Annotated in this window: 56 protein-coding genes (2 of these 56 cut by a window edge); 29 read left to right on the top strand and 27 right to left on the bottom strand. The window is 73.4% G+C overall.

The features are described from left to right. Positions 1–725, bottom strand: the start of a protein-coding gene (locus DC008_RS03175; RefSeq protein ID WP_108705610.1) for a SpoIIE family protein phosphatase. It extends 1,351 nt beyond the left edge of the window; the window shows 725 of its 2,076 coding nt (coding positions 1–725); its start codon is at positions 723–725; the stop codon falls past the left edge of the window. A 397-nt stretch (positions 726–1,122) separates the two neighbouring features. Between DC008_RS03175 and DC008_RS03170 the strand changes: the two genes are divergently transcribed. Next, the gene (locus tag DC008_RS03170) at positions 1,123–4,497 is read left to right on the top strand and encodes a pyruvate carboxylase (RefSeq protein ID WP_108705609.1); all 3,375 of its coding nucleotides are present in this window, start codon (positions 1,123–1,125) and stop codon (positions 4,495–4,497) included. Positions 4,498–4,555: 58 nt separating this feature from the next. Here the strand turns inward: DC008_RS03170 and DC008_RS03165 are convergent, their stop codons facing one another. Next, a complete protein-coding gene (locus DC008_RS03165) occupies positions 4,556–4,816 on the bottom strand; it encodes an EF-hand domain-containing protein (protein WP_108705608.1) in 261 nt (86 codons plus the stop codon). A 225-nt stretch (positions 4,817–5,041) separates the two neighbouring features. Here DC008_RS03165 and DC008_RS03160 point away from each other — a divergent pair, with 225 nt between their 5' ends. The 8 genes from DC008_RS03160 to hypA all read left to right on the top strand — a co-directional run bounded on the left by DC008_RS03160 (position 5,042) and on the right by hypA (position 11,425). Continuing rightward, the gene (locus DC008_RS03160; protein WP_244221327.1) at positions 5,042–6,526 is read left to right on the top strand and encodes a hypothetical protein; all 1,485 of its coding nucleotides are present in this window, start codon (positions 5,042–5,044) and stop codon (positions 6,524–6,526) included. Between the two features lies 1 nt (position 6,527). Beyond that, a complete protein-coding gene (locus DC008_RS03155) occupies positions 6,528–7,616 on the top strand; it encodes an NADH-quinone oxidoreductase subunit B family protein (RefSeq protein WP_108705607.1) in 1,089 nt (362 codons plus the stop codon). A gap of 65 nt (positions 7,617–7,681) precedes the next feature. Then, positions 7,682–9,475 (top strand): nickel-dependent hydrogenase large subunit, encoded by a 1,794-nt coding sequence (locus tag DC008_RS03150; RefSeq protein ID WP_108705606.1) that lies wholly within the window; start codon positions 7,682–7,684, stop codon positions 9,473–9,475. Next, a complete protein-coding gene (locus DC008_RS03145; RefSeq protein WP_108705605.1) occupies positions 9,468–10,034 on the top strand; it encodes a NifU family protein in 567 nt (188 codons plus the stop codon). Before DC008_RS03150 ends, DC008_RS03145 begins: the two co-directional genes overlap by 8 nt. Beyond that, on the top strand, positions 10,031–10,627 hold the full coding sequence (locus DC008_RS03140) for a DUF5947 family protein (RefSeq protein WP_108705604.1): 597 nt from the start codon (positions 10,031–10,033) through the stop codon (positions 10,625–10,627). The genes DC008_RS03145 and DC008_RS03140 overlap by 4 nt, the downstream gene beginning before the upstream one ends. 36 nt (positions 10,628–10,663) lie before the next feature. Next, positions 10,664–10,870: a hypothetical protein gene (locus DC008_RS03135; RefSeq protein ID WP_108705603.1), complete on the top strand. Its 207-nt coding sequence runs from the start codon at positions 10,664–10,666 to the stop codon at positions 10,868–10,870. A gap of 47 nt (positions 10,871–10,917) precedes the next feature. Then, positions 10,918–11,067: a hypothetical protein gene (locus tag DC008_RS35360; protein WP_164492255.1), complete on the top strand. Its 150-nt coding sequence runs from the start codon at positions 10,918–10,920 to the stop codon at positions 11,065–11,067. A 7-nt stretch (positions 11,068–11,074) separates the two neighbouring features. Then, entirely contained in the window at positions 11,075–11,425 is a 351-nt protein-coding gene (gene hypA / locus DC008_RS03130; RefSeq protein WP_055619630.1) for a hydrogenase maturation nickel metallochaperone HypA, read from the top strand. A 56-nt stretch (positions 11,426–11,481) separates the two neighbouring features. On the opposite strand, the gene hypE is transcribed toward hypA, so the two are convergent. The 8 genes from hypE to DC008_RS03090 form a co-directional block, all read right to left on the bottom strand. Continuing rightward, complete coding sequence (gene hypE / locus DC008_RS03125) at positions 11,482–12,552, bottom strand: hydrogenase expression/formation protein HypE (protein WP_108705602.1); 1,071 nt, start codon at positions 12,550–12,552, stop codon at positions 11,482–11,484. Then, positions 12,545–13,687, bottom strand: coding sequence for a hydrogenase formation protein HypD (hypD, locus tag DC008_RS03120; RefSeq protein WP_108705601.1), 1,143 nt, complete (start codon positions 13,685–13,687; stop codon positions 12,545–12,547). The genes hypE and hypD overlap by 8 nt, the downstream gene beginning before the upstream one ends. Beyond that, on the bottom strand, positions 13,684–14,004 hold the full coding sequence (locus DC008_RS03115) for a HypC/HybG/HupF family hydrogenase formation chaperone (RefSeq protein ID WP_108705600.1): 321 nt from the start codon (positions 14,002–14,004) through the stop codon (positions 13,684–13,686). The genes hypD and DC008_RS03115 overlap by 4 nt, the downstream gene beginning before the upstream one ends. A gap of 3 nt (positions 14,005–14,007) precedes the next feature. Next, positions 14,008–16,344, bottom strand: a complete 2,337-nt coding sequence (gene hypF, locus DC008_RS03110; protein ID WP_108705599.1) for a carbamoyltransferase HypF — start codon at positions 16,342–16,344, stop codon at positions 14,008–14,010. Beyond that, positions 16,341–17,069 (bottom strand): hydrogenase nickel incorporation protein HypB, encoded by a 729-nt coding sequence (hypB, locus tag DC008_RS03105; RefSeq protein WP_108705598.1) that lies wholly within the window; start codon positions 17,067–17,069, stop codon positions 16,341–16,343. Before hypB ends, hypF begins: the two co-directional genes overlap by 4 nt. Before the next feature lie 49 nt (positions 17,070–17,118). Then, positions 17,119–17,706 carry a hydrogenase maturation protease gene (locus DC008_RS03100; protein WP_108705597.1) on the bottom strand — a complete coding sequence of 196 codons (588 nt, stop codon included), beginning with the start codon at positions 17,704–17,706 and terminating at the stop codon, positions 17,119–17,121. After that, positions 17,703–19,385 carry a hydrogenase maturation protein gene (locus DC008_RS03095; protein ID WP_108705596.1) on the bottom strand — a complete coding sequence of 561 codons (1,683 nt, stop codon included), beginning with the start codon at positions 19,383–19,385 and terminating at the stop codon, positions 17,703–17,705. Before DC008_RS03095 ends, DC008_RS03100 begins: the two co-directional genes overlap by 4 nt. Positions 19,386–19,536: 151 nt before the next feature. Further along, on the bottom strand, positions 19,537–20,049 hold the full coding sequence (locus DC008_RS03090; protein WP_235071705.1) for a hypothetical protein: 513 nt from the start codon (positions 20,047–20,049) through the stop codon (positions 19,537–19,539). Between the two features lie 315 nt (positions 20,050–20,364). On the opposite strand from DC008_RS03090, the gene DC008_RS03085 reads away from it, so the two are divergent. Then, on the top strand, positions 20,365–21,159 hold the full coding sequence (locus tag DC008_RS03085) for an aminoglycoside adenylyltransferase domain-containing protein (protein ID WP_108705594.1): 795 nt from the start codon (positions 20,365–20,367) through the stop codon (positions 21,157–21,159). A gap of 37 nt (positions 21,160–21,196) precedes the next feature. On the opposite strand, the gene DC008_RS03080 is transcribed toward DC008_RS03085, so the two are convergent. After that, positions 21,197–22,642: a glyceraldehyde-3-phosphate dehydrogenase gene (locus tag DC008_RS03080; protein WP_108705593.1), complete on the bottom strand. Its 1,446-nt coding sequence runs from the start codon at positions 22,640–22,642 to the stop codon at positions 21,197–21,199. 159 nt (positions 22,643–22,801) lie between these two features. Here DC008_RS03080 and DC008_RS03075 point away from each other — a divergent pair, with 159 nt between their 5' ends. Beyond that, positions 22,802–23,761, top strand: a complete 960-nt coding sequence (locus tag DC008_RS03075) for a LysR family transcriptional regulator (RefSeq protein ID WP_108705592.1) — start codon at positions 22,802–22,804, stop codon at positions 23,759–23,761. Positions 23,762–23,911: 150 nt separating this feature from the next. Then, positions 23,912–25,801 (top strand): collagenase, encoded by a 1,890-nt coding sequence (locus tag DC008_RS03070; protein ID WP_108705591.1) that lies wholly within the window; start codon positions 23,912–23,914, stop codon positions 25,799–25,801. Positions 25,802–25,805: 4 nt separating this feature from the next. On the opposite strand, the gene DC008_RS03065 is transcribed toward DC008_RS03070, so the two are convergent. Further along, the gene (locus DC008_RS03065) at positions 25,806–26,687 is read right to left on the bottom strand and encodes a peptidoglycan-binding domain-containing protein (protein WP_108710542.1); all 882 of its coding nucleotides are present in this window, start codon (positions 26,685–26,687) and stop codon (positions 25,806–25,808) included. A gap of 116 nt (positions 26,688–26,803) precedes the next feature. Continuing rightward, positions 26,804–28,129, bottom strand: coding sequence for a phosphoribosyltransferase family protein (locus DC008_RS03060; protein WP_108705590.1), 1,326 nt, complete (start codon positions 28,127–28,129; stop codon positions 26,804–26,806). A gap of 210 nt (positions 28,130–28,339) precedes the next feature. On the opposite strand from DC008_RS03060, the gene DC008_RS03055 reads away from it, so the two are divergent. Next, entirely contained in the window at positions 28,340–28,741 is a 402-nt protein-coding gene (locus tag DC008_RS03055) for an SseB family protein (RefSeq protein WP_055619644.1), read from the top strand. A 36-nt stretch (positions 28,742–28,777) separates the two neighbouring features. Here the strand turns inward: DC008_RS03055 and DC008_RS03050 are convergent, their stop codons facing one another. Then, the gene (locus DC008_RS03050) at positions 28,778–29,167 is read right to left on the bottom strand and encodes a MarR family winged helix-turn-helix transcriptional regulator (protein ID WP_108705589.1); all 390 of its coding nucleotides are present in this window, start codon (positions 29,165–29,167) and stop codon (positions 28,778–28,780) included. A gap of 257 nt (positions 29,168–29,424) precedes the next feature. Between DC008_RS03050 and DC008_RS03045 the strand changes: the two genes are divergently transcribed. Beyond that, positions 29,425–29,712: a helix-turn-helix domain-containing protein gene (locus DC008_RS03045; RefSeq protein WP_108705588.1), complete on the top strand. Its 288-nt coding sequence runs from the start codon at positions 29,425–29,427 to the stop codon at positions 29,710–29,712. Positions 29,713–29,721: 9 nt separating this feature from the next. On the opposite strand, the gene DC008_RS03040 is transcribed toward DC008_RS03045, so the two are convergent. Further along, on the bottom strand, positions 29,722–30,174 hold the full coding sequence (locus DC008_RS03040; protein WP_108705587.1) for an SRPBCC family protein: 453 nt from the start codon (positions 30,172–30,174) through the stop codon (positions 29,722–29,724). A gap of 284 nt (positions 30,175–30,458) precedes the next feature. On the opposite strand from DC008_RS03040, the gene crcB (DC008_RS03035) reads away from it, so the two are divergent. From crcB (DC008_RS03035) to DC008_RS03010, 6 genes are all read left to right on the top strand, one after another. Next, complete coding sequence (gene crcB / locus DC008_RS03035) at positions 30,459–30,920, top strand: fluoride efflux transporter CrcB (RefSeq protein ID WP_108705586.1); 462 nt, start codon at positions 30,459–30,461, stop codon at positions 30,918–30,920. Beyond that, positions 30,917–31,282 (top strand): DUF190 domain-containing protein, encoded by a 366-nt coding sequence (locus DC008_RS03030; RefSeq protein ID WP_108705585.1) that lies wholly within the window; start codon positions 30,917–30,919, stop codon positions 31,280–31,282. The genes crcB (DC008_RS03035) and DC008_RS03030 overlap by 4 nt, the downstream gene beginning before the upstream one ends. Further along, complete coding sequence (gene crcB / locus DC008_RS03025; RefSeq protein ID WP_108705584.1) at positions 31,279–31,653, top strand: fluoride efflux transporter CrcB; 375 nt, start codon at positions 31,279–31,281, stop codon at positions 31,651–31,653. Before DC008_RS03030 ends, crcB (DC008_RS03025) begins: the two co-directional genes overlap by 4 nt. A gap of 56 nt (positions 31,654–31,709) precedes the next feature. Continuing rightward, positions 31,710–32,465, top strand: coding sequence for a FadR/GntR family transcriptional regulator (locus DC008_RS03020; RefSeq protein WP_108705583.1), 756 nt, complete (start codon positions 31,710–31,712; stop codon positions 32,463–32,465). A 50-nt stretch (positions 32,466–32,515) separates the two neighbouring features. Further along, positions 32,516–33,535, top strand: a complete 1,020-nt coding sequence (locus DC008_RS03015) for an asparaginase (protein WP_108705582.1) — start codon at positions 32,516–32,518, stop codon at positions 33,533–33,535. Between the two features lie 63 nt (positions 33,536–33,598). After that, positions 33,599–34,528, top strand: a complete 930-nt coding sequence (locus DC008_RS03010; protein WP_108710541.1) for a glutaminase — start codon at positions 33,599–33,601, stop codon at positions 34,526–34,528. Positions 34,529–34,555: 27 nt separating this feature from the next. Here DC008_RS03010 and DC008_RS03005 read toward each other — a convergent pair whose 3' ends face one another. From DC008_RS03005 to DC008_RS02995, 3 genes are all read right to left on the bottom strand, one after another. Then, the gene (locus tag DC008_RS03005) at positions 34,556–35,710 is read right to left on the bottom strand and encodes a D-alanyl-D-alanine carboxypeptidase family protein (protein WP_108705581.1); all 1,155 of its coding nucleotides are present in this window, start codon (positions 35,708–35,710) and stop codon (positions 34,556–34,558) included. Between the two features lie 141 nt (positions 35,711–35,851). Then, on the bottom strand, positions 35,852–36,988 hold the full coding sequence (gene rho / locus DC008_RS03000; protein ID WP_108705580.1) for a transcription termination factor Rho: 1,137 nt from the start codon (positions 36,986–36,988) through the stop codon (positions 35,852–35,854). Positions 36,989–37,387: 399 nt separating this feature from the next. Then, positions 37,388–37,786, bottom strand: a complete 399-nt coding sequence (locus DC008_RS02995; protein ID WP_108710540.1) for a nuclear transport factor 2 family protein — start codon at positions 37,784–37,786, stop codon at positions 37,388–37,390. A gap of 71 nt (positions 37,787–37,857) precedes the next feature. On the opposite strand from DC008_RS02995, the gene DC008_RS02990 reads away from it, so the two are divergent. The 3 genes from DC008_RS02990 (at position 37,858) to DC008_RS02980 (ending at position 40,123) form a co-directional block, all read left to right on the top strand. Then, positions 37,858–38,415 carry a PadR family transcriptional regulator gene (locus DC008_RS02990; RefSeq protein ID WP_108705579.1) on the top strand — a complete coding sequence of 186 codons (558 nt, stop codon included), beginning with the start codon at positions 37,858–37,860 and terminating at the stop codon, positions 38,413–38,415. A 5-nt stretch (positions 38,416–38,420) separates the two neighbouring features. Beyond that, complete coding sequence (locus DC008_RS02985) at positions 38,421–39,164, top strand: class I SAM-dependent methyltransferase (protein ID WP_108705578.1); 744 nt, start codon at positions 38,421–38,423, stop codon at positions 39,162–39,164. A gap of 173 nt (positions 39,165–39,337) precedes the next feature. Further along, positions 39,338–40,123: an acyl-CoA thioesterase gene (locus DC008_RS02980; RefSeq protein ID WP_108705577.1), complete on the top strand. Its 786-nt coding sequence runs from the start codon at positions 39,338–39,340 to the stop codon at positions 40,121–40,123. Here the strand turns inward: DC008_RS02980 and DC008_RS02975 are convergent. The 6 genes from DC008_RS02975 to DC008_RS02950 all read right to left on the bottom strand — a co-directional run bounded on the left by DC008_RS02975 (position 40,093) and on the right by DC008_RS02950 (position 45,430). Next, positions 40,093–40,836 (bottom strand): GntR family transcriptional regulator, encoded by a 744-nt coding sequence (locus DC008_RS02975; protein WP_108705576.1) that lies wholly within the window; start codon positions 40,834–40,836, stop codon positions 40,093–40,095. The genes DC008_RS02980 and DC008_RS02975 overlap by 31 nt on opposite strands. A 131-nt stretch (positions 40,837–40,967) precedes the next feature. Next, positions 40,968–42,134, bottom strand: a complete 1,167-nt coding sequence (locus tag DC008_RS02970) for a serine hydrolase domain-containing protein (RefSeq protein WP_108705575.1) — start codon at positions 42,132–42,134, stop codon at positions 40,968–40,970. Between the two features lie 131 nt (positions 42,135–42,265). Continuing rightward, entirely contained in the window at positions 42,266–43,234 is a 969-nt protein-coding gene (locus tag DC008_RS02965) for an acetylxylan esterase (protein WP_108705574.1), read from the bottom strand. 122 nt (positions 43,235–43,356) lie between these two features. Then, the gene (locus DC008_RS02960; protein ID WP_108705573.1) at positions 43,357–43,941 is read right to left on the bottom strand and encodes an Rv1733c family protein; all 585 of its coding nucleotides are present in this window, start codon (positions 43,939–43,941) and stop codon (positions 43,357–43,359) included. 117 nt (positions 43,942–44,058) lie between these two features. Beyond that, positions 44,059–44,832 (bottom strand): ferredoxin reductase, encoded by a 774-nt coding sequence (locus tag DC008_RS02955; protein WP_108705572.1) that lies wholly within the window; start codon positions 44,830–44,832, stop codon positions 44,059–44,061. Continuing rightward, positions 44,825–45,430, bottom strand: a complete 606-nt coding sequence (locus DC008_RS02950; protein ID WP_108705571.1) for a sulfite oxidase-like oxidoreductase — start codon at positions 45,428–45,430, stop codon at positions 44,825–44,827. The genes DC008_RS02955 and DC008_RS02950 overlap by 8 nt, the downstream gene beginning before the upstream one ends. A gap of 371 nt (positions 45,431–45,801) precedes the next feature. Here DC008_RS02950 and DC008_RS02945 point away from each other — a divergent pair, with 371 nt between their 5' ends. Continuing rightward, complete coding sequence (locus tag DC008_RS02945) at positions 45,802–46,617, top strand: putative protein N(5)-glutamine methyltransferase (protein ID WP_108705570.1); 816 nt, start codon at positions 45,802–45,804, stop codon at positions 46,615–46,617. A 29-nt stretch (positions 46,618–46,646) separates the two neighbouring features. Here DC008_RS02945 and DC008_RS02940 read toward each other — a convergent pair whose 3' ends face one another. Then, complete coding sequence (locus DC008_RS02940; RefSeq protein ID WP_164492254.1) at positions 46,647–48,707, bottom strand: SpoIIE family protein phosphatase; 2,061 nt, start codon at positions 48,705–48,707, stop codon at positions 46,647–46,649. A gap of 289 nt (positions 48,708–48,996) precedes the next feature. Here DC008_RS02940 and DC008_RS02935 point away from each other — a divergent pair, with 289 nt between their 5' ends. The 4 genes from DC008_RS02935 to DC008_RS02920 all read left to right on the top strand — a co-directional run bounded on the left by DC008_RS02935 (position 48,997) and on the right by DC008_RS02920 (position 53,253). Then, a complete protein-coding gene (locus DC008_RS02935) occupies positions 48,997–49,869 on the top strand; it encodes a hypothetical protein (RefSeq protein ID WP_108705568.1) in 873 nt (290 codons plus the stop codon). Positions 49,870–50,001: 132 nt separating this feature from the next. Continuing rightward, positions 50,002–50,382 carry a hypothetical protein gene (locus DC008_RS02930; protein WP_108705567.1) on the top strand — a complete coding sequence of 127 codons (381 nt, stop codon included), beginning with the start codon at positions 50,002–50,004 and terminating at the stop codon, positions 50,380–50,382. A 269-nt stretch (positions 50,383–50,651) separates the two neighbouring features. Further along, entirely contained in the window at positions 50,652–52,667 is a 2,016-nt protein-coding gene (locus tag DC008_RS02925) for an NADPH-dependent 2,4-dienoyl-CoA reductase (protein WP_108705566.1), read from the top strand. Between the two features lie 31 nt (positions 52,668–52,698). Then, positions 52,699–53,253 (top strand): PadR family transcriptional regulator, encoded by a 555-nt coding sequence (locus DC008_RS02920; RefSeq protein ID WP_108705565.1) that lies wholly within the window; start codon positions 52,699–52,701, stop codon positions 53,251–53,253. Between the two features lie 31 nt (positions 53,254–53,284). On the opposite strand, the gene DC008_RS02915 is transcribed toward DC008_RS02920, so the two are convergent. Together DC008_RS02915 and DC008_RS02910 are read right to left on the bottom strand one after the other, a co-directional pair. Then, positions 53,285–53,833 (bottom strand): hypothetical protein, encoded by a 549-nt coding sequence (locus DC008_RS02915; protein WP_108705564.1) that lies wholly within the window; start codon positions 53,831–53,833, stop codon positions 53,285–53,287. 200 nt (positions 53,834–54,033) lie between these two features. Next, a complete protein-coding gene (locus DC008_RS02910) occupies positions 54,034–55,008 on the bottom strand; it encodes a fibronectin type III domain-containing protein (protein ID WP_108705563.1) in 975 nt (324 codons plus the stop codon). 484 nt (positions 55,009–55,492) lie between these two features. On the opposite strand from DC008_RS02910, the gene DC008_RS02905 reads away from it, so the two are divergent. Beyond that, positions 55,493–55,559: the start of a glycoside hydrolase family 75 protein gene (locus DC008_RS02905; RefSeq protein ID WP_108705562.1), read on the top strand. Its footprint extends 629 nt past the window's final position; 67 of the gene's 696 nt are visible here — the first part of the coding sequence; it begins with the start codon at positions 55,493–55,495; the stop codon falls past the right edge of the window.

Below are 55,559 nucleotides of genomic sequence, written 5' to 3'. Positions count from 1 at the left end.
AGGGGCGCGTAGGAGCACGACCAGGTGCGCCGCAGCGCCGGGTCGGGGCCGGCGGAGGTGTACCGGTAGTCGACCACGGCCTCGCCCCGGTCCAGGACCCGCCGCATCACCGTCTCCAGTTCGGCCGTGCCGGGCGCGATGTCCGTGACCCGGCGGCCGACGTGGTCGTCCACCGCGACGCCGTCCATCCGTGCCAGCGCCTCGTTGACCCGCAGGAACCGCAGATCGGGTCCGAGCATGGCGAGCCCGACGGGGGACTGCTCGAACAGCCCTTCCAGCGCCGCCAGCGCGTCCCGCATCCCCTCCACCGCGGAGGTGTCCGCGGCGATGGCAAGCACCCCCGTGCGTCCCCGGGCGTCGGGGAGCGGGCAGTGCCACATCTCCATGTCGACGAGGGTGCCGTCGCGATGGCGGACGGGCAGCCGGGCCGCCACCGCGGCGCCGGTCCGCACCGACCCGGCCAGCCGGTCCGCGAGCTGGTGGTTCTCCTCGGGGACCAGCGCCAGCTTGGCGTCGCGCCCCAGCATCTGCTCCGGCGTGTGCCCGAGCAGGTCCTGCGCGGCCAGCGACCACTGCACGAGGCGCCCGTCGCCGTCGGCGACCCACAGGGCGAGCGGAAGCAGCTCCTCGAAGACGCCCGGGTGACCCGCCGAGGCCGTGAGCAGGTCCGTGACGTCACCGATCGCGTCGTGCGTCGGCACACCGTGGTCAATCGCGCCGGCCATAGGGCACCTCGCTCACACCTCCCGCGACGACAGAAGGCTCAGGAACAGCCTAAGGGCTGTCCCGTGATTCCCGGCGGGCGCGCGACGACAGCTACGGCACCTCGCCGCGTTGTCGGGTCGTCCGCATACATCCAGTATGCGGACGGCCCTCCGCCTTGCGATGCACCGCATCCGACGCCGCGCGCCGATCCACCGGGAATCACGGGACAGCCCTTAGGCCGAGTCCGCAAAATCCCGCCTGGCGCCCGACGCCCACGAGCCAGGCCCGTCCGTCGCTCGCGTACGGGCGACGCACGCCCGCCGGCGCCGGGCGGCACGTCAGTGGCCCGGCTCACATAGCGTGGAAACGATCGCCCCGACACCATGGGTGCTCCGTCTCCGGCCGAAGGGATCAAGAATGTTCCGCAAGGTGCTGGTCGCCAACCGCGGGGAGATCGCGATTCGCGCGTTCCGCGCAGGCTACGAGCTGGGCGCGCGCACCGTCGCCGTCTTCCCGTACGAGGACCGCAACTCCCTGCACCGGCTGAAGGCCGACGAGGCGTACGAGATAGGGCAGCCCGGGCACCCCGTCCGCGCCTACCTCTCCGTCGAGGAGATCGTCCGCGCCGCGCGCCGTGCCGGAGCGGACGCCGTCTACCCGGGGTACGGCTTCCTGTCCGAGAACCCGGACCTGGCGCGGGCCTGCGAGGAGGCGGGCATCACGTTCGTCGGCCCCAGCGCGGACATCCTGGAGCTGACCGGCAACAAGGCGCGCGCGGTCGCCGCGGCCCGGGAGGCCGGGGTCCCGGTGCTCGGCTCGTCGGCGCCCTCCACCGACGTCGACGAACTCGTCCGCGCCGCCGACGAGGTCGGGTTCCCCGTCTTCGTCAAGGCCGTCGCGGGCGGTGGCGGGCGCGGTATGCGCCGGGTCGAGGAGCCCGCCCAGTTGCGCGAGGCCATCGAGGCGGCGTCCCGCGAGGCGGCGTCGGCGTTCGGCGACCCCACCGTCTTCCTGGAGAAGGCCGTGGTCGAGCCCCGCCACATCGAGGTGCAGATCCTCGCCGACGGCCAGGGCGACGTCATCCACCTCTTCGAGCGGGACTGCTCCTTGCAGCGCCGCCACCAGAAGGTCATCGAGCTGGCCCCCGCGCCCAACCTCGACCCTGAGCTGCGCGACCGCATCTGCGCCGACGCCGTCCGCTTCGCCCGGCAGATCGGCTACCGCAACGCGGGCACCGTGGAGTTCCTGCTCGACCGCGACGGCAACCACGTCTTCATCGAGATGAACCCGCGCATCCAGGTCGAGCACACCGTGACCGAGGAGGTCACCGACGTCGACCTGGTCCAGTCGCAGCTGCGCATCGCCGCAGGGGAGACCCTCGCCGACCTCGGCCTCGCCCAGGAGACCATCACCCTGCGCGGCGCCGCCCTGCAGTGCCGGATCACCACCGAGGACCCGGCCAACGGCTTCCGCCCGGACACCGGCCGTATCAGCGCCTACCGCTCGCCCGGTGGCTCCGGCATCCGGCTCGACGGCGGAACCACCCACGCCGGTACGGAGATCAGCGCCCACTTCGACTCCATGCTGGTCAAACTGACCTGCCGGGGCCGGGACTTCCCCACCGCGGTGGGCCGCGCCCGGCGCGCCGTCGCCGAGTTCCGCATCCGCGGCGTGGCCACCAACATCCCCTTCCTCCAGGCCGTGTTGGACGACCCGGACTTCCAGGCCGGCCGGGTCACCACGTCGTTCATCGAACAGCGGCCCCACCTGCTGACGGCCCGTCACTCCGCCGACCGCGGCACCAAGCTGCTCACCTATCTCGCCGACGTCACCGTCAACAAGCCGCACGGCGAACGCCCCGACCTGCTCGACCCGCTGACCAAGGTGCCCCCGCTCCCGGCCGGCGACCCGGCGCCGGGCTCCCGGCAGAAGCTGGCCGAACTCGGCCCCGAGGGCTTCGCCGGCTGGCTGCGGTCCTCGCCGACCATCGGCATCACCGACACCACCTTCCGCGACGCCCACCAGTCGCTGCTCGCCACCCGGGTGCGGACCAAGGACATGCTCGCCGTCGCCCCCGTGGTCGCCCGCACCCTCCCGCAGCTCCTCTCCCTGGAGTGCTGGGGCGGCGCCACGTACGACGTGGCGCTGCGCTTCCTCGCCGAGGACCCGTGGGAGCGGCTCGCGGCCCTGCGCGAGGCCGTCCCCAACATCTGCCTCCAGATGCTGCTGCGCGGCCGCAACACCGTCGGCTACACCCCGTACCCCACCGAGGTGACCGACGCGTTCGTGCAGGAGGCCGCGGCCACCGGCATCGACATCTTCCGTATCTTCGACGCCCTCAACGACGTCTCCCAGATGCGCCCGGCCATCGAGGCCGTACGGGAGACCGGCACGGCCGTCGCCGAGGTGGCGCTGTGCTACACCTCCGACCTGTCCGACCCGTCGGAGCGCCTGTACACCCTGGACTACTACCTGCGGCTCGCCGAGCAGATCGTGGAGGCGGGCGCGCACGTCCTCGCCGTCAAGGACATGGCCGGGCTGCTGCGGGCGCCGGCCGCGGCGAAGCTGGTGTCGGCCCTGCGCCGGGAGTTCGAGCTGCCGGTGCACCTGCACACCCACGACACCGCGGGCGGTCAGCTCGCCACCTACCTGGCCGCGATCCAGGCCGGCGCGGACGCGGTCGACGGGGCCGTGGCGTCCATGGCCGGCACCACCTCCCAGCCGTCGCTGTCGGCGATCGTCGCCGCCACCGACCACTCCGAGCGCCCCACCGGTCTCGACCTGCAGGCCGTCGGCGACCTGGAGCCGTACTGGGAGAGCGTCCGCAAGGTCTACGCCCCCTTCGAGGCGGGCCTGGCCTCGCCCACCGGCCGGGTCTACCACCACGAGATCCCCGGCGGGCAGCTCTCCAACCTGCGCACCCAGGCCGTCGCCCTCGGCCTCGGCGACCGCTTCGAGGAGATCGAGGCGATGTACGCCGCCGCGGACCGGATGCTCGGCCGGCTCGTCAAGGTCACCCCGTCCTCGAAGGTGGTCGGCGACCTTGCGCTGCATCTGGTGGGCGCCGGTGTGTCCCCGGACGACTTCGAGGCGTCGCCCGACCGCTTCGACATCCCCGACTCGGTCATCGGCTTCCTGCGCGGCGAGCTGGGCACTCCGCCGGGCGGCTGGCCCGAGCCGTTCCGCACCAAGGCGCTGCAGGGCCGCGCCGAGGCCAAGCCGGTCGCCGAGCTGGGTGCCGACGACCGCGAGGGCCTCGCCAAGGACCGGCGCGCCACCCTGAACCGGCTGCTGTTCCCCGGCCCGACACGCGAGTTCGAGTCACACCGCGACTCCTACGGCGACACCGGCGTCCTGGACAGCAAGGACTTCTTCTACGGGCTGCGTCCGGGCAAGGAGTACGCCGTCGACCTGGAGCGGGGCGTGCGGCTGCTCATCGAGCTGCAGGCGATCGGCGACGCCGACGAGCGCGGCATGCGGACCGTGATGTCGACCCTGAACGGCCAGCTGCGGCCCATCCAGGTCCGGGACCGGGCCGCCGCCTCGGACGTCCCGGTGACCGAGAAGGCCGACCGGTCCAACCCCGGCCATGTCGCGGCGCCGTTCGCCGGCGTGGTCACCCTCACCGTCAGCGAGGGCGACGAGGTGGAGGCCGGCGCCACGGTCGCCACCATCGAGGCCATGAAGATGGAGGCGTCCATCACCGCAGCGAAGTCCGGCCGGGTGGCCCGGCTCGCCATCGGGAAGATCCAGCAGGTGGAGGGCGGCGACCTGCTCGTCGAAATCGCCTGATCCGTACCGCCGTACGACCGAGCGCCCCGCGCGGGGAGTCCCGCGCGGGGCGCCGCCGTCACCGGTCCCGCCAGCCGAACCGGCGGTCGACCACCGCCGCGAACTCCTCCAGCGTGACCACCTCGTCGCCGTTCAGGTCGGCGGCGTCGAACAACGCGGACGAGTCGTTCTCGTCCCCCAGGCCCCAGGGCGGCAGATCCCCCGAGGCCGCCAGCGACGGGCCCTTGGACCGCAGCGCGACGATGACCTCCGCGCGGGTCAGCGTCCCGCTGTCGTCGAGGTCCAGGGCTTCGAACAGCCGCCGTGCCTTGTCGCTCATCGTGCGCGTCCTCCTGTCGCGGGGAGCCGGACGGTGCCTCGTCCGTACGAGGACGTGTTCCCCGCCTTCGAAGACGTGTTCCCCGCCCCGCCGGTTGCTCCCGAGGCGGATGGCTCCCTCCGTCACCCGAATGCCGCCTCAGGAGTGAGCCGGAGGGGCGAGGACCGGTGCGCGGTGTTTCCGTGGTGGAAGGGATCCGCGTGCACCCGCACCCGAGGAGGCAGCATGGCGGACGGACCGGCCGCGAGCACCGCCATGGCGGACGTCTCACCCCACGCCGACTTCGAGCAGGTCGGCGCGGTCGCCGACGCCGTGCTCTACGAGGGCTATCTGCTCTACCCGTACCGCCGGTCGTCCGTGAAGAACCGGGTCCGCTGGCAGTTCGGCGTGCTCTTCCCCCGCGACTGGGTGGAGGCCGACGGGCCCGTCACCCCCACCGTGTCCGGCTCCGCCGACTCCTGGTACCAGCGCACCGAGTGCCTGGTTCGGCCCCGGCGGCCCGACGCCACGGTGCGGGTCCGGCTGCGATACCTCCAGATGCAGCGCAAGCAGGTCCAGGAGCCCGGCCCGGACGGCGGGCACCGGGACGTGCCGTCGCTGCGCACCGCCGACGGGACTGTGCACCTGACCTTCGACGAGGCGGTGCCGCGCGAGGCCGAGATCACCCTGCGCCTCGACGAGCGGGCCCACCAGGGGACCACCGTGCCGGTCGGGGCGCCCGGCGGCACCGACGTCGAACCACTGCCCGGGGCCGCCGGGCGCGTGGTGCGCGTCCGCGAGGAACTGCGCGGCAGTGTCACGGTCGCCGCCGAGCGGCTCGCCCCCGACCTGGTACGGCTCCAGGTGCGCACCATCCACACCGGGCTCGCCCCCGCCCCGCGGACCGCGCGCGACGAGGCCCTGCGCGGAGCGTTCATCGCCACCCACATGCTGATCGGCGGCGACGGCGTCGAGTTCGTCTCGCTGATCGACCCGCCCGCCGCCCTGCACGACGAGGCCCGCGCCTGCCGCAACGAGTTCACGTTCCCGGTCCTGGGTCGTGTCCTGGGGGGTGTCTCGTCCCTCGGCGACGACCCGCCCACCGCCCGCGTGGTGCTGTCCGCACCGATCATCCTCCCCGACCACCCGCAGGTGGCGCCGGAGAGCCCGGGCGATCTGCACGACGCGGCCGAGATCGACGAGATCCTCACCCTGCGCACGATGCTGCTGACGGACGAGGAGAAGCGCGAGGCCCGCGCCACCGACCCCAGGGCCGCCGCGATCCTCGACCGGGTCGACACCATGCCGCCGGAGGTCTTCGCCCGGCTGCACGGCGCCGTCCGCTCCCTGACTCCGTCCCGTCCGGCCGCCCCGTCCGGCGAGCGCCCGGCCTGGTGGCAGGAGGGCGGCGACGACGGACTGTCCCCGGCCTCCGACACGGTGCTCGTCGACGGCGTGCCCCTCGGCGGCGGCAGCCGCGTGCGGCTGCGCCCCCGGAGACGCGGCGCCGACGCGCAGGACATGTTCCTGGCCGGGCGGACCGCCGAGGTGGCCGCCGTCCTCCACGACGTGGACGGCAGCGTCCACCTCGCCGTCACCCTCGACGACGATCCCGCATCCGAACTGCACACCTGGTACGGCCGCTTCCACTACTTCCGGCCCGACGAACTCGAGCCGCTGGAGCCCGCAAGGGAGCCCGCACCGTCCGACACCCCCGCGGCGGAGGCATGACATGACGACGCACAGCAGCACCACCGAGGCCGCCGGCGAACCCGCGCGCGGCGAGGACCGGCAGGGCTTCGACGAGATCACCATCCTGTGGATCTCCGAGGGCATGAGCTGCGACGGCGACACGGTCTCCCTGACCGCCGCCGACCAGCCGTCCATCGAGGACCTGGTGCTCGGCCTGATCCCCGGGCTGCCGAAGGTGAACCTGGTCAACAAGGTGCTCTCGCCGAGCCTGGGCGGCGAGGACTTCCTCGCCCCCTACCGGGCCGCGGCCCGCGGCGACCTGGCGCCGTTCATCCTCGTCATCGAGGGGTCGATCCCCAACCAGAACATCATCAAGGGCGACGGCTACTGGACGTCGTTCGGCAACGACCCGGAGACCGGCGAACCGCAGACCCTGAACTCCTGGATCGACGACCTCGCCCCGCGCGCCTGGGCGGTGGTCGCCGCCGGCACCTGCGCCACCTTCGGGGGCATCCACGCCATGGCGGGCAACCCGACCGGCTCCATGGGCCTGGCCGACTACCTGGGCTGGGACTACCGCTCGCAGGGCGGCCTTCCCGTGGTGAACGTGCCCGGCTGCCCCATCCAGCCGGAGAACTTCATGGAGACCCTGATCTGGGTCCTCTACCACGCGGCCGGGTCGGCGCCCCCGCCGCCGCTGGACCACATGCTGCGCCCGCAGTGGCTGTTCGGGCGGACCGTCCACGAGGGCTGCGACCGCGGCTCGTACTACGAGCAGGCGAACTTCGCGAAGGACTACAACTCGCCCAAGTGCCTGGTGAAGACCGGCTGTTGGGGCCCGGTCGTCAACTGCAACGTGCCGAAGCGGGGCTGGATGGCCGGCATCGGCGGCTGCCCGAACGTGGGCGGCATCTGCATCGGCTGCACGATGCCGGGCTTCCCCGACGCCTTCATGCCGTTCATGGACGAACCGCCCGGCGGCACCCTGTCGTCGCTCGCCATCAAGCCGTACGGCGCCGTCATCCGCCGCCTGCGCGGGGTGACCAACGAACTCGTCAACCACGAGCCGAAGTGGCGGCACAACAAGCGCAAGCTGACCAGCGGCTACGACCCGCACTACCGGCCCTGACACCACGTCACCCCCACCCACCCAGTCACTCACCACCACACCGACAGCGAGGGGCAGCACCGCAGATGACGACCACCGAGGCCCGCGCGGCGGAGCGCAAGCCGCCACAGATCGTGGACATGTCCTGGGACCCGATCACCCGCATCATCGGGAACCTGGGCATCTACACGAAGATCGACTTCGCCAACCGGGAAGTCGTCGAATGCCACAGCACCTCGTCGCTGTTTCGCGGCTACTCGGTGTTCATGAAGGGCAAGGACCCCCGGGACGCCGGCTTCATCACCTCCCGCATCTGCGGCATCTGCGGCGACAACCACACCACCTGCTCCGACTACGCCCAGCAGATGGCCTACGGCGTCAAGCCGCCCATGCTCGCCGAGCACATCGTCAACCTCGGCGAGGCCGCCGAGTACATGTTCGACCACACGATCTTCCAGGACAACCTGGTCTTCGTGGACTTCTGCGAGGCCATGGTCAAGGCCACCAACCCTGGGGTCCTCGCCCGCGCAGAACGCACCGCGGCGCCCCGCGGCGACATCCACGGCTACAAGACCATCGCCGACATCATGCGGGCCTTCAACCCCTTCGAGGGGGAGATCTACAAAGAGGCCCTGAAGGTCAGCCGGGTCACCCGCGAGATGTTCTGCCTGATGGAGGGCCGGCACGTCCACCCCTCCACGCTGTATCCGGGCGGCGTCGGCACGATGCCCCAGCCCACCGCGTTCACCGACTACCTCAGCCGGCTCATGCGGATCATCGACTTCATCAAGAAGGCCGTCGCCCTCAACGACGACGTCTTCGACTTCTTCTACGAGGCGCTGCCCGGCTACGAGGAGGTCGGCCGCCGCCGGGTGCTGCTCGGCTGCTGGGGAGCCTTCCAGGACCCCAAGGTCGTCGACTACCGCTACGAGACGATGAACACCTGGGGCAAGGCCATGTACGTCACCCCCGGTGTCATCGTGGACGGTGAACTGGTCACCAACAACCTCGTCGACATCAACCTCGGCCTGCGCATCATGCTCGGCAGCTCCTTCTACGAGGACTGGGTCAACGAGGACCCCTTCGTCACCCGCGACCCGCTCGGCAACCCCGTCGACATGCGCCACCCCTGGAACCAGACGACCGTCCCGGTCCCGCAGAAACGCGACTTCGACGGCAACTACAGCTGGGTGATGAGCCCCCGCTGGCTCGACCCCCGCACCGGCGACCACCTGGCCCTCGACACCGGCGGCGGCCCGCTGGCGCGGCTGTGGTCCACCGCGCTCAGCGGCATCGTCGACACCCCCTACGTCAAGGCCACCGGCGACAGCGTCCGGATCTCCCTGCCCAAGGGCGAGAGCCTGCCGGAGACCACCCTGGAGTGGCGCATCCCCAAGTGGAGCAACACCATCGAACGGGACCGCGCCCGCCCCTACTTCGTCGCCTACGCGGCCGCCATGTCGCTGCAGTTCCTGGAGGAGGCCATGGGCCTCGTCCGCTCCGGCGACACCAAGGTGTTCGAGAACTACGAGGTGCCCGACGAGGCGATCGGCTGCGGCTTCCACGAGGCGGTCCGCGGCGTCCTCTCCCACCACCTGGTGATCAAGGACAAGAAGATCGCCAACTACCACCCGTACCCGCCCACCCCCTGGAACGCCAGCCCCCGCGACAAGTTCGGCACCCCCGGCCCGTACGAGGACGCCGTGCAGGGACAGCCGATCTTCGAGGAGAACGGCCCCGACGACTTCAAGGGCGTCGACATCATGCGCACCGTCCGCAGCTTCGACCCCTGTCTGCCGTGCGGCGTCCACATGTACGTCGGCAAGGGAAAGACCCTCACCACGATGCACTCACCGACCTATGGGGCCAACCATGGCTGAGGCGGGCCCGGCCCGGCTGGCCGACCCGGACGTCGAGGCCCGGCTCGCCCGGCTCGACGAGCTCCTGGAGGGCCTGGAGTCCACGCCCGGCCCGGTCACCCGCCCCGCCACCGAGGCCGTCGGGCTGCTCACCGAGGTCTACGGAGAGGCGCTGGCCCGCGTCCTGGACCTCGCCGACGGCACCCTCGCCGTACGACTCGCCGACGACGAACTCCTCGGGCATCTGCTGGTGCTGCACGACATCCACCCCGAACCCGCCGAACGCCGGGCCGCCCGCGCCGTCGAACGGCTGCGCCCCGCCGTCCGCGAACGCGGCGGCGACGTCGAGTGGGCCGGCGTGGAGGACGGCGTCGCCCGGGTGCGCCTGACCACGGGCGGCGGCTGCGGCTCCGGCTGCGGCAGCGGCGGCGGGGTCGACGTCACCGACGCCGTACGGGCCGCCGTGCTCGCCGCCGCGCCGGAGCTGACGGGCGTGGAACCGGTGCCGGACCCCGAGGATCGGAGGCCCGCCCCCGCGTTCGTACCGCTGGCCACCCTGACCCACCGGGGCGCGCCGTGACCACCGGCGGCGCCCTGGCCCGGCTCATCCGCTCCACGGCCGCCCGGGCGGCGACAGCGGACGCGGAGGTGTGCGAGCTGTGCGCGGCGCCGGTCGCCGAGGAGCACCCCCATCTGCACGACGCCGAGGAGGAGCGGGTGCGCTGCGTCTGCGGCCCCTGCTCGGTGCTGTTCGACCGGGGCGGTGCGGGCGAGGGCCGGTACCGGCTGGTGCCCCGCCGCAGGGTGAGGCTGCCCGCGGTCGGCACGGACGTCCTCGGCGTGCCCGTCGGGCTCGTCTTCTTCGTGCCCCGCGCCGACGGAACGGTCACCGCCGAGGGACCGAGCCCGGCCGGGGCGATGCGCTGGGAGGTGGACGCGGCGGCCTGGCGGCGCCTGACCGAGACGTGTCCGCCGCTCGCCGGCGTGGAACCCGAGGTGGAGGCCCTGCTGGTGAACACCGTGCACGGCGCCGACCACCACTGGATCGTGCCGGTCGACGACTGCTACCGCATGGTCGCCGTCGTCCGCCGGCACTGGCGCGGTCTGTCCGGCGGCGGCGCGGTCTGGCCGGCCGTCGAACAGTTCTTCGCCGGCCTCACCGAGAGGTCGTGAGCGCGCCCCGGCGCGCGGACGAGGAAGGAGAACACCATGGGCAGCATCCGAGTCGGCAGGCCCCAGGCCAAGCCCGACACACCCCGCCATGTGTCCGGTATGCACCAGGGCAACGTGGGCCGGTACCAGGACCAGACGGGTCATCACCGGGACGGCACCTCCGACGCGCGCCGCTCCACCGGGATCCACTGGAAGCGGCACGACGCCCTGGTGGACGCCATGCCGAACATCTCACCGGGATGAACGACCGACGGGCGCGCAGATGCGGCGCCGGGAGCAAAGGAGCCGGGATGAGCGGAGAGCGCGTACTGAAGGCCGAGGCCGTCCTGCTGGGCGCCCTCGTACTGGCCCTGCTGGTGTGGGAGCTGCCCAGCCTGCGGCGCGAGGCACGGATCTGGCGGATGGCGGGCGGCCTGCGCGCGGGCCGCCGCTACCCGTGAGCCGGCCGTGCACGAACTGTCGATCGCGACCGCGATCATCGAGCGGGCCGGCGAACTGGCCCGGGCCGACGGGACGGACACCGTGTCGGCGGTGACCGTCCGCGTCGGCGAACTGGCCGGAGTCGTCCCCGACGCCCTGGACTTCGCCTTCGAGGTGGCCCGCGACGGCACCGCCCTCGCCTCGGCGCGGCTGGTCGTCGAGCAGGTCCCCGCGCAGGCCTGGTGCGGGGAGTGCGCCGAGGAGTTCGCGGTCGGCATGCCGCCGTTCTTCTGGTGCCCGCGCTGCGACCGGCCCTCCTCGGACCTGCGCAGCGGCCGGGAACTGGAGATCACCGGGATCGAACCGGCCGTCACCTGACCTACGAGGGGCCCCGGTGGTGCGGGAACGCACCACCGGGGCCCCTCGCACGCCGCTCAGCAGATCCGCGGCAGCTGCTCGCCCAGCGGCAGATCCACCACCCGGGTGCCGCCCAGCCCGGTCGCGACGACGACCATCCCGGGATGCTCGGCGACACACTCGCCGATCACCACGGCCTCCGCCCCGTGCGGATGGGCCCGCATCGCCGCGAGGACCTCCTCCGCCGCCGACGGGGGCACGAAGGCGACCAGCCGCCCCTCGTTGGCCACGTACAGCGGGTCGAGCCCCAGGAACCCGCAGGCGTTGGCCACCGCGTCCGGCACCGGAACGGCCCGTTCGCTGAGCCGGACCCCCGTTCCGGAGGCGCGGGCGATCTCGTTGAGGGACGCGGCCAGCCCGCCCCGGGTGGGATCGCGCAGCACATGGACGTCCGGCGCGACGGCCAGCATGGCCGCGACCAGGTCCGCGAGCGGCGCGCTGTCGCTGGTGACCTCGACACCGAACTCGAGGCCCTCCCGGACACTCATGATCGCCACGCCGTGCAGCCCGATCGGCCCGCTGACGATGACGACGTCACCGGGCCGCGCCCGCTGCGGCCGGATGTCCACCCCGGCGGGCACCAGACCCACGCCGGCGGTGGTGACGTACACCCCGTCGCCGTGGCCCGACTCCACCACCTTGGTGTCCCCGGTGGCGATGGTGACCCCGGCCGCCTCCGACGCGGCGCCCATGGCCCGCGCGATCCGTTCCACGACCGCCAGCTCCACGCCCTCCTCCAGGACGAACGCGGCGGACAGGAAGGCCGGGCGGGCCCCGCTCATCGCCAGGTCGTTGACGGTCCCGTTGACCGCGAGGTCACCGAGGCAGCCACCGGGGAAGAACAGCGGCCTGACCACGTACGAGTCGGTGGAGAACGCGAGCCGGGCGCCCCCGAGTTCGAGGACGGCGGAGTCGGTGAGCGCGGCCAGCGTGCTGTTGCCGTACGCGGGGGTGAAGACGTGCTCCATCAGCTCCGCCGACAGCGCGCCGCCGCCCCCGTGCCCCATCACGACGACGGGCTGGTCGCGCAGGGGAGCGGGACAGGTCCAGGCGGCCGGATCGACCACATCCGTCAGAGGCTCAGGCAACGGGGTTCATCTCCTCGGCCGCGGGCCGGGCGCCCTGCGTCGCGGGCGCGTTCATCCGGCGGTACAGGTAGTAGGCGGCACAGGCTCCCTCGCTGGAGACCATCGTGGCGCCCAGCGGTGTGCGCGGGGTGCACGTCGTGCCGAACGCGGCGCACTCGGTCGGCTTGATCAGGCCCTGCAGCACCTCGCCGCTGCGGCACTCCGCCGGCTCCTCGGTGCGGATGCCGGCCACGTCGAAGCGGTGCTCGGCGTCGTACGCCCGGAAGGCCTCGCTCAGCCGCCAGCCGCTGGCCGGAATGGGCCCGATGCCCCGCCAGTTGCGGTCGGTGACCTCGAAGACCTCCTCGATCATCCGTACGGCCGCCGGGTTGCCGTCGTCACGGACCGCGCGCGGGTAGGCGTTCTCCACCCGGTGCTCGCCCAGCTCCAACTGCCGCACCGTGCGCCGGATGCCCTCAAGGATGTCGAGCGGCTCGAACCCGGTGACCACGATCGGCACCCCGAACCGGTCGGCCAGTCCCGGGTACTCGGCGGTCCCCATCACGCTGCACACGTGCCCGGCGGCGAGGAAGCCCTGCACCCGGCAGGCCGGCGCGGTCATGATGGCCTCGATCGCCGGGGGCACCCGGACGTGCGAGACGAGCAGGCTGAAGTTGCCCAGCCCCTCGCGGCGGGCCCGATGCACGGCCATGGCGTTCGCGGGGGCCGTGGTCTCGAATCCGATGGCGAAGAACACCACCTGCCGGTCCGGGTTGCGGCGAGCCAGCTCCAGCGCGTCGAGCGGCGAGTACACCACCCGTACATCGCCGCCCTCGCCCTTCACCCGGAAGAGGTCGCGGTCGGTGCCGGGCACCCGCAGCATGTCCCCGAACGAGCAGAAGATCACCTCGGGGCGGGCGGCGATCTCCAGCGCCTTGTCGATGACGTCCAGCGGGGTGACGCACACCGGACAGCCGGGCCCGTGAATCAACTCCACCTGCTCGGGCAGCAGTTGGTCGATGCCGTGCCGGATGATCGAGTGGGTCTGCCCGCCGCACACCTCCATCAGCGCCCAGGGGCGGGTGGCGGTCGTGCGGATCTCGTCCAGCAGCCGGCGGGCCAGCTCCGGGTCGTTGAACTCGTCGATGTACTTCACCGTGCCTCACTCCCGCTCTCCGGTGCCCCTGCGGGCGCGGGTTCGCCCGCCTCCCGGGCCGCCTGCTGCCAGGCGTCCCCGAACTCCTCCTCCAGCAGCCCCAGTTCCTCGAACAGCTGCAGCGAGGCCAGGGCGGACTCCTCGTCGAGGCGCTGCAGCGCGAAACCGACGTGCACGATCACGTACTCACCCACCCGCACGTCGGGCACGTACTCCAGGCACGCCTGTTTGCGCACCCCGCCGAAGTCGATGAGGCCGGTGAGCGGGTCGGAGCCGTCCTCGACGGCCACCACCTTGCCGGGCACTGCCAGACACATGCGTCACTCCTTCGTTCGTCGGTGCGCCGCGACCATCAGCTGGCCGAGGGCCAACCCGCCGTCGTTCGGCGGGACCTCGCCGTGCCGCAGCACCGTGAAGCCGTCCGCGGCAAGCAGCCGCGCACACTCCTCCTCCAGCAGCGCGTTGGCGAACACCCCGCCGCTCAGGGCGACCGTGCGCGGGCCGGCGTCCTCGCGGACGTGCCGGCACTGCTCGGCCACGGCCCGCGCGACACCGCGGTGGAAGCGGGCGGCGAGCACGGGGACGGGCGTGCCCGCCCGCAGACCGGCGACGAGCGCGCGCAGCACGGGCGCGGGGTCGCACAGGCCGCCGGCCACCCCGAAGGCGTACGCCTCGTCGTCGGCGTCCCAGGCCGTGGTCGCCGACGCCTCCAGTTCCAGTGCCGCCTGCGCCTCGTACTCGGCGCGATGGCAGATCCCCACCAGGGACGACACCGCGTCGAACAGCCGGCCCATGCTGGAGGTCGCCGCACACGCCACGTCCCGCGTCAACTGACGCTCCAGCAGCGCGAGTTCGTCGGCTTCGCAGGCGGCGACACACGGCAGGTCCGGCTCCCAGCGCACGCCCGCCGCCCACAGCCGCGCCAGCGCCAGCCGGCAGGGGTTGGCCACCCCGGCGTCCCCGCCGGGCAGCGGCGCCGGGGTGAGATGGGCGAGACGCCGGTAGCCGCCGTACCCGGCGAGCAGGAACTCGCCGCCCCACACGGTGCCGTCGTCGCCGTACCCCGTGCCGTCGAACGCGACCCCGATCACCGGCTCGGTGCCGTCCAGCCCGTGCTCGGCCATGGCGGAGGCGATGTGGGCGTGGTGGTGCTGCACGAACACCGGGGACCGTAGCCCCATGTGGGCGGCCTGCAGCCGGGCCCACCGCGCCGAGTGATACCCGGGATGCCGGTCCGCTGCGACCACCTCGGGGGCCACGCCGGTCAGATGCCGCATGTGCGCGTCGGCCCGGCCGGCCGCCTCCAGGGTGGCGAGCTCGCCCATGTCGCCGATGTGCGGCCCGAACCACGCCAGATCGCCCTCGCCGACGCACAGCGCGTTCTTCAGGTCACCGCCCACCGCGAGGGAGGGCCGCACCGGCACGGGCAGCCGCAGCGGGCGCGGGACGTATCCGCGGGAGCGGCGCAGCACCTGCTCGGTGCCGTCGCTGCGCACCCGCAGCAGCGAGTCGTCGCACGGCGAGGCGATGGGGCGGTCGTGCGCGAGCCAGGCGTCCGCGAGGCCCGCCAGCCGGGTCAGGGCCTCCTCGTCGTCCGTGACGATCGGCTCCCCGGACCGGTTGCCGCTGGTCATCACCAGAACCCGGGGCCCCGGCGGGTCGCCGGGCAGACCGAACAGCAGGGTGTGCAGCGGGGTGTACGGCAGCATCACCCCGAGGTGCGGGCTGCCGGGGCAGACGCCGGGCGCGAGCGGTTCGTCCGCCCCGCGCCGGCGCATCAGCACGATCGGCCGGCGCGGGCCGGTCACGGCGGCCAGCTCGGCCGCCGAGGGCAGCGCCACCCGGCGTACGGCGTCGGTGTCGGCGCACATCACGGCGAACGGTTTGCCGCCGCGCTCCTTGCGGGCCCGCAGCGTGTCCACGGCCCGGGCGTCGGTCGCGTCGCACGCCAGGTGGTAGCCGCCGAGGCCCTTCACGGCGACGATCCGCCCGCCCGCCAGCAGCGCCCGGGCCAGCGTCAGCGCGTCCCCGTCGCGGGCGGCCCGCACCCCGCTGCCGGGGGCCGGTTCCAGACGCAGCAGGGGTCCGCAGTCCGGGCAGGCCACCGGCTGGGCGTGGAAGCGGCGGTCGCCGGGATCGCCGTACTCCCGGGCGCACGCCGAGCACATGGGGAAGCCGTCCATGGTGGTGACGGCCCGGTCGTAGGGCAGGCCCGTGGCGATGGTGAAGCGGGGGCCGCAGTGGGTGCAGGTGATGAAGGGGTGCCGGTGACGGCGGTCCTCCGGATCGGCCAGCTCACGCAGACAGGCGTCGCAGGTCGCCGTGTCGGGTGGGAGGAGCGTGCGGCCGGGGGAGCGGTCCGTCGAGCGGATGGTGAAGGTGTCGTCGGCGCCGGTGACCGGCAGGTCCTCGACCTCGACGCCGGTGACCGCCGCCAGCGGGGGCGGCTCGGCCGCCAGCCGGTCGCACAACCGCTCGACACCGTCCGGCAGGCCCTCCACCTCGATGAGCACGCCGTTCGCCGTGTTGCTGACGAAGCCGGCCAGCGCGAGATCGGTGGCCAGACGGTGCACGAACGGCCGGAACCCCACCCCCTGCACGGTGCCGCGCACGACGACACGGCGCCGCACCGACCCGTTGCCGACGGGCGCCGTCACGCGACCGGGCCCGCCGCGTGGGCGTGGCTGTGCGGCCGTGGCGCGAGGGGAGGAGAGTGCACCGGGGCGCCGTCCCGTACGGCGAGCACCCGCTCCAGCAGGGCGTCGACGCCGTCCCCGGTGCGGGCGCAGGACCGCAGCACCTCGACCCCGGGGTTGACCCGGCGCACATGCTCCTCGAAGGCGACCGCGTCGAAGCCGGCCGGCTCCGCCAGGTCGGACTTCGTCAGCACCACCAGATGCGCCGAACCGAACGCGGTGGGGTACTTCAGCGGCTTGTCCTCGCCCTCGGTCACCGCCATCAGCACGATCCGCAGGCTCTCCCCGAGGTCGTAGGAAGCCGGGCAGACCAGGTTGCCGACGTTCTCCACGAACAGCAGCGAGGTGCCCTCGGGCAGCCAGGACTCGACGTGCCCGCGCAACTGGCGGGCCTCCAGATGGCACAGCCCGTCGGTGAGGAGCTGCTTCACGGGGGCGCCGGAGCGGGCGAGGCGCCGGGCGTCGTTCTCGGTGGCCAGGTCGGCGGTGAGCGCGGCCACCGGGAGGCCCCGCTCCACCGCCCGGGCGAGGACGCGGCCCAGCAGCTCGGTCTTGCCGCTGCCCGGACTGGACAGCAGGTTGACCACGCTCACCCCGCGCCCGGCCAGCTCCTCGCGCAGGTGCGCGGCCAGACCGTCGTTCCTCGCCAGGACGGCCCGGCCGACCTCGTCCACGGACTCACACATCGGCGCTGCTCCTCGCGGTCGGTGGGAGAGGGACCGGGGTGCCGGTCCGCTACCGATCCTCCGCGTCCCCGGCCGCCGTCGGCCGGACCCCGGCCGGGGACAGGGCGGGGGATTCGTCCGGGCGGCGCAACGCGGGCGTCGCCCCGGGGTCGGCGAGCAGTGCCGGGACCAGGTGATGCAGGGCCTCCACCGCGTGCCGTACCGCCGCCCGGACCGTCGCGCTCATGCCGGGCGTGATGTCCTCGTCGCCGCGCGGGACCCGTTCGGGCTCGCAGGCGAGGACGAGGACCCGGGGGAGCGGTTCCTCGCCCAGGTGGGCGGCGAGCGCCAGGACCTTCGCCGGGTCCATGCCGTGCGCCTCGGGCGGCGGCCCGCCGTGCGTGCCGTCGGAGAGGTCCGGCTCGATGAGCGACAGGGTGCCCGGGGTGTGGCCCCGGACCGCCGCGTCGACCAGGACGGCGGTGTCGTAGCCGTCCAGCAGGGTGTAGGCGAGGTCGAGCCCGCGGATGCCGAAGTCCCGGACCGTCGCCCCGGACGGCAGGGGCCTCTCGTCCAGGGCGCGGATCACCTCCGGGCCGAAGGCGTCGTCCGCGAGGAAGATGTTGCCGACCCCCGCCACCAGCACCCGTGCGCTCATCGGGCGCCCGCCGGCTGCTTGCGCACGAACGCCGACCGCAGGGCGTGGTACGGGGCGCGCGGGTCGAAGAAGATCGCCCGCATCCGGGCCATTTCGTCCCGGCGGTACTCGGCGAGCGGCTGCCGCTTCTCGTCCGCCTGCCGGGCCGCCGCCTTGGCCTCGATCCGCCGCTCCAGGTCGCGGTCACCGGCGAGCGCTGCGGCCAGCCGGTCCACCTCGGCGCCGAACTCCTGCGGGGGCGCCGCCACCAGACGGTCCACCAGGCCGATCCGCGCGGCGGTCGCGGCGCTCACCGGGAAGGCCTCGGTGGTCAGCCGGTGCGCCGTCTCGACGCCGACCCGGCGCGGCAGCGAGTACGTCCAGAACTCCGAGCCGTACAGGCCCATCCGCCGGTAGTGCGGGTTGAGGACGGCGCCGGAGCGGCACCACACCTCGTCGGCGGCGAGGGCGAGCATGACCCCGCCGGCCGCCGCGTTGCCGCCCAGGGCCGCCACCACCAGCCGGTCGGTGGTGCGCAGCACCGCCTCGACCAGGTCGTCCATGGCGTTGAGGTTCGACCAGGACTCGCCCGCGCTGTCCGGTGCCGCCTCGATGACGTTCAGATGGATGCCGTTGGAGAAGAAGTCACGGGCGCCGCCGAGCACCAGCAGCCGGGTCGGCCGGGTGAGGGCGTACCGGTAGGCGGCGTGCAGCCGGCGGCAGTGCTCGGTGCTCATCGCGCCGCCCGGGAACGAGAAGCGCAGGAAGCCGACATCGCCGCGCTGCCGGTAGCGGATGTCGGTGAAGGTGGTGCGGTCGGCGGGCAGTTCGAGGGGCGCGGCCATCTCCGGGAGCCGCGGCTCGGCGGGCCGCTGGAAGGAGTCCAGCACCGAGGCGGCGGGGCGGCGGAACGGCGCCGGGTCGCCGGACGCCTTGCGGGGGCGCAGTTCGGGGATCCAGACCGCGCCGTCCACGGTGGCCCGGCAGATCGCCCCGGCGCGGGTCGCCAGCAGCTCGCCGGGGCGTCCGCGCAGCCGGTCCTCGGGGTGCCCGCCGTGCAGGAACAGCTCGCGGCCGAGGAGTTCGTCGAGGACTCCGGGCTGGGAGTCGGCGCCGCGCAGCTTGCGCACCACGGTCCGGGTGTCGTCCCGGTCCCAGTCGATCCGGCGCTGCTCCTGACGGAAGGCGTCGCGCCACAGCACCCGGATCGAGGGGTCGGTCTGGGGCTTCGGCTTGAACGATCCTTCGGCGTAGCGGCGCACGGCCTGCAGGACGGCGGCGGAGGCGGCGTCGGACATCTCGCCCCGGTACAGGTCGCTCTTGCCGACCTCGGGCACGGGGAACGTCTCGGCGGCCCATACGGCGCCCGCGTCCATGGCCGCCTCGGCCTGCAGGACGGTCACGCCCCAGTGGGTGGCCCCGTCGGCGATGGCCCAGTCCAGGGCGGACGGGCCGCGGTCCCCCGGCGGGCCGGGGTGTACGACGAGACAGGTGTGCTCCCGCCACACGTCCTCCGGCAGGGCCGTCTTCAGCATGGGGGCGATGATCAGTTCCGGGCGGGTCGCGCGGACCGCGGTCCGGACCGCCTCGTCGCCCCGCGAGGCGAGGACGACGTCCACCCGGTGCCCTTGGTCGGACAGTTCCGCGTACACGCGCTGGGACAGGCTGTTGAACGCGCTGGCGACGAGCAAGATCTCCATGACCGGGCATGTTCGTCCCTTTGTCCAGGGGCGAGAAGGACCACGGCGGCGTTTCGCCGCCCCCTGGCCGGTCTCTTGCTCCATACGGCTCGCTTTCGTCACCGTGCCCCGCCCGGGAGAGGGGTCCCGCGCGGGGCCGGCGGTCACGCGGTCAGGCGCAGAGCACCCGGGTCTCCGGTGTGAAGACCGGGCCTCCGCTGGTGCTGGTCGCGTCGCTGAACTCGGCGTAGAAGTACGAGTAGAAGCCGATGTTGCCGTTGCAGCCGGAGTCGGCGGCGATCTGGAGCGTCAGCGTGACGGTGCGGCTCTGGCCTGGCGGGACGGTCGCCCCGTAGTTCGTGCCCAGGTTGGCGGGCCCGGTGCCGGCGCACGGCGTGCTGCCCGCGGCCGTGGCGAGGGTGCAGCCGGTGAAGCTGTACTTCAGGTCGGGGCGCTGGGTGGTGAGCCAGGTCGGCTCGATCGTCTGGTGGACGAACAGGACGTCGTACGTCTTGTTGTTGGTGAGCGTCATCGAGAGCTGCACCGTGCCGCCGGGCGTGGTCGTCGCGGCGTCGGTGGCGAAGGTCAGGGCCGCCGGTGCGGGGTCCGCCGCGCTCGCGCTCGGGGCGAGCCCGAACACGGCCAGCAGGAGGGCGAGGACGGTGGTGAGACCCAGGCGTCTCATACGTGGTGATCGCATGGCCCGGGAGGCTAGGCAGGCGTCACGCGCACCGTCTGCCCCACGCCGGGCACCCCGGCTGGATGTGTCCGACACGTGGAGGAGGTGTGACGGTGATGTGAAGGGGTGGGCGGGGTGGCATCCGCGCAGGGCAGACCGAGGGCGCCGGGCGGAGACCCGGCCGCGGGTTCCCGCGCGCCGTCTGTCGTGCCGTACGCCGATATTGGCCGGAACCGGGACACCGGCGCCACCGGAACGAACGGACCGGACCGATGTCTATCGGGCATGCGGCGGTTTCCGGCCGCAGGGAACACTGGGCCCATGACCCCGACCCTCGTGGACCCGCACGCCGTCCCCGCCGTGCTGCGGCCCTACTTCACCGAACTGGTCCGCCGCACGCACCGCCTGTGCGGCGCGCGCCTGGTGAGCGTCGTGGCCGTCGGTTCGGTCGCGCTCGGCGACTACCGGCACGGCCGCAGCGACATCGACGTCACCGTCGTACTGGACGGGACAACGCCCACCTCCCTGTCGGTGGACCTCGCCGCCGCGCTCGCGCACCCCGCGCTGCCCTGCCCGGCGGCCGGGCTCGAACTCGTGGTGTACGACGCCGGGTTCGCGGCGCGGCCGTCCGGAGACGCCGGATATCTGCTGGACCTCAACACCGGACCGCTGCTGCCCTCACGCGTCAGCCTCGACCCGGCGGAGTCCCCGGCGTTCTGGTACGTCATCGACCGCTCGGTCGCCCACCAGGCCGGACGGACGCTGTACGGGGCGCCCGCACGCGGGGTCATCGCCGAACCCGCCCGCGCCGATCTGCTCGCCGCGATCCGCGCCTCCGTCCGGGAGCACGGCGCCGGCGACGGGCACCTCGCGGACAACCGGGTCCTCAACGGCTGCCGGGCCGTGCGCTACCGCCGGACCGGCAGTTGGGAGCCCAAACGGGAAGCCGCCCGTGCGGTCGCGGCCGCCGAGGAACGCTTCCGCCCGCTCGTCGAGGCCGCCCTGCACAGCTACGAGCAGCCGTCCCGTACGGCCGCCGCGCCGCTGCCCGCCGAGCGGGTGCGGGAGTTCCTGGCCTGGGTGGCCGAGGAGGTGGCCGGGACGGACACTCCGTAGCGGAGGCCCGTCCCGGCCGCGCGGCACGGGGACCGGATCAGACGGCCGGTGCCGGGTAGGTCGGGTACTCGACGCCGGAGACGTGCTGGACGACCCGGATGACCTGGCAGGAGTAGCCGAACTCGTTGTCGTACCAGAGGTAGAGGATGGCGTTGTCGCCCTCCACCTTCAGCGCGCCCGCGTCCACGATCGACGCGTGCCGGGAGCCGATGAAGTCGCTGGAGACCGCGTCGGGCGCCGTGATGAAGTCGATCTGGCGGCGCAGCGGCGAGGTCAGCGACACCTCGCGGAGGTAGTCGTGCACCTCCTCGCGGGTCGCCTCCCGCTTCAGCTGCAGGTTGAGGATCGCGATCGAGACGTCCGGCACCGGCACCCGGATCGAGCTGCCGGTGATCCGGGCCTTGAGGTCGGGCAGCGCCTTGGCGACGGCCGAGGCGGCGCCGGTCTCGGTGATGACCATGTTGAGCGGCGCGGAGCGGCCCCGGCGCTCGGACTTGTGGTAGTTGTCCAGCAGGTTCTGGTCGTTGGTGAACGAGTGGACCGTCTCCACGTGCCCGCGCTGCACGCCGTACTCGTCGTCCATCGCCTTCAGCGGCGGCACGATGGCGTTGGTGGTGCAGGACGCGCAGGACAGGATCTGCTCGTCCGGCTTGATCGTGTCGTGGTTGACGCCGTGCACGATGTTCGGGACGTCACCCTTGCCGGGCGCGGTCAGCACGACCTTGTCGACACCGGGGCGCAGGTGCTTCGACAGGCCCTCCCGGTCGCGCCACTTGCCGGTGTTGTCGATCAGGATGGCGTTCTTGATGCCGTACGCCGTGTAGTCGACCTCGGAGGGGTCGTTGGCGTAGATCACCTTGATCGCGTTGCCGTTGGCGAAGATCGTGCTGCTCGCCTCGTCCACGGTGATCGTGCCCTGGAACTGCCCGTGGATCGAGTCGCGGCGCAGCAGCGAGGCCCGCTTGACGATGTCCTGCTCGCCGCCGCCACGCACGACGATGGCGCGCAGCCGCAGACCGTTGCCCGACCCGGACTTCTCGATGAGCAGCCGGGCCACGAGCCGGCCGATGCGGCCGAAGCCGTACAGGACGACGTCGCGTCCCTCGCCCCGCTCGATCTTGTTGGCGCCGGTGGCACCCGCGACGGCCTCGGCGGTGAACGCCTCCACCGACAGACCGCGGTCGTCCGCCTTGTAGGTGGCCGCCAGCATGCCGAGGTCGATCTGCGACGGACCGAGGTCGAGAGCGGCGAGCGCCTTGAGGAAGGGGAGCGTCTCGGTGACCGAGAGCTCCTCGCCCGCGATCTGCCGGGCGAAGCGGTGCGTCTTGAGGATGCTGACCACCGACTTGTTCACCAAGGAGCGGCTGTGGACGAGGACGGTGACGTCCCTCTCCCGGTGCAGCTTCCCGATGATCGGGATCATCGATTCCGCGATCTCCTCGCGGTTCTTCCAGTGGGTGAACGAGTCGTCGTTGACAGTCACGGGCGCGGGCCTATCTTTCGAGCTAGGTGGCGCTCATATGCTAACCGCAGGGTTCGACGGGTGTTCGAAGGGGGGGGCCGCACATGATGAGATGGTCCCCTATCGCCCTGTTTCGCCGGAGTGCGGCGGAGCGGCGGCCCGACGAGGAGGGTGGGACGGGTGGAGCTGGAGCTGCGGCATCTGCGGGTGCTGTGCGCCATCGCGGACGCGGGGAGCGTCGGCCGGGCGGCGGCGGAGCTGGGCTACTCCCAGCCCGCCGTCAGCACCCAGCTCCGCCGGATCGAGCGGTACTTCGGCGAGCCCGTCTTCGAGCGCGGCCCGGCCGGGGTGCAGCTGACCCCGTACGGCTTCGAGGTCGTCGCCTCGGCCCGGGACGTGCTGGCCCGCGCGGACGCGATCGGCCGGCGGCCCGCCGGCGGTGGCGCGGGGGCCCGGCGCACACTGAAGGTCGCCGCGACCAACTCGCCGATGCTGGCGGGCATGGTGTCCGGGCTGCGCGCCCGGATGCCCGACGTCTCCCTCGCGGTGAACAGCGTCTACGCGTCCTCGCGGATCGTCGAGCTGCTGGAGGAGGGCGCGGTGGACGCCGCCCTCGCCGCCGACTACCCGGGGCGTGAGCTGCGGCACTCCGACGAGGTCGCCCATCGCGGGATCGTCACCGAGCCCACCTTCGTGGCCCTGCCGGCCCGGCATCCGCTCGCCCAGCGCTCCCAGGTCGCCCTCGCCGACCTGGCGGGCGAGGAGTGGTTCCTGACGCCGGACGACGGGGCGGGCTGGCCGGAGGTGTTCCACGCGGCCTGTACGGCCGCCGGGTTCACGCCGGCCGTCGCGCACGAGTTCCTCGGCGACCACCGGCAGCTGCAGGGCATGATCGCCGACGGGCTGGGCGTGGCGGTCGTGCAGCCGACGATGCGGCCCCTCCCACAGGTGGTCGTGAAGCCGCTGCAGGGGACGCCGCTGTGGTGCCGGTACGTCCTGGCCTGGCGGCGCGCGGCCGTCACCGAGGAGCTGGCCGACGCGCTGTTCCGGTCCGCCGCCGAGGCGCACCGCCAACTCGTCGCCCAGTCACCGCACTTGAGGGCCTGGGCCGCCCGCACCTGGGGAGTGCCGGGGGCGTAACCGCGACGGGCCCAGGACCGCCGGGACGTTATGGCCGCCCGGCGCCAACTGCTATGCCGTACGGCGTTGTTGGGCCGCACCCGCGTTGAGACAGTCCTCTCACGCCTCAGCACCCCACCCCGAGGCGCATCCGTCCCTGGAGGATCCCCGATGCGCTACCGCTTCGTGCTGCCCGGACGCCTGGCGTCCGCACTGGCCGCCGGTGTCGCCCTCACCACGACGATGACGGTCCCCGCCCTGGCCGCGCGGCCCGACCCCACTCCTGTCGTCGCGCCCGCGAGTACACCGGCCCCGCCCCCCACCGGCACCTCCTCCGGTCCCGCCGTCCGGGAACGGCCGGTCAGCCCGGCCCAGGTGCCGCCCCTCACCCCGGCCCACCTCCCCGCCCGCAAGGCCGCCGCGTCCGCCGCCTGCACCCCCGCCGACTTCGGCAGCCGTACCGGGGCGGCGCTCGTCGCCTTCGTCGAGGCCTCCACCACGGACTGCGTGAACAGCCTCTTCGCGGTCGGCGCCACGGACGCCCGCGCCGTCTTCCGGGAGTCCCAGATGGTCACGGTCGCCGACGCGTTCACGCGCGTAGCGCGGACGTACCGCGGCGACAACAGCGCCCGCATCAGCCAGCTCGTCCTCTTCCTGCGGGCCGGCTACTACGTGCAGTTCAACCACCCCGACGCCACCGGCCCCTACGGCACCGCCCTCACCCGGGCCACCACCCGCGGCCTGGACACCTTCTTCGCACGCCCGCGGTCCCGCGATGTCACGGCGGCCAACGGCGACGTGCTGAGCGAGGTCGTCATCCTCACCGACAGCGCCGACCGGCAGGCCCGCTACCTCGACGTCTACCAGCGCGTCCTGGACGACTACGACCACTCCTACGACGGCATCCCCAGCATGCTCGCCGCCGTCAACGCCGTGCACACCCCGCTCTGGCGCGGCCACTGGAACCCCGACTACGTCCGGGCGGTCACCGCCGACCGGTCCGTCGTGTACACCCTGCACACCTTCGCCCTCGCCCATCTCGACCTGCTGGGCACCGAGCGCGGCTACCTCACCTCCAACGCCGGGATGAACCTGGCGCGGCACGTCGAGCACCCCGGCCAGCGGACCGCCGTCCGGCCCCGGATACGGCACCTGCTGGACACCGCCCGGATCACCGGCCCCACCGCCGGGCTCTGGGTGAGCGTCGCCACCCAGGCCGACACCTACGACGGTGACAACTGCGCGTACTACGGCATCTGCGACCTGCGCGGCCGGCTGCTGCGCGCGGCCCTGCCGATCACCCACCGCTGTGACGCCACCCGCACGATCCGCGCCCAGTCCCTGAGCCGGACCGACCTCGACGCGGCGTGCGCCAGCGTGCTCGGCCAGGACGCCTACGTCCACGACGTCGTCCGGGACCCCGGCCCCATCCCGGGCCAGCACCTGTCCACGCTCGACCTCTACGTCTTCGCCGGGCGCGAGGACTACCGCACCTACGCCGGCGCGATCTTCGGCATCAGCACCGACAACGGCGGCATGACCCTCATCGGCGATCCCGACGACCCCGGGAACGAGCCCTTCGCGGTCATGTACCGCAAGAGCGAGGACACCGGGCACGCCGCCCGCATCTGGAACCTCAACCACGAGTACACGCACTACCTGGACGCCCGCGACAACCTGAAGGGCGACTTCGCCCAGCAGACCTCGGTGCCGGACGTCTGGTGGATCGAGGGCTTCGCCGAGTACGTCTCCTACGGCTACCGGGGCCTCACGTACACGAACGCGGTCGCCGAGGCCGGCCGGCACACCTACCGGCTGAGCACGCTGTTCGGGAACACGTACGCCAACAGCGACGTCACCCGCACCTACGCCTGGGGATATCTGGCGGTCCGCTACATGCTCGAACGGCACCCGGCCGAGGTGCACCGCATGCTGGAGCGGTTCCGCGCGGGTGACTACGCGGGCGGGCACGCCGTGTACGCCACCGGGATCGGCACCCGTTACGACGCCGACTTCGACGCCTGGCTGACGGAGTGCGCGGCGGGCGCGTGCGCAGCCTGACGCCTCAGGGTTCGGGAGTCTCGGACTCCAGGGCCGCGCGGGTCGGCTGCCCGTAGACGCCGGACTCGTCGTCGAGGACGACACGGGTCAGCTGGTAGGCGCGGACCGCGTTCTCGACGGAGCGGCCGTAGACACCGTCGGCCTCGCCGCCGTAGAGGCCGGTCCGGCGCAGCCGGAGCTGTAGTTCGACTACCTCGGGGCCCTCGTCGCCCGGGCGGAGGACCGGCGGTTCGCCCGCCGGTCCGGTCGGCGTGGGCTCCGGGCCACTGGTCGGGGCCGCACCGGACGGTGTCGCCGACGCGGTTCCGGACGCCTGCGCCGCCGTGGGGGATGCGCCGGTCGACCGGGTCGCCGAGGGGGAGTTGGCCGACGGCGACGACGGTGCCGTGGACACCGGGCCGGGGGTGGTGCCTGCTCCGGTGCCGGTCTCGGCCGGGGTGCCGGGCAGCGGGGCCCGCAGGCCGTCGTCGGCGGCGCCGTCCCGGGCCGGGCTGTCGTAGCCGAACAGGCCGCCGAAGGAGGCGCCCGTCACCGCCACCGCCAGCAGGGCGCCGGCCCCGGCGATCAGCGGGGCGCGACGGCGCCTGGGGCGCTTCGGCCCGGGCTCGGCAGTGGGCGGCTCGTCGTCGGTGGCGGGGGAGAGGGGTGTCGTCTCCTCGGTCCGGTCGGCCGGTGGTGGCGCTTCCGCTCCGGTGCCGTCCGTCTCGTCCAGGCCCACGAACGGGCGGATCCGCACCGGATCGAAGTCCTCCGCGGCCGCGACCTCCGCCGTACGGGCCTGGCTGCGGGCGTCGGCGGCCCGGTCGCCGCAGTCGCACGCGGGGGTGCCGTCGGACGCCCTGGGGGCGCCGCACGCAGGGCAGACGAGGCGGTCGGGTTCGCTCACGTGGGGGTCCTTCTCCATACCGGACCCAGAGTCTAGACATAAGTTCAACACTCAATCTCCACGGTGCGGGAGGTTGGCGGAGGCCCGGCCCCCGAGCGGCCGAATTCAGCCGCCTCTCAGGCCGAGCGGCTCGGCGAGGCCCCCGCGGCCGGCCGTCCGACATGGCCGGTGAACCAGTCGCAGGCCAGTTCCGCCACCGTGCGCAGGGCGCCGGGCTCCTCGAACAGGTGGGTCGCGCCGGGAACGACGGCGATCCGGTGCTCGCAGTGCATCCGGTCCGCCGCCAGCCGGTTGAGACTGAGGACGTGGGTGTCCCGGCTGCCGACGACGAGCAGCGTCGGCGCGCGCAGCCGGGTCAGGGCCGCGGGTGTCGCGAGGTCGGGCCGGCCGCCTCGGGAGACCACCGAGCGGATGCCGGAGCCGGACAGCGCGGCGGCCTCCAGCGCTGCCGCCGCCCCCGTGCTGGCGCCGAAGTAGGCGACGGGCAGCCCGGTCTGCGTGCGCAGCCACACGGACGCGGCGTGCAGCCGCCGGGCCAGCAGCAGGATGTCGAACACGTTGTGCCGGTCGTGCGCCTCGGCGTCGGTGAGCAGGTCGAGCAGCAGCGTCGCCAGGCCCGCGCGCTGCAGCGCGGCCGCCACATACCGGTTGCGCGGACTGTGCCGGCTGCTGCCGCTGCCGTGCGCGAAGGCCACCGCCACGGGCGCCCCGTCCGGCACCGCCAGCCACGCGCCGAGCTGCGACCCCGCGGCCGGGATCCGCACCTCCCGCTCCACCGGCGCCGCCGTGTTCCCGGTCGGCGGGACCGCGGCGGTGGCCCGCGCCAGCAGGGAGACCACCTCCGCGTCCGGGACCTGGTCGAAGTCCCGGTACCAGGCGCCCACCGCGCCGAAGTCACGGGGCGTGCGCGGGCACACGACGGCGTCGGCCACCTGCCGCAGCCGGGCCACCGAGTGCTCGGGCGCCACCGGCACCGCGAGGACGACCCGGGCCGCGCCCTGACCCCGTACCACCCGGCAGGCGGCCTCGGCGGTCGCGCCGGTGGCGAGTCCGTCGTCCACCACCACGGCCGTACGGCCGGTCACCGGCACCGCCTCCCGCCGTCGCCGGTAGGCGCGCACCCGCCGCTCCAGCTCGGCGCGCTCGGCCGCCTCGACCGACTCCAGCGCGGCGGACGAGACCCCGGCCGCGGCGATCACGTCCCGGTTCAGGACGCGCACGCCGTGCTCGCCGATCGCCCCGAACGCCCACTCCGGCTGACCCGGCACCCCCAGCTTGCGCACCACCAGCACATCGAGGGGCGCGCCCAGGTGCCGGGCGACCTCGGCCGCCACCGGCACCCCGCCGCGCGGCAGGGCCAGGACGACCACGTCACCGCCCCGCAGCTCCTCCAGCTCCCCGGCGAGGAGCCGCCCGGCAGTCCGGCGGTCGTCGTATCGCATACCCGCCTCCCGCACCCGCGAGGACCGGACCCGCTTCGTCCCGTGCCTTCAGGCTACGACCGTTCGGCGCGGCCCTCAGCGCCGTGCGCACACCCGGGACCCCGCGTGTAGGAATGCCGCACTCCGGATCGGGTAGGCGGGCATGACCGCGCCGAGGACCAACCATGCCCTCGGCGGGGTGTACGACCGCCGCTATCTGGGGATTTCGCCATGAACACACCCGCGCACGACAACTCCGCGACACCGGCCAGGCGAGCACTGGACGCGCTGGCCGACAACACCGAGGACCGGGCGGCGATGGACACGCTGGCGAGCAGCGACGTCCTCGTGCCCGTGCCCGACGACGCCGGCGACGGCGACGCCACGGACCCCGGCGTCGTGGCACTCCCGGTGATCGAACGGTCGGGCGCCGAGCCCGTGGTCCCCGTCTTCACCTCGGAGCCCGCGATGGCGGAGCTCCTGCCGACCGTCTCCCGCTACCGTCTGGTGCCGCTGGGCGCGCTCGCCTCGCAGTGGCCCTCGGACGAGCTGGCCCTGTCGATAGACGCCGGGTCCGAGCACCCGCTGACCCTCACGTCGGAAGGGGTGCGCACTCTGCTGGCGCGTCCGTGAGCGCGGCGGCCCGGACGCCCGGCGTCGGCCCCCGGGTCAGGCGCCGAGCATCCGGGCCAGCGCGGCGCGCTGCAGCGGCAGTACCTCGGCGTGCAGGGCACGGCCCTTGGGGGTCAGCGTCACGTACACGCCGCGCCGGTCCTCCGCACACACGGAACGCTCGACGAGACCGTCCTTCTCCAGGCGCCCGATGAGCCGCGACAGCGCGCTCTGGCTGAGATGGACCCGGCCGACGAGGTTCTGGACCCGGCAGGGCGCCTGCGCGTCGGGGGTCGAGGAGACAAGGATGTCGAGCACCTCGAAGTCACTCGCGCCCAGCCCGTGCGGATGCAGGACGCGGTCGATCTCGCACATCGTCCGGGCGTGCACGGACAGGATGTCCCGCCACCGTTCCTCGAGCCCCGCCTCGACCGTGTTCGCTGCCATACCCGCACGGTAGCACCGATGCGGGCATTTGTTGATCGTGCAACTAGTGCCGGTGCGGGGCCGCTGGAACAGCCCCGTCCCCGGGCGCCCGCCGAACCCCTCCAGCCTCCGGCCCGGCTGTGGTGCGGACACGAACTGCCGTTCCGTACAAGGACGTTCGGTACCGGACAACGACCCGTGAGTCCCGGACACGGGGGTGGGTCCTGCGGGACAGTGGAAGCACGCGCCACGCCGCGGCCGGACGGAGGGGAACGACCATGCTGAGGACTCCCGTCAACGAGACGCGCCTCGCCATCCTGGAATGGCTCAGGGATCCGGTCGCGCACTTCCCCGCGCGGCGGGCCGCCGACGCCGGCGAGGACGGGGTCACCGCCGCCGCCGTCGCCGCGCGGCTCGGGGTGCCCCGCGCGGTCGCCGAGACCCACCTGGGGCTCCTCACCGGGCTCGGCCTGCTGCGCACCCTGCGGGTCGGGCGGCGCACCTACTACCGGCGGGACGAGGTGCGCATCGCCGAGATGGCCCGCATGTTCGAGAAGGGCTGGTAGCCCGCCGCCTCACGTGTGGGCGGGCTCGTGGTGCTCGCGCACCGCGATCCGGGCCAGCTTCGTCAGCATCATGCCGTTGCGGATCGCCACGACGTAGTCCACGGGCAGCCCGTGCATCCGGGTGCCGGGCCCCCGCAGCGGATGCCAGTCGATGACGAAGAGGGTGTGCTCGCCCCAGGGGATCAGCCGCATCGCGATCCGGGCCGCACCGAAGGGTTCGGCCCGCGCCTCCAGTTCCAGCCGCCGCGCGGGCTCGCAGATCCGCACCACGACGTCGTCGTCCAGCGTCACGGGGCCGACCCCGACGCGCACCCGCAGCCGGGCGCCCACGTCCGGCCAGTGCGGATCCACGGTGAGCACCCGCTGGGTCCCGGTGACCCACTCCCCGTAGCGGCTGCCGTCGGCGAGCAGGCTCCAGACCTCGGACGGTGAACTGAGGATCAGACGGCGGTTGCGGGCCATCCCGACCACTCTCCTTCCCCGTGCGCGGACCGGCTCGACGGGCCCTCCGACCGTAACCGGCGGCCACTCGGCGGGCATCCGCAGCGGGGCCGGATCGGGCGTGCGCGGCGGGGGCGGGCCGCGCGTGTGCGGCAGGGGGTCGATACCCTGGTGTCCGGCCGCGAGCACCTCGCGGCGCGGCGGTGGGGCCCGCCGTACCCGAACCGCGGCAGCTGCGCCGCCAACGGTCCCTACTTGCAACCGCGCGGCCCGCTGTCGGGCCCAGGCGAGTAGGAGACACACCCATGACCACCCAGGGAACCGACCGCGCGCCCGCCCCCGCGCGGACCACCCGGCCGCCGGCCTGGCGGGCCCAGGTGCCGGTCGTCGCGGTCGTCACGCTCGGCGGGGCCCTCGGCGCCGCCGCCCGCTACGCGGCCTCCCTGCGCTGGCCGGCCACGCCCGGCGCGTTCCCCTGGGCGACCTTCTGGGTCAACGTCGTCGGCTGCGCCGTGATCGGCGCGTTCATGGTGCTCCTCGCCGAGCGATGGGCCGCCCACCGCCTGGTCCGCCCCTTCTTCGGCACGGGCGTGCTCGGCGGCTTCACCACGTTCTCCACCTACGCCGTCGACATCCGCACCCTGGTGGACGACGGTCACCCGCGCACCGCGCTGGCCTATCTCGCCGCCACCCTGGCCGCGGCGCTCACCGCCGTATGGCTCGCGTCGGCGGTCACCCGCCGCGCCCTGAGGAGGAGGCCGTCATGAACGGTACGACCGGCCGCGCCCTGCGCCTGACCGTGCTCGTCGGCGAGCACGACACCTGGCACCACCGCCCGCTGTACTCGGAGATCGTGCACCGGGCCCACCGGGCCGGTCTCGCCGGCGCCAGCGTCTTCCGGGGCATCGAGGGCTTCGGCGCCTCCTCGCTGGTCCACACCTCACGGCTGCTGTCGCTCAGCGAGTGCATGCCGGTGGCCGTCGTGATCGTCGACACCGAGGAACGCGTCCGGGGCTTCCTGCCGCAACTCGACGAACTCGTCACGGAGGGGCTGGTCACCCTCGACGCGTGCGAGGTCGTCCGGTACGGCGACCGCGCTGGGCACGGACCCGGGGAGGCGCCGGCGTGAACTGGTTCCTGGTGATCGCGGGCGCCGCCGTCGGGGCGCCCCTGCGCTATCTCACCGACCGCGCGGTGCAGGCCCGCCACGCCTCGGTGTTCCCGTGGGGCACCTTCACCGTCAACATCGCCGGCTGCCTCGTCCTCGGCCTGCTCACCGGGGCCGTCGCCGCGGGCGCAGCGGACTCCCACGTCCGGCTGCTCATCGGCACCGGCCTGTGCGGCGCGCTCACCACTTACTCGACCTTCTCGTACGAGACCCTGCGGCTCACGGAGACCGGGGCGGGCCGGTACGCCGTCGCCAACGTGGTGGGGAGCGTGCTCGTGGGACTTGGTGCCGTCTTCCTGGGCGTGACGATCGCCGAGGCGGTGTGGTCGTGAAGGCTCGTCGGGCCGCCGCTTGACAGGAACGGTCACCCGAACGGACCATCGATTCCGTGAACCTGTCAGACAGCCGGACAGCCGGACAGCCGCCGCGCCGCGTCAGCGCCATGGAGGCGGTGCTCGCGCACCTGCGCGACGCCATCGAGCGCGGCGACTACGCCGTGGGCGACAAGCTGCCGTCCGAGGCAGAGCTGTGCCGCACCCTGGAGATCAGCCGGCCCGTGCTGCGGGAGGCCCTGCGGGCGCTGCAGACCATGGGGCTGACCGTCTCCAAGACCGGCAAGGGCACCTTCGTCGTCGCCCGCAGCGTCGAGGACCCGACCTTCGGCGACTACACCGCCCGCGACCTCATGGAGGTGCGCCGGCACGTCGAGATCCCGGTCGCCGGGTACGCGGCCCGCCGCCGCACCCCCGAGAACCTCGACCATCTCGCCCATCTGCTGGACCGCATGGAGCGCGAGACGGACACCACCGCGTGGGTCGCGATGGACACCCTCTTCCACCTGGGCGTCGCCGAGGCCGCGCAGAACCCGGTGTTCCGCCGGGTCATCGAGGAGATCCGCGACGCGCTGGCCCGCCAGTCCGCCTTCCTCAACGAGCTGGGCGGCCGCCGCGAGCAGTCCGACCGCGAACACCGCGCGATCCTGCGCGCCCTGACCGACGGCAGCGAGGGCGACGCCACCGCCGCCATGACCCACCACCTCGACCGTGTCGGGACCACCCTCACCGACATCGTGCGCCGCGGACGCCAGGACGGCCCCACCCCGGCCGCCGGGCACCGCACCCCGCACCCCAGGCCCCGCGCGTGACCCCCGCGCCGGCCGGCCACCCCGCACCGACCTACGACCCCCAGGCAGTGATGTACTCCAGCACCATGGCGGACGCACCCCTCGTCCGCGCACCCCTGCACGCGCCCGTCGCCCACCTCGTCCGCAGCGGCGTCATCGAGGGCACCCACCACGGCTCCGTCGTCGTCCTCGGCCCCGACGGCGCCGTACAGCTCCAGCTCGGCGACATCGAGGCCGCCTTCTACCCGCGCTCGGCGATCAAGCCCGTCCAGGCCGTCGCCATGGTGCGCGCCGGGCTCCCGCTCGACGGCGCGCTGCTCTCGCTCGCCGCGGCCAGCCACTCCGGCGAGGAACGCCACCTCGCCGGCACCCGGCGCATACTCGAACTCGCCGGACTCACCGAGGACGACCTGCGCAACGTCCCGGACCTGCCGTACGACCCGGTCGTACGGGACACCTGGGTGCGCGAGGGCCGTCCGCCGTCCCGGCTCGCCCAGAACTGCTCCGGCAAGCACGCCGCCATGCTCTACACCTGCCGGCTCAACGGCTGGTCCCTGGACGACTACCTCGACCCCGCCCACCCCCTCCAGCAGGCGATCGCCGAGATCGTCGAGGACCTCACCGGGCAGCGCACAGCCCGGGTCAGCGTCGACGGGTGCGGGGCACCGCTGTTCTCCATCTCCCTGCACGGGCTGGCGCGCGCCGCCGCCCGGATCACCACGGCCGCGCCCGGTACCCCCGAGGCGCGCGTCGCGGACGCCATGCGCACCCACGCCGAGATGGCCTCCGGCTCGGGCCGGGACGTCGCGGCGCTGATGCGGGCCGTGCCGGGCCTGCTCGCCAAGGACGGCTTCGAGGGCGTACAGGTCGCGGCCCTCCCGGACGGACGGGCCGTCGCCGTCAAGATCGCCGACGGGGCGAACCGGGCGCGCGTCCCGGTCGCCGCGGCGGCGCTCGCGTGGGCCGGTGTCGACCCCGTGTCGCTCACCGAGTTCCGGGGCGAGGCCCTGCTGGGCGGCGGCCATGAGGTGGGCCGGGTGCAGCCCGTGCCCGCGCTGGAGCCGGCCCCGGTCTCGGCCCTCTCGGCCTGAACGGTCTGCAGGGCTTGAACCGCCGGGCACGCGAAGGGACCCCCGGAAGGGCATGATGTGATCATGGCAGCGTCGACGCCCCTGACCTTCCAGTCGATCCTGGAGCGCATCGCCGAGGAGATCGAGCGGACCCCCGGCCGGGGCCGGCCCGCCGACTACATCCCGGCGCTCGCGGCCCGCGATCCCCGCAGCTTCGGCATGGCGGTCGCCGAGCTCGACGGCACCGTGTACGGCGTGGGGGACTGGCGCGAGCCGTTCTCCGCGCAGTCCATCACCAAGGTGTTCACCCTCGCCCTCGACCTCGCCCGCGAGGGCGACGAGCTGTGGGAGCACGTGGGCCGCGAACCGTCCGGCAACCCGTTCAACTCGCTGGTGCAGCTGGAGTACGAGAACGGCATCCCGCGCAACCCGTTCATCAACGCCGGCGCCCTCGTCGTCACCGACCGCCTCCACACCCGCACCGGCGACGCGGCGAGCGAACTGCTGACCTTCCTGCGCGCCGAGAGCGGCAACGACGGCCTGGACTTCGACCTCGAGGTGGCCGCCTCCGAGACGGCGCACGGGGACCGCAACGCCGCCCTCGCCCACCTGATGGCGTCCTACGGCAACATCGACAACCCCGTGCCCGTCCTGCTGGACGACTACTTCCGGCAGTGCTCCATCATGGCGTCCTGTGCGGACCTCGCCCTGGCGACCATGTTTCTGGCGCGGCACGGCGTCCGGGCCGACGGCACCCGGCTGCTCAGCCTCAGCCAGGCCAAGCAGATCAACGCGATCATGCTGACCTGCGGCACGTACGACGCCGCCGGCGACTTCGCCTACCGGGTGGGCCTGCCCGGCAAGAGCGGGGTGGGCGGCGGCATCATCGCCGTCGTCCCCGGTCGCTGCACGCTGTGCGTATGGAGCCCCGGCCTGGACGAGCGCGGCAACTCGGTGGCCGGTGTGGCGGCCCTCGACCGTTTCACCACGCTCACGGGCGTCTCGGTGTTCTGACACCGGTGCTCCGGCGCCCGCCTCCGGTCACTCGGTCCGGCCCCGCGTCACCAGCGACACGGCCCCCGCTCCCATGCCGGCCGCTCCGGCGATCGCGCACGCCTCCGCCCAGCCCACCCGCCGCTCGGGCGGCGCGGCGGCCACCACCGGTACGGCGCTGGGGCCCGGCCCGGGTCTGGCCCGCCGCCCGTCGAGCGAGCCGACCGGCTCCACGCGTCCGGCAGCACCGAACCCCCAGTCGAGCAGCGCGGACGCCTCCTCGTAGACGGCGTGCCCGCCGCCCGCCCGCGGGTTGAGCACGGTGACCACGAGGGTGCGCCCGCCGCGGCGGGCGGCGGCGACCAGGGTGTTGCCCGCCTCGGTGGTGTAGCCGTTCTTGACGCCGATCGCCCCGGGGTAGCGGGCCACGCCGTCCGCGCCGGTCAGCAGCCGGTTGGTGTTGCGGATCCCGTACGCCCGGCCGCCCGCTCCGGGGAAGAGGGCCTCCGCCGTGCCGCAGTACCGCGCGAAGTCGGCGTTGCGCAGCCCCGCCCGCCCGAACACCGCCAGGTCGTACGCCGAGGACACCTGCCCCGGGGTGTCGTAGCCGTCCGGTGACAGCACCCGGGTGTCGAGGGCGCCCAGGGCGCGCGCCTTCTCCTGCATCCGTGCCGCCGTGGCCCGCCAGCCGCCGTTGAGCGCGGCCAGGACCCGGACGGCGTCGTTGCCCGAGCTGAGGAACACCCCGCGCCACAGGTCGGCGACCCGGTAGGTGCGGCCCTCCGCGACGCCGACCAGGCTGGAGCCGGGACCGATGCCCGCCAGCTCCTCGGGGCGCACGGTGTGCGGGACTCCGGCGGGGAGCGTGGGCAGGACCGTGAGGGCGAACAGGGTCTTGAGCGTGCTGGCGGGCGGCAGCGGGCGGTGCGCCTCGTGGGCGGCGAGCACCTCGCCGGAGTCGGCGTCGGCCACCAGCCAGGACCGCGCGGAGAGGCGGGGCAGCGCGGGGGCGTCCGCGTGGGGCCTCACCTGGGTGCCGGACCGGTACAGCAGCGCGGGCGGCGGGGTCGCGCGGGGTCCGCGTGGCGGGTCGGGGTCGTGCCCGGGGTGCGCGGAGGCGGAGGCGGGCGCCAGCGCCAGCATACCGGCCGCGCCGAGGGCGCAGGCGGACACGAGAGCCCGTGCGGTAAATCCGATCTTCATACCGCCAACGTAGGAACAGGAGACGGCCGCGGGGCGCTGCCCGGGCCGCGCGGGCCGCTCCGGCACCCGGACGGGCGATGCCCGGCAGGTGGCAGGTGGCAGGTGGCAGGTGGCAGGCGGCGAGGTCGGACGGCCGGCGCGTCAGGCGGCCGGCAGTGTCGGCTGGATGCGCCGCAGGAACGTGGCGTTGTCCGGGGTCTCGCGCATCCGCTCCAGCAGGGTCTCCGTACCGCTGAGGCCGTCCCGGCTGCGCAGGGCCCGGCGCAGGCCTCGTACCGCGTTCAACTCGCCCGGCGACAGCAGCAGTTCCTCGCGGCGGGTGCCGGACGGGTCGATCTCGACGGCGGGGAAGACACGGCGGGAGGCCAGCTCCCGGCTCAGCCGCAGCTCCATGTTGCCGGTGCTCTTGAGCTCCTCGAAGAAGTAGTCGTCGGCCCGGGACCCCGTCTCGACGAGGGCTGTGGCGAGGACGGTGAGCGAACCGCCCTCCTCGGCGAGCCGCGCGGCACCGAAGAACCGCTTGGGGCCCTGCAACGCGGCAGCGTCGACACCGCCGCTCAGGGTGCGGCCGCCGGAACCGGCCGCGTTGTTGTGCGCCCGGCACAGCCGGGTCAGCGAGTCGAACAGGATGACGACGTCGTCGCCCGCCTCCACCAGCCGCTTGGCCCGCTCGACGACCAGCTCGGCCAGTGCGATGTGCTGCCTGGGCGACCGGTCGAAGGTGGAGGCGTAGACCTCGCCGCGCACGGAGCGCCGCATGTCGGTGACCTCCTCGGGGCGTTCGTCGAGGAGTACGACCATCAGCCGGCACTCCGGGTGGTTGCCGGCGACGGCCGCCGCGATCTGCTGGAGCAGCACGGTCTTGCCCGTCTTGGGCGGCGCCACGATCAGTCCGCGCTGTCCCTTGCCGACGGGGGCGATGAGGTCGGCGACCCGCCCGGCCGCACCGGACGCCGGGTGCTCCAGGCGGAGGCGCTCCCGGGGGTGCAGCGGCGTCAGATCGCCGAAGCGGCGGCGCTCGTGGCCGGGCGTGCGCCCGTCGACGCGGACGACGCCGGTGAGGGTGCGGCGCTCGCCGCGTTCGCCCTCGACGAGGTCGCCCTTGCGCAGGCCGTACCGGCGGATCAGCGCGGGGGAGACCTGTGGGTCGGCGGGGGAGGGCAGCAGGTTCGGGGACCGCAGATGCCCCTTCCCGCTCGCGTCGATGTCGAGGACACCGGTGACGGCGTGGACGGCGGCCCGCTCGGGTGCCGTGGGGTGTTCGAGTGTGGTGGTCATGGTGGGTGTCCTTTCGGACGGAAGACAGACGGAAGACAGAGGACATGCGTGAGGGAGGGGAAGGGCCGCGTGAGAGACGGGAAGGCGTGGAACGTGCCTTCGCGGGCGGCGAGAACGGCACCTCGTCGAACGAAGCGAAATCGCTGGTCACACGAGGTGGGAGAGAAAGCCGCCGGTACGCCGACCGGCGAACGGGGGAGAGGGACAGGCACCGGCGCCCACGACGGGGCGTACACAAGTGCTGTCTGGACCGTACCACGGGGCTTCAGGGCATGGCGAGCAGTGCGTACGGCGGGGGCTCTTCAAGCCCTGTCGAACGGGGTACGGGACAGCGGGAGTTGAGCAGCGCGACGGGCGGCGGGAGGACCACCACACCCGCCGCCCGCCCGTGCGAGACCTCTACGCGGAGCGCGTCTCGGCGTCCGCCACGATCCGGTCGAACTGCGCACCCATGGCCTCGGCCAGCGCCTGGAGCCCGGACAGCGGGCGCACCATCACCATGAAGTCGTCGATCAGCCCGTCCTCGTTCACCGACAGGAAGTCGCAGCCGGTGACCTGCTTGTCGCCGACCCGCGCGGTGAAGACCAGCGCGTGGTCGCGGCCGCCCGCGTCGTTGATCTCGCGGACGTACTTGAAGTCCTCGAAGACCCGGACGACACCGCGCAGGATCGCCGCCGTGATCGCCTTGCCGGTGTACGGCTTGAACACCGCCGGGCTGGTGAAGACGACGTCCTCCGCCAGCAACGCCTCGATGGCGTCGGTGTCACCCGCCTCGACCGCCGCACGGAAAGCGTGCATCCGGATCACCTCATAGTCAATTAGTTGAGTAAGTGCGGATGACAATAGTCACCCGCTGTTACGGTGTCCACATGTCCCTCAAGTACGCCGTGCTCGCCGCCCTGCTCGAGGGTGAGGCCTCGGGCTACGAGCTGTCCAAGCTCTTCGACATCTCGTTCGCGAACTTCTGGCCCGCGACCCCGCAGCAGCTCTACCGGGAACTGGAACGCCTCGCCCAGGACGGCCTCGTCGAGGCCAGGTTCGTGCAGCAGGAACGCCGCCCCAACAAACGGATGTTCACGCTCACCGAGGCCGGTCGCGCCGACCTGCGCGCCTTCGCCGCCGAACCGCCCCGGAGGCCCACCGCCATCCGGGACGAACTCCTCATCAAGGTCCAGGCCATGGAGGACGCGGAGACCGCCCGCGCGCTGGTCGAGGAGCGCCGGGGCTGGGCGCGCGGAAAGCTCGACCGCTACGAACGCGTCCGCGAACGGCTGCTGGACGGCCGGACCGAGGAGGAGTATCTGCGGGACGCGGAGCGCATCGGGCCCTATCTGACGCTGCTGGCGGGTATCTCCTTCGAGGAGGAGAACCTGCGCTGGTGCGACCGCGTCCTCGCGGTCCTCGGCCGACGTGTCGCGGCGGGGTGACGGCGATGTTCAGCCCCGAGGGTCCCAGCCTGCGCGAACTCACCGTCCAGGCCCTGTCGTCGGTCGAGCGCGGCTACGACCTGCTCGCCCCCAAGTTCGACCACACGCCGTTCCGTACGCCGGACTCGGTCCTGACCGCCGTCAGGGGCGCGCTCGCCGCCGACGGCCCGTACGAGGACGGACTGGACCTGTGCTGCGGTACGGGCGCCGGGGCGGGTGTCCTGGGCGAGCTGTGCCGGCGCAGCGTCACCGGTGTCGACTTCAGCGCGGGCATGCTCGAGGTCGCCCGGCGGCGGGCCGTGCCGGGCTCACGGACGGGTGACGGGCCCCGGGTGCACTGGGTGCGTGCGGACGCCCGTGCGCTGCCGTTCACGTCCGCCTTCGACCTGGTGGTGAGTTTCGGGGCGTTCGGCCACTTCCTGCCGCGTGAGCTGCCCGGACTCTTCGCCCAGGTCCACACGGTCCTGCGGCCGGGCGGCCGCTTCGCCTTCCCGGTCGTGGCGCCGCCGCGCCCCACGTCGCCCGCCTACTGGGCGCTGCTGGGCTTCGACGCGGTGATGCGCGTACGCAACGCCGTCCGGCGGCCGCCGTTCGTCATGTACTACCGCACCTTCCGGCTGGCGGAGGTGCGCGCGGGCCTCGCGGAGGCGGGGTTCGAGGTGTCCTGGCAGCCGCTGCCCGAGTTCGGCGCGCGGCGGGACGGCAGCCCTCGGGTGCGGATGGTGGTGGCGCGCCGGCCCCTGAAATGACCTGCGCAGATGGCCTGCGCAGATGGCCTGCGCAGATGGCCTGCACAGATGGCCTGCACAGATGGCCTGCACAAATGGTCGACACAAATGGCCCGTGAGGAGCAGGGTTGGATTTCCGAACTTGATATCGAGAAAGGGTTTGTTTTTCAAACTCGCGCGGCTATCGTGACCGGGTGAGCACCACGACCGACACCGAGACCCGCGTCGACCCTGCCTGGTGGTCCTGGGAGGGGGCGCACGGCGGCCATGTCGCCGCCCTCGCGCTGACCGCCGTCCGCGACCGCTTCCCCGGCGCCGCGCACCCGGTCCGCACGCTGACCACCCACTACCTCGCCCCCGTGGACGACAGTCCGCTGCACTTCTCCGGTGCGGCCCCGGCCGCCCCGGGCCGGCGCACGGCGACCTGTGTCTTCACCGGCCACCAGAACGGCGCCCCGGTCGTCCTGGGGTCCGCCCTCTTCGGCGCCCGGCGCCAGGACGTGCCGTACGCGCACCCGGCGCCGCGCGTGCCCGGGCCCGAGGACTCCCCGCTGCTGCGGCTCCCGGCCGAACTGTCACCGTTCTCGCAGCAGTTGGAGATACGCCCGCCGACGGCGGACCGCCCGCTCGCCGGTGGGGGACGGGCGGAACTCACCGCGTGGATCCGCGTCCTGGACGGCCGGCCGCTCGACGCGGCGGCGGTCGTCACCCTCACCGACGTCCTGCCGCCCGCGCTGTACGCCGTCTGGGACACCCCACGTCCGGTGCCCACCGCCGAACTCACCGTCCATCTCACCGACGTTCTCGACGAGGGTGCCGTGGACGGCTGGGCGCTGGTGACCATCCGCACCGAGCACGCGGGTGGTGGCTGGGCCGTCGACGACAGTGTCGTCCGCGCCGCCGACGGCCGCCTGCTGGCCCTGGCCCGGCAGTCGAGGGTCGTCCGCCCTCAGCCCGCCGCCGGGACCGTGAACTCGTAGACCAGCGCGTCCTGATGGGCGTCCACGACCAGGTCCGTGATCTCCAGCGGGCGCCCGTACTGGTCGTGGGAGCGCCGGGTGACCCGTACCGAGGAGCCGCCCGGCAAGCGGGTGATGGCGTCCCGGTGATGCAGCGTCAGGCCCGCCCGGCGCATCCAGTCGTAGGCGCGGCGCAGTTCGGCCGCACCGGAGCCGTCCGCGCGGTCCCGGTAGCGGGCCAGCTCCACCACCTCCGCGAGCGCCACGGCCGAGAACGTCGTCACGGCCGTGCGCCGGGCCCGGCCGTCGGCGCCGGTGGACTCGTGGCGGTGCACCAGCGTCGGGCGGTGCGGATCGATCCCCAGCGCCTCGGCATGCTCCGGCGAGGGAAGCTCCCAGGCGACCGCGGCCCGGTCCACGGCGCCCGGACCCGTGGCCCGGGCGCCGATCGGGAACGCCACCGCCGTCGGCGTCTCGACCGGCAGGCCCGGCAGGCTGGCGTGGCTGCCGCGCCGGTCGGTGGCGACCAGACCACTGCTGCGCAGCACCTCCAGCGCCTGTCGTACGGTCTCCCTGCTGACTCCGAAATGCCCGGCCAACTGGCGCTCCCCCGGCAGCCGTTCACCGGGCGGGATGGTGCCGTCGCGCAGCTCGCCCAGCAGCTGGGTGGCGATCCGCCAGTACAGCGGCTGCGCTGTGGTGAGAGGGCGTTCGTGCGGGGTGGTGCGGACCATGCCGCGCCTCCTGATCGGTGACGTGTCGTAGCCGTGCGGGCTCCTTGCGTCACCAGATCCAAGCATTGGTCTAAACCATGAGGGAAGGGTCGGCCTCCACTTCGGCCGAAACCGCGTGGTCGTCCACTGACTCAGAGTGAGGCGTACACGGCGTCGACCAAGGTCATCTTGCGGGGATCGTCGGCGATATGCGGCCCCATCCGGTTCATCACATACCCCATCGACACCCCCGCCTCCGGATCGGCCAGACCGCAGGAGCCGCCGAAGCCGTCATGTCCGAAAGCCCGTGGGTTGGGTCCGTACGAGCCATCGGCGCCGCTGAGCCACAACCCCAGCCCGATCTCCGTGTCGTGCCCCAGTCCTGCCCCCAGCACCAGGTCACGGCAGCTGCCCTGCCCCTCCCGCACCCGCTCGGCCGCCTCCGGGGACAGGAACCGCAGGCCGCCGTACGAACCGCCGCCCGCGAGGATCCCGTACAGCGCCGCGACCGCCCGCGCGGTGCCGTGCCCGTTCGCGGCGGGGATCTCGGCCGCCCGCCAGGCGGCGGTGCCGGCCTGCTCGGCGCCCACCGCCGGATTGGCCAGCGCGGCCAGCGCCACGGGCGGCAACGCGGCCGGTGCGGCGGGCCCTTCGCCCTCCGGGCCGGCCGGCGGCTGGACCAGCTCGGCCGCCCGGCCGGACTCCTTCTCCGGCAGCCCGATCGTGAAGTCGACGCCGAGCGGCCCGGTCACCTCGCGCTCCAGGAACGCCCCCGGCAGCAGCCCCGACACCCGCCGTACGACCTCCCCGACCAGGAAGCCGTAGGTGAGCGCGTGGTACCCGGACGCCGTCCCAGGTGTCCACCAGGGCTCCGTCGCCGCGAGCCGCCCGGTCGTCGCCTCCCAGTCGTAGAGCTGCTCGAGCGAGTGCGGCTCACGCAGCCCCGGCAGGCCGGCCCGGTGTGCCAGCAGATGCCGTACGAGGACCCCCTCCTTGCCCGCGGCCGCGAACTCCGGCCAGTGGTCGGCCACCGGCGCGTCCAGGTCGAGCAGCCCCCGGTCGGCCAGGATGTGCGCGCACAGGGCCGTCGGACCCTTGGTCGTCGACCAGACGTTGACCAGTGTGTCGCGTTCCCAGGGGCGGCTGCGGGCCTCGTCCGCCCAGCCGCCCCACAGGTCCACGACCGTCTCGCCGCCGACCGTCACGGCGACCGCGGCCCCCAGCTCGCCCCGCTCCCGGAAGTTCGCCTCGAACGCCGTGCGCACCGCCGCGAACCGTGGATCGCAATGCCCGTGCACTCGCGCCGCAGGGTCCGTCATGAGCTACTCCACCCTTCGTCGTCCACCGAGGTGACCGGGGGCCCGCCGGAGCGGTCCCGGGCTCCCTGAACGTACCGACTGGTCGGACTGCGGGGAAGGGGGCGGGCGCGCGGCGGCCGGGCAGGCGCCCGTCAGGCGTAGGAGCGCAGCCAGTCCAGCTTGGCCACCTGGTGATACGGGCCGCCGCCCTCGTGGTCGTTGAAGTCGTAGACCTCGATGGCCTTCTCGTCGTGTGCCCAGGCGTTGAACGCCGCGAACACCGTCGACGGCGGGCAGGTCTGGTCCTCCAGCGCCGCAGAGAACAGGGCTGGTGCCCGGCCGCGCGCGGCGAAGTGGACGCCGTCGAAGTAGGACAGGGTGCGCAGGACGTCGGTGGTGCGGCCCCGGTGCGTCGAGAGGTAGGCGCCGATCTCCCGGTACGGGCGACGGTCCGTCAGGGTCACCGCGCGCGGGAAGTCGCACAGGAACGGCACGTCCGGCGCCACCGCCGTGAGGTCGGGCACCAGCCCGCCGACCGCGATCGCGATGCCACCGCCCTGACTCTCCCCGGCCACGACCGTACGGCCGCCGTCGGCGAGCGGGTGCGCGCGGGCCGCCTCGACGGCCCGGACGGCGTCGGTGAGCAACCGGCGGTAGTAGTACGTCTGGGGCGCCTCGACGCCCCGGGTCATATAGCCGGGGTGCGCGGGTCCGGACCCCACCGGGTCCGGGGTGTCGCCGCCGGCGCCCCAGGTGCTGCCCTGCCCACGGGTGTCCATCATGAAGTGGGCACGGCCCGTGGACGCCCACAGGAGGTTCTCGTGCGGCAGCCCGCGTCCGCCGCCGTAGCCGACGAACTCCACGACCAGCGGCAGCGGTTCGGTCGCCCCGGCCGGCAGGCGCAGCCAGCCCTTGACGGGATGTCCGCCGAACCCGGCGAACGTCACGTCGTACACCCGCACCGTGGACAGGCCGGCGTCGACGGGCTCGTAGCGGACGTCCAGGTCGTACGCGCGCGCCTCCTCCAGCGTCGTGGACCAGAAGGCGTCGAAGTCCTCGGGCTCGACGGACCGGCTGCGGTACGTGCGCAGTTCGTCGAGCGGGAGGTCGAAGAGGGCCATGGAGTTCACCTTGTGGGAAGGAGAGAGCGCGGACCACCGCACGCTACGTCGGTGATCGGTGCGCTGACCAGGGGCACTTCACGGATCCGCGTTCGACTCGGCCTTTGGGGCGCTGGCCGTGCTCAGACGTTGCGGCCCGTCCACACCGGTTCGGTGGCGGCCCAGGCCCGGTCCCACTCGGCGAGCCTGCGGCGCATCGCCGTGTGCCGGACGAGGCCGTGGCCGAGGACGACGACGGCGGCCGTGGCGCCCGTCGCGCACACGCCCATCGTCGCCGCGTGCAGCCGGACCGCGGAGTCGTCCGGCGGCGGCAGCACGCCCCGGCCGCGGGAGTCCAGCCACACATGGACCGTGTCACCGGGCCGTGTGCCCGAGGGGACGCGCACGGCCGACGTCCGCGGGCCGCTCCCGGGCTCCGCCCAACGGACCGTCACCTTCGCCGACGGCTGGCGCCCGGTCTGCGGGGTGTGCAGCGCGCCCGACACCGTGCGGACCACCGTCGCCCGCACCTGGCGCCGTTCGGCCCGCTGCTTCTCCGCCGTGGCGTGGGCGTCCCCGTGGGCCCACCACGCCGCGACCACGCCCACCAGGGGTGCGGCCACGAACAGCAGGAGGCCCACCCCGAGCGAGGTCCACGTCTCGACGACATCCGACCGGCGCCGCAGCTCGTTGGGCCGCCGGCGCCGGCCACGTACCCGGCTTCGCATGCCGTCCAGGTACCCCGAACACCGGCCGTTGCTCCTCGCGCCGCCCTCGCACCGGCCGCGCATCGACCTCAATCGGCCACGCGGTCGCACGGGCCGGCCACGGCCCGCCCGGGCCGGTCAGCCGAAGCGCTCGATCCGGATGCGGTCCACGGGCTGGCCCGCCGCAACCAGCAGCCGCGACGCGTGTTCGGCGAACCCGTTGGAGCCGCACACATAGGCCTCCCACCCACCGGGCGGTCGCTCGGCCAGGAGCGGCGCCACATGTGCGAGGGACATACGTCCCACGGGCACACCGGCCGGCGCGGAGCGTGTGAACACGGCCGTCGTCTCGGGGCCGTACTCCCGTGCGTAGAGCAGCTCCTCGGGGCTGCGGGCGGACACCAGCAGCCGCAGCGGCACGTCCGAGCCGCGGGCGCGGGAGTGCCGCACCATCGACATCAGCGGGACGACGCCGGAACCCGCGCCGAGCAGCAGGGCGGGCCGGTCGCCGGGCCACGCGAAGAACCCGCTGACCGGGCCGCGCACCTCGACCGTGTCGCCCGGCTCGGCCACCGTGTGGAACCAGCCGGACACCTCACCACCCTCGACATGGTCCAGCGTCAGCTCGATATGGCCGGTGTCGTCGGGCGCGGACGCGATCGAGTAGTGGCGCTGCGCCACATAGCCGTCCCGGGCGCGCAGCCGCACCATCAGGTGCTGGCCGGGCAGATGTCCCGGCCACACGGGCACCGCCAGCCGGAAGGTGGCCGCCCGCGGTGTCTCGCGGCGGACCTCCGTGATCGTCGCGGCCTGCCACTCGGACGCCACCTGGTCGTCCACGGCGATACGGCCGGGCACGGCGAACCGGGTCGGGGGAGTGAAGGGCTGTGCCGTACCGAGGGTCTCAGTCACCGGAGTACCGCTGCTCCTCCCAGGGGTTGCCGCGCGGGTGGTAGCCGTTGCTCTCCCAGAAACCCGGCTCGTCGTGGTCGAGGATCCGCAGACCCGCGATCCACTTCGCGCTCTTCCAGAAGTACAGATGCGGCACGATCAACCGCGCAGGGCCGCCGTGCTCGGGGGCGAGCGGACGCCCGTCGTACTCCCAGGCGATCCACGCGCGCCCGCCGGTCACATCGGCGAGGGGGAGGTTGGTGGTGTACCCGGTGTGCGCGTAGGCGACCACATGGGTGGCGGAGCCATGGGGCCGGACCACATCGAGGAAGGCGTCCAGCGAGACACCGCCGAACCGCACGCCGAACTTGGACCAGCTCGTCACACAGTGGATGTCGCCCTCGTACGCGGAGGCGGGCAGGGCGTGCGCCTCGTCCCAGTTCCAGGTGTGCGGCCGCTCCACCAGGCCGTCGATGCGGAACGACCACTCCTCGGGCGTCAGCTCCGGGGTGACCTCGGCGGACAGCACGGGCCAGTCGTCACCGGCGTCGTACTGACCCGGCGGCAGGGCGGCGTTCGGGACGCGCGGGCGTCCGGTGAAGCCTCGGGTGACATGCATGCGGGTGGGGCCTCCAGGCCGCCGCGCGCGACGGCCCGCTGGTCGAACGGGAACAGCAGGTGCGCGTACCACCGTACGACGTCCCGGCGGGGGACCCGCGCCCGGGCGCCAGGCCGCTCACGTGCGGTGACGCCGACCGGACACCGCGTCGCCACAGGCGGCGGACAGACCCCGGCCTGAAGGCCCGGAACGCCCCGGACCCTTGCGGTAAGGTATGCCGTCCAGCCGGGAGAGCCCCGGCCCAGGAGCCGGGAGGTGGGACCCATCACCGCTGTGTCAGGTCGGGTGCTCACCCTTCGGATCGGCGCGGACCTCCGCCGCTAGGCGACCGCCAGAGCACCCTTCGGCTTCCCGAAAGGCTCTCGGCTTCCATGCCCCCCGCGTCCCCGCCCCCGTTCCCGCCCCCCGCCTCTCCCTCACCCCTCTCCCACGACGCCGTCGTGAGCGCCCTGCGTGCCGCCGGCTGTGTGTTCGCCGAGGACGAGGCCCGGCTCATCATCTCCGCCGCCGCCGACCCCGGCGACCTGGCCGCGCTGGTGGACCGGCGCGTGAGCGGTCTGCCCCTCGAACTCGTCGTCGGCTGGGCCGAGTTCGCCGGCCTGCGGATCACCGTCGCACCCGGCGTCTTCGTCCCGCGCCGCCGGACCGAGTTCCTGGTGCGGCAGGCGCTCGCCCACGTCCCCGACGCCCGGGTGGTCGTCGACCTGTGCTGCGGGTCCGGCGCGGTGGGAGCGGCCCTGGCCGCCGCGCTCGACGGGGCCGAACTGCACGCCGCCGACATCGACCCCGCCGCGGTGCGCTGCGCCCGCGACAATGTGTCGCCCTTCGGTGGCCGTGTGCACGAGGGCGACCTGTTTCAGGCCCTGCCCGCCGGACTGCGCGGCCGCGTCGGCATCCTCGCGGCGAACGTGCCGTACGTCCCCACCGGTGAGGTGCCGCTGCTGCCCGCCGAGGCGCGGGAGCACGAGCCGCTGGTGGCGCTGGACGGGGGCCCGGACGGCCTGGACGTGCTGCGCCGGGTCGCGGCCGAGGCGCCGCGCTGGCTCGCGCCGGGCGGTTGCCTGCTGATCGAGACGAGCGAGCGCCAGGCGCCGCGGGCCGTGGAGACCTTCGAGGCCAGTGGGCTGTCGGCCCGCCTGCTGGTCTCCGACGAGCTCTACGCACATGTGGTCGTCGGCCAGGTCTGAGGCCGGCCGGGGGCACGCGCGCGGGCCGCTCAGGCGGGGTCGAGCACCCGGGCGATGAGCAGGGCCACGTCGTCGGAGTTCTCGGGCTGGTGCAGCGTCCGCAGCAGGAGGTCGCAGCACTCCTGCAGCGGGCGCCCCGGGTCGTCGAGCAGGGCCAGGAGCGCGTCGAGGCGTTCGTCCAGCGGGTGACGGCGGGTCTCCACCAGACCGTCGGTGTAGAAGACGAGCTGGTCGCCCGGTTCGAGGTCGACGGTCGTCGTGGAGAAGGCGACACCACCCACGCCGAGCGGGGCGCCCGTCGGCAGTTCCAGCAGCTCGGGCGGCCGGCCGGGGCGGACGCGGACAGGCGGCAGATGCCCGGCGTTGGCGATGCGGCACTGCCGCAGCTCCGGGTCGTGCACGGCGTACACGCAGGTCGCGATGGAGTGGTCGAGTCCCTGGGTGATCGTGTCGAGGTGCTCCAGAAGCCGCGTCGGCTCCAGATCGAGGGAGGCCAGGGTGTGCGTCGCGGTGCGCAGCCGGCCCATCGTGGCGGCGGCCTCGATGCCGCTGCCCATGACGTCGCCGACGACCAGCGCCGTCTTGGCGCCCTCCAGCGGGATCACGTCGAACCAGTCACCGCCGACCTCCGCGCCCGCGCCGGCCGGCTGGTACCGGGAGGCGACCTCGAGGCCGCCGGTCACCGGCGGGTGGCTGGGCAGCATGCTGCGCTGGAGGGTCAGGGCCGTGTCGCGGGCGTTCTGGTACCAGCGGGCGTTGTCGATCTGGATGGCAGCGCGGGCGGCCAGCTCGCGGGCGAGCAGCAGGTCGTCCTCGCTGAACGGCAGCGGGTTGTGGATGCGCTTGAGGTCGAGGGCGCCGAGAACCTCGCCGCGCGCGATCAGCGGCACCGCGAGATACGAGTGCAGGCCCGCGCGGCCGAGCTGACGGGCGGCCTCGGGGGAGCGGGCGATACGCGGCAGGTCCTTGTCGCCGACCCGCGCCACCAGCACCGGGTCGCCCGTGCGCACGCACTCGGTGACCAGACGGTCGGGCCCGTAGCGGGCGATGTGCCCGGGGGGATCGGCGGCCTCCACGGCGCCGGTGTCGTGCGCCGAGCGGACGGCGAGGGCGCGGATCACCGCCGGTTCGGCGGGGCCGAGGGTGCTGCGCCGGCCCTGCACGACGGCGTCCAGCAGATCCACCGCGGCCACGTCGGCGAGCTCCGGCACGGCGACGTCCGCCAGTTCGCCGGCCGTACGGTCCAGCTCCAGCGTGGTGCCGATCCGGGCGGACGCGTCGGCGATGAGCGCGAGCCGGCGCCGCGCGGTCTCCGCCGCGACCGCGGCCTGGTGCTGCTCGGTGATGTCCACCGCCATCCCGGCCACCCCGAGCACCGTCCCGGCGGTGTCCTCCAGGCGGTACAGGGAGACGGACCAGAAGCGGTCCATGTCGGGGTGGGCCCGGGTACGGCCCACGATCCGCCGGTTGATGACGGGCTCGCCGGTGCGCAGCACGGCGCGCAGCGCCGCCTCCACGGTGCGGGCCGCCTCGGTGTCCTGCATCAGCTCGTGCGGCATGTGGCCGAGGTGCGCCTCGGCGGGGAGGCCGTTCAGCTCGGCCAGCGCCGGGTTGACGGAGACGTAGCGCAGCTCGGTGTCGAGGACGGCGAGCCCGACGGGCGCCTGGGCGATGGTGCGCGTGGACAGCGCCACGTCCCGCTCCACCTGACGGACCGTCGACTGGTCGGCGCACAGGCCGAGGGCGTAGACGTCGCCCTGGTCGTCCAGCAGCCGCATGTTGCGGAACTCGACCAGACGGGTGCCGCCGTCCTTGCGCCGGATGGGGAAGGCGCCGGCCCAGCCCTCGCCGGTCTCCATGACGTCGGCGAAGAGCTTGACGACCAGATCCAGGTGCTGTTCGTGGACCATGATCCGGGCGGCGTACTCGCCGAGCGCCTCGCGCGCCGGATAGCCGAACAGCTCCTCGGCCTGAGGGCTCCAGAGCACGATGCGGCCCTCGACGTCCAGCACGACGGACGCCACCTTGAGCACGTCGAGGAGTCCGCTCGGACCCATCGGTCCCCGTGCCGGCTCGTCGCCCCCGGCCATGGGACGTTCGCCTGGAGACATCCCACGCACCGCCTTCGCCCGTAGTCGTGGCACGTCGATCCCCCGTGCCGACTCCCCTTGTTCTACCGCGTCCGACGGTGTTCGGGCCCCCTCGGTCGCTCACCTCCACCATCCCTCAACACGACGGCGGGTGGGTGCCGAAGACACACGTGGGACCGCGACTGTGGCTGACGCTACAGCGGACATGGCTGTCATTGGTCTGTACATGACCATGTGGGGCCGCCACACTGTCCGCCGACGCGCCCCCACCCCCCCAAGGAGCCGCCCCATGGCCCAGCGTGCCCGGCAACGTTGTCACGCCCTGCTGACGGGCCTCGTGGCCCTCGCCTCGGCCGCCGTCCTGTCCACCGCCACGCCCGCGCAGGCGGCCGACAACTGGATGGAGGTCGGCTCCGACCGCGCCGACCCGCTCACCGAGAGCCAGGGTCTGACGTCCGTCGAGGTCCCGGCGAACAGCGCCAACCGCTACACCGGCATCGGCACGATCCCCCTGTCGGTCAGAAGCCGCGGCTGGAACCATGTGGGCGACCCCGACGCGTCCCACGACGGCTACTACATCGAGCCGTACCAGGCCGACTCGGGCTCCGCGAAGATGTTCCGGGTCCAGGCGCCGGGCGGCGGCTGGACCGAGTACGTCCACGCGCTGGGCCCCGGCGAGGCGCTGAACAACTCCTTCGTCGCGATCTCACCGGGCGGGCAGTGGATGGTCTCCGGCGAGTGGGGCACCATGACCCGGCTGCTCGTCCACCCGACGCCCGGCGTCAACCCGTCCACGTCCCCCTCGGCGAACCTGCCCTGGACCTCCAGCATCCGGCTCGACCGGCCCGTCCGCGATGTGCAGGGCTGCGACTTCCGCGACGCGACGACGCTGCTGTGCTCGTCCGACGACCCCGACGGCAGCCTCTTCGGCACCACCAAGCCGCTGCTGCAGATCGACCTCTCCGCCGCCCCCGGCACCTCCGACGTCACGGGACGGGTCACCGCCCTGCGCCGGCTCCCGCTGCGCAGCTCCTGCTCGGGCTCCTTCGAGACGGAGGGCATCGACTACGACCGCCGCACCGGCACCCTGCGCGTCATCGTCATCTCGCCGGGCTTCTGTGTGCTGACCGACAGCAAGACGTACCGGTTCACCAGGGGCTGAGCCTCGGCCGGGGACCCATGGGAACGGCCTCGCCGGTAGTGCGCCGGCATGTGTGGTGCTTTTCTTGGGTTGGGGTCCGGTTCCGCGGGCTACCCGTGGCACCGCGGTGTGGCCACGAGAGGAGCGATCACGATGGATCGTGAACGACTGCACGACGAAGCTGTGTCCGTCGAGATCAGCGGATGCAACAAGGAGGACGCCCGGATCGTCTTCGACGCGCTGTCCACGTGCTTCGAGTCGGACCGGGGACCGGACGACGTGCCGCAGCAGCTCCACGAGACCCGGCCCATGGTGTGGCTCGGCACGTTCGAGGTGACGGACGCGCAGGAGTGCCCGCCCCCGGCCCGGCTCTCGTCGCGCGTCGAGGCGGACGCGCAGGGCGGCTACTGGGCCATCGAACGGCTCCGTACGACCCTGGACTCCCTGTTCACCGTCCACGACCTCACCTCGGCCTCCGGCGACCAGGAGCAGGAACTCCATGTGGTCCTGGAGAGCCGCCCCGGAGCGTCGTAGAAGCCGCAGCCCCCGGGCGACCGGAACACCGAGGCCCGCGTACCACCGGTACGCGGGCTTCCGTGTGCCCCGGACGCCAAGTGTGTGGCCTCCGTGTGTCCGGACGCCGTGTGCCGGGACGCCGTGTGCGCGGACGCCATGTGTCCAGAACCCACCCCCACTCCCCGCCCCCGTGTCCGGAGTCACGCCCGAGCTGTTGTGCAACTAGTTGCATAAAGGCGCCGCGGTCCTCTACAACTACGTCAGACGACACCGCGACGGAGGCCCCCATGAGCCGTTACCCGCATCTGCTGAGCCCGTTGGACCTGGGCTTCACCACGCTGCCCAACCGGGTCCTGATGGGCTCGATGCACGTGGGCCTGGAGGAGGCCGAGCGCGGCTTCGAGCGTATGGCGGCCTTCTACGCGGAGCGGGCGCGCGGCGGCGTGGGCCTCATCGTCACCGGCGGCATCGCCCCCAACGACGAGGGGCGGCCCTATGAGGGCGGCGCCAAGCTCACCACCGAGGCGGAGGCCGAGCAGCACCAGGTCATCACCGAGGCCGTGCACCGCGAGGGCGGCAGGATCGCGATGCAGATCCTGCACTTCGGGCGGTACGCCTATCACCAGGACCTGGTCGCCCCGAGCCCCCTCCAGGCGCCGATCAGCCCCTTCCCGCCGCGCGAGCTCACCGACGCCGAGGTCGAGCGGACCATCGACGACTACGCACGCGCGGCCCGCCTCGCCCGGAGCGCCGGCTACGACGGCGTGGAGATCATGGGCTCCGAGGGCTATCTGATCAACGAGTTCATCGCCGCGCAGACCAACCACCGCACCGACCGCTGGGGCGGCGCCTACGAGAACCGCATGCGCTTCCCGGTCGAGATCGTGCGCCGGGTGCGCGAGGCCGTCGGCGAGGACTTCATCATCGTCTACCGGCTGTCCATGCTCGACCTGGTCCCCGGCGGCTCCACGCTGGACGAGGTCATCACCCTCGCGAAGGCCGTCGAGGCCGCCGGCGCGACCATCATCAACACCGGCATCGGCTGGCACGAGGCCCGTATCCCCACCATCGCCACCTCTGTGCCGCGCGGCGCGTACACCTGGGTCACCCAGCGGCTGATGGGCGAGGTGTCGGTGCCGCTCGTCACCACCAACCGCATCAACACCCCCGAGCTGGCCGAGGAGTTGCTGGCCGACGGCCGCGCAGACATGGTGTCGATGGCCCGTCCGATGCTCGCCGACCCCGACTTCGTCGCCAAGGCCGCGGCCGGCCGGCCCGAGGCCATCAACACCTGCATCGGCTGCAACCAGGCATGCCTCGACCACACCTTCAGCGGCAGGATCACCTCCTGTCTGGTCAACCCGCGCGCCTGCCACGAGACCGAGCTGACGCTGTCCCCGACCCGGCTGCGCAAGCGGGTCGCGGTCGTCGGCGCCGGGCCCGCCGGCCTGGCCTGCGCGGTGAGCGCGGCCGAACGCGGCCACGACGTCACGCTGTTCGACGGCGCCGGCGAGATCGGCGGCCAGCTGAACGTCGCCCGCAAGGTCCCCGGCAAGCAGGAGTTCGACGAGACGCTGCGCTACTACCGCCACCAGCTCGACTGGCAGGGCGTCGACGTCCGCCTGAACACCTGGGTGTCGGCCGACGACCTCGCCGGCTACGACGAGGTCGTCGTCGCCACCGGCGTCACCCCGCGCGTCCCGGACATCCCGGGCGTCGACCACCCGAGCGTCGTCGGCTACCTCGACGTCCTGCGCGACGGGGCCCCGGTCGGCGACCGCGTCGCCGTCCTCGGCGCGGGCGGTATCGGCTTCGACGTCGCCGAGTTCCTCACCGACGGCGGCGACAAGGCGAACGAGGACCCGGAGACGTACTTCCGGCTCTGGGGCGTCGACATGGACTACACGGCCCCCGGCGGACTCACCGCACCCGAGCGCCCCGAACCCCCGCGCACCGTCCACCTTCTGCAGCGCAAGACCAGCAAGGTCGGCGCCGGCCTCGGCAAGACGACCGGCTGGATCCACCGCACCGAGCTGAAGCACCGGGGCGTCACCATGGTCCCGGGCGTGCGCTACGACCGTATCGACGACGCCGGACTGCATGTCACCGTCGGCGACGAGAGCACCGTCCTCGAGGTCGACACCGTGGTGCTGTGCACCGGGCAGGAGCCGCGCCGCGACCTGTACGAGGCGCTGCTCGCCGCGGGCCGCAGCGCGCACCTGATCGCCGGTGCCGACATCGCCGCCGAACTCGACGCCAAGCGGGCCATCAAGCAGGGCACCGAGCTGGCGGCGAGCCTGTAGGACGCCCGGAGCGCGTCCCTAGGATGAGCCCATGTCACTCCCGCACGCGATCCTCACAGCCCTGCTCGAGAAACCGTCCTCGGGGCTGGAGCTGACCCGTCGCTTCGACAAGTCGATCGGTTACTTCTGGTCGGCGACGCATCAGCAGATCTACCGCGAGCTGGGACGACTGGAGACCGACGGGCTGATCCGGGCCCTGCCGTCCGAACAGCCGGCCCGCGGGCAGCGCAAGAGCTACGAGGTGCTGCCCGCGGGCCGTGTCGAACTGGCCCGCTGGACCGCCGCCTCCCAGGACCCGCGGCCGATGCGCGACACACTGCTGCTGCGCATGCGTGCCGCGGCGGTGGTGGGCGCCGCGGGCATCGAGGAGGACCTGCGCCGCCATCTCGAACTGCACCGGCGTCAGCTCGCCGAGTACCAGGAGATCGAGAAGCGCGACTTCCCGCCCGGCCGGGACAGTTCCCAGGACCGGCTGCGGCATCTGGTGCTGCGCGCCGGGATCGACCTGGAGACCTTCTGGACCCGGTGGCTCACGCACGCGCTGGAGGAGTTCCCGGAGGACGTGCCCGGACCCGGGACCGTGTGAGCCCCGGGACCGTGCGGGCGGTGAGCGGCCGTCAGAGGTGGCGCGGCCGGGACGAGCGGCGGCGCAGGTACCAGGCGGTCCCCGCGACCCCCGCGCCGACCAGGACACCGCCGCCCACCATGGTCAGCGTGCCGTAGTCGCGGCTGCTGCCGCCCACGCCGCCCATCACGCCGCGCGAGGGGGTGGCCGAGGCGGTGGTCGTGGCCGAGATCGTGGGCCGCGCGGTCGGCGACACTATGACCGCCTGGGTGCCGGCCCGTGTGCCGTCGGAGCAGATGACGATGACGGTGTGGGTCCCGGAGCTCACATCGGACCATGCCGCCGACTGCAGGGCCTCCGTGCCGGTCAGGGAGACCCTGCGGCCCTGCGAGAAGTTGGACTGCCGGCTGTTGAGCAGCGAGGCGGTGCCCCAGCTGCCGTTCTCCCGGGTGCACGCGCTGGTCGTGACGGAGACCGTGGAGCCGGTGGTGCTCACGGAGATCCCCGTTTGTGCGGTGGCCGGGACGGCGGCCGCGAACAGGGGGAGTGCGGAGGCGGCTGCCACGGTCAGGCCCGAGCGGAAGAGCGAGGTATTGCGCATGAGTTGCCCTCCGGCGGCACGGTCGGCGGTACGTCCGTTGCGCCGCCGTAGGTCGGGAACGCCCGTGCTGCCTCAGGTGCAGCCAACGCGTACCGGGGCCGGGGCGCATGCGGGCATCCGCCGGTCAGGTGACGCGGCGCCGCGTTCGGGGGACCGGCGGCCGTGACCGGTTTGGCGCCCGGCCGGACCTGAAAGGCCGTTCACGGCCCGGTCGTGACGGTCCGTTCCGCCGAGAAACCGCCCCAGGTGCCGTCCGGCAGCATGGCCCGGATCCGCACCCGGTGCCGCACCCCGGCCTCCGGCCCCAGATAGAAGCTGTACGTGGCCTTCTCGCGCGGCGGATTTCCGCCGAACACCAGCGAGGTGGCCGCCCGCCCGTCGAGCTGGACCTGGTACTCCGTCACGGTGCCGTCCGTGCGCGGCGGTGTCCAGCTCAGATCGACGTGGTAGGCCCCGTCCGCGCGCCGGGTCGTGGCCCGGAAGTCCGTCGGCGCGGTGCCGCGGCCGTCGTCGGTGCCCGGTGTGGTGACACGCACGGCGGCCGATGCCGGGGACAGATTGTCGGCGGCGTCGCGGGCCCGCACGGTGAACGAGTACCGGGTCCCGGCCCGCAACCCGGTGACCACGGTGGCCGTCTGGTTCCCGCCCACACTGTGGATCCTCGTGTCGCCCTGATAAACGTCGTACGACAGCACGTCCCGGTCGTCCGTCGACCGCGTCCACGACAGCTGGACGGCCCGGCTGCCGACCGCGCGCCCCGTCGCCCGCCCGGGCCGGCTCGGCGCCGCCCGGTCCGCGGCCACGGCCGCCGGGGTCGTCGCCCGGACCGTCCGGCTCGGTGGCCCGAGCCGCCCCTCCGTGTCCCGGGCGCGGACCGTGAACGCGTAGCGGCGCGAGGGCTCCAGCCGGGTGACGTCGGCCATGTGCGCGGAGCCCGGCACCTCCACGACCTTGGTGCCGCCCCGGTACACCTCGTAGCCGCGGATCCCGTCGGCGTCGCCCGCCCGTACGGCGTTCCACATCACATGGACGCTGGTCGCGCTGCCCGCCCGCGCCGTCACCCCGGTCGGCGCCCCCGGCGGACGGGCGCCGGCGCCGGCGTCCCCGCCCCAGGCGCAGGACGAGAGCACGAGCGCGGCGCAGGCGGCGGGGACGAGGGTGGACACGCGTCGCACGGCTCTGCCTCCCGAGGGCGACCGACGGCAATGGTCCGGACCAATATGACCCCGCTGACACGCTCACATCAAGAGGGCGGGCAGGAGGGGCGGGCAGGAGGGTGGGCGAAGGGGTGGCCGCTGGTGACCGGTGCGGGGCGTTCCGTATGCTGAAGGTCCTCATGGCTGAACTTCCCTCGAGGGCTCGGGAGTTCATGCCCTCGGCGTGGGCCGCTGTCGTCGCTGATCCCGCGCCGGACGCGGGTGGCCCGGGGCCTGGGTCCGTCAGGGAGTCAGGCCCCCGGCCGCCGGCGGACGTCCGGGGCCACCCCGCCGTGTCACCGCCGGTGTGCACCGTACGGACCCCTCTGGTGGCAGCATGATCGGACGGCCAGCAGATTGGGCTGAGTGTTCGCCGGTGCGGTGCACGGTGCGTGACCGCCGGGTCCGATCCCCGGCTCGCCGGTGGACGCGTGTCCGTGTCCCCGACGTGAGGCCCCGAATCGTGCGATCGTACGCGCTGACGCTGGCCGCGGCAGGAGCCGCCCTGCTCGCCCCGACGAGCCCGCCGC

The sequence above is a fragment of the Streptomyces nigra genome (assembly GCF_003074055.1).
Lineage (GTDB): Bacteria > Actinomycetota > Actinomycetes > Streptomycetales > Streptomycetaceae > Streptomyces > Streptomyces nigra.
The sequence above is the reverse complement of the archived record's forward strand: the minus strand, read 5'-3'. Positions and strand labels throughout refer to the sequence as shown.

Bases quoted from the DNA above. Each gene is read 5' to 3' on its own strand.
- DC008_RS03170 (WP_108705609.1), top strand. From the start codon at position 1,123: ATGTTCCGCAAGGTGCTGGTCGCCAACCGCGGGGAGATCGCGATTCGC.
- DC008_RS03165 (WP_108705608.1), bottom strand. From the start codon at position 4,816: ATGAGCGACAAGGCACGGCGGCTGTTCGAAGCCCTGGACCTCGACGAC.
- DC008_RS03160 (WP_244221327.1), top strand. From the start codon at position 5,042: ATGGCGGACGGACCGGCCGCGAGCACCGCCATGGCGGACGTCTCACCC.
- DC008_RS03155 (WP_108705607.1), top strand. From the start codon at position 6,528: ATGACGACGCACAGCAGCACCACCGAGGCCGCCGGCGAACCCGCGCGC.
- DC008_RS03150 (WP_108705606.1), top strand. From the start codon at position 7,682: ATGACGACCACCGAGGCCCGCGCGGCGGAGCGCAAGCCGCCACAGATC.
- DC008_RS03145 (WP_108705605.1), top strand. From the start codon at position 9,468: ATGGCTGAGGCGGGCCCGGCCCGGCTGGCCGACCCGGACGTCGAGGCC.
- DC008_RS03135 (WP_108705603.1), top strand. From the start codon at position 10,664: ATGGGCAGCATCCGAGTCGGCAGGCCCCAGGCCAAGCCCGACACACCC.
- DC008_RS35360 (WP_164492255.1), top strand. From the start codon at position 10,918: ATGAGCGGAGAGCGCGTACTGAAGGCCGAGGCCGTCCTGCTGGGCGCC.
- DC008_RS03115 (WP_108705600.1), bottom strand. From the start codon at position 14,004: ATGTGTCTGGCAGTGCCCGGCAAGGTGGTGGCCGTCGAGGACGGCTCC.
- hypB (WP_108705598.1), bottom strand. From the start codon at position 17,069: ATGTGTGAGTCCGTGGACGAGGTCGGCCGGGCCGTCCTGGCGAGGAAC.
- DC008_RS03100 (WP_108705597.1), bottom strand. From the start codon at position 17,706: ATGAGCGCACGGGTGCTGGTGGCGGGGGTCGGCAACATCTTCCTCGCG.
- DC008_RS03095 (WP_108705596.1), bottom strand. From the start codon at position 19,385: ATGGAGATCTTGCTCGTCGCCAGCGCGTTCAACAGCCTGTCCCAGCGC.
- DC008_RS03090 (WP_235071705.1), bottom strand. From the start codon at position 20,049: ATGAGACGCCTGGGTCTCACCACCGTCCTCGCCCTCCTGCTGGCCGTG.
- DC008_RS03085 (WP_108705594.1), top strand. From the start codon at position 20,365: ATGACCCCGACCCTCGTGGACCCGCACGCCGTCCCCGCCGTGCTGCGG.
- DC008_RS03070 (WP_108705591.1), top strand. From the start codon at position 23,912: ATGCGCTACCGCTTCGTGCTGCCCGGACGCCTGGCGTCCGCACTGGCC.
- DC008_RS03060 (WP_108705590.1), bottom strand. From the start codon at position 28,129: ATGCGATACGACGACCGCCGGACTGCCGGGCGGCTCCTCGCCGGGGAG.
- DC008_RS03055 (WP_055619644.1), top strand. From the start codon at position 28,340: ATGAACACACCCGCGCACGACAACTCCGCGACACCGGCCAGGCGAGCA.
- DC008_RS03050 (WP_108705589.1), bottom strand. From the start codon at position 29,167: ATGGCAGCGAACACGGTCGAGGCGGGGCTCGAGGAACGGTGGCGGGAC.
- DC008_RS03045 (WP_108705588.1), top strand. From the start codon at position 29,425: ATGCTGAGGACTCCCGTCAACGAGACGCGCCTCGCCATCCTGGAATGG.
- DC008_RS03040 (WP_108705587.1), bottom strand. From the start codon at position 30,174: ATGGCCCGCAACCGCCGTCTGATCCTCAGTTCACCGTCCGAGGTCTGG.
- crcB (WP_108705586.1), top strand. From the start codon at position 30,459: ATGACCACCCAGGGAACCGACCGCGCGCCCGCCCCCGCGCGGACCACC.
- DC008_RS03030 (WP_108705585.1), top strand. From the start codon at position 30,917: ATGAACGGTACGACCGGCCGCGCCCTGCGCCTGACCGTGCTCGTCGGC.
- DC008_RS03015 (WP_108705582.1), top strand. From the start codon at position 32,516: ATGTACTCCAGCACCATGGCGGACGCACCCCTCGTCCGCGCACCCCTG.
- DC008_RS03010 (WP_108710541.1), top strand. From the start codon at position 33,599: ATGGCAGCGTCGACGCCCCTGACCTTCCAGTCGATCCTGGAGCGCATC.
- DC008_RS03005 (WP_108705581.1), bottom strand. From the start codon at position 35,710: ATGAAGATCGGATTTACCGCACGGGCTCTCGTGTCCGCCTGCGCCCTC.
- rho (WP_108705580.1), bottom strand. From the start codon at position 36,988: ATGACCACCACACTCGAACACCCCACGGCACCCGAGCGGGCCGCCGTC.
- DC008_RS02995 (WP_108710540.1), bottom strand. From the start codon at position 37,786: ATGCACGCTTTCCGTGCGGCGGTCGAGGCGGGTGACACCGACGCCATC.
- DC008_RS02990 (WP_108705579.1), top strand. From the start codon at position 37,858: ATGTCCCTCAAGTACGCCGTGCTCGCCGCCCTGCTCGAGGGTGAGGCC.
- DC008_RS02985 (WP_108705578.1), top strand. From the start codon at position 38,421: ATGTTCAGCCCCGAGGGTCCCAGCCTGCGCGAACTCACCGTCCAGGCC.
- DC008_RS02975 (WP_108705576.1), bottom strand. From the start codon at position 40,836: ATGGTCCGCACCACCCCGCACGAACGCCCTCTCACCACAGCGCAGCCG.
- DC008_RS02970 (WP_108705575.1), bottom strand. From the start codon at position 42,134: ATGACGGACCCTGCGGCGCGAGTGCACGGGCATTGCGATCCACGGTTC.
- DC008_RS02965 (WP_108705574.1), bottom strand. From the start codon at position 43,234: ATGGCCCTCTTCGACCTCCCGCTCGACGAACTGCGCACGTACCGCAGC.
- DC008_RS02960 (WP_108705573.1), bottom strand. From the start codon at position 43,941: ATGCGAAGCCGGGTACGTGGCCGGCGCCGGCGGCCCAACGAGCTGCGG.
- DC008_RS02950 (WP_108705571.1), bottom strand. From the start codon at position 45,430: ATGCATGTCACCCGAGGCTTCACCGGACGCCCGCGCGTCCCGAACGCC.
- DC008_RS02945 (WP_108705570.1), top strand. From the start codon at position 45,802: ATGCCCCCCGCGTCCCCGCCCCCGTTCCCGCCCCCCGCCTCTCCCTCA.
- DC008_RS02940 (WP_164492254.1), bottom strand. From the start codon at position 48,707: ATGGCCGGGGGCGACGAGCCGGCACGGGGACCGATGGGTCCGAGCGGA.
- DC008_RS02935 (WP_108705568.1), top strand. From the start codon at position 48,997: ATGGCCCAGCGTGCCCGGCAACGTTGTCACGCCCTGCTGACGGGCCTC.
- DC008_RS02930 (WP_108705567.1), top strand. From the start codon at position 50,002: ATGGATCGTGAACGACTGCACGACGAAGCTGTGTCCGTCGAGATCAGC.
- DC008_RS02925 (WP_108705566.1), top strand. From the start codon at position 50,652: ATGAGCCGTTACCCGCATCTGCTGAGCCCGTTGGACCTGGGCTTCACC.
- DC008_RS02920 (WP_108705565.1), top strand. From the start codon at position 52,699: ATGTCACTCCCGCACGCGATCCTCACAGCCCTGCTCGAGAAACCGTCC.
- DC008_RS02915 (WP_108705564.1), bottom strand. From the start codon at position 53,833: ATGCGCAATACCTCGCTCTTCCGCTCGGGCCTGACCGTGGCAGCCGCC.